Origin of the sequence: Blautia sp. MSJ-19, assembly GCF_018918125.1 — a bacterium.
GTDB lineage: Bacteria > Bacillota > Clostridia > Lachnospirales > Lachnospiraceae > Blautia_A.
In genome coordinates this window covers 1-57,671 of sequence record NZ_JAHLQA010000032.1, presented here as the reverse complement: position 1 = coordinate 57,671, position 57,671 = coordinate 1, and the positions used below count along the sequence as shown (strand labels likewise).

The window sequence follows — 57,671 nt, the reverse complement described above, 5'->3', positions numbered from 1 at the left end:
AGATGATCCTGTCCGGAGATGTGCGTGAAAATAAAACAAATATGACACCAAAAGAACAGATCCATCAGATCCTCAAGGCAGTCCGCAAGCTGAACATCCGCAAGGACGCAGCCTATGAGACACTGATGGAAAAGCTGGAAGAGATTGGTGTCAGCATGGTAGATTTTCGCCGCCTCAGCATAGAAGAAAGTGCATATCTGGAAGTGTTCTTTGACTCAGAGATCCTGTCTCTTCTTTCACCTACGATCGTGGGAAAACGCCAGCCGTTCCCATTTCTGAAAAACCGTGAGATCTATGCAGTCTGTGTGTTACAGACAAAGAGTGGAAAAGAAAAACTTGGCATCGTACCGTGCAGTAAGGAAGTTTTTCCTGAACTTGTAGAATTGCCGACAAAAAACCGCTTTATGCTTGCAGAAGAGCTGATCTTACATTTTCTTTCTAAAGTATTTTCCGGCTATAAGATTTTGTCAAAATCTCTGATGCGGATTACAAGAAACGCAGACATTGATGCTGATGCGCTTTATGATGAAGATCTTGATTACCGTGAATTTATGGTAGAACTGATCAAAAAAAGAAGAAAGCTGGCACCGCTCCGTCTGGAACTGTCCCGGGATATGGACGATACGATTGTAAAAACACTCTGCAATTATCTGGATCTTGACACCAGACAGGTATTTCGGAGCTTTGCACCGCTGGATCTTTCTTTTGTGTTCCAGTTACAGGACCGTCTGCGCACGAAACCGGAGTTGTTTTTTGAAAAAAGAATCCCGCAGCCATCACCGGAGTTTGATCTGGAGAAACCGATCCTTCCGCAGATCAAAGAAAAGGACAAACTGCTTTCCTATCCATTTGAAAGCATGAAACCATTCCTTCGCATGCTTCATGAGGCTGCAAACGACAAATCCGTCATTGCGATCAAGATGACTTTGTACCGTCTGGCACGTCAGAGCAAAGTCGTGGAGGCACTGATCGAAGCTGCCGAAAACGGCAAAGAAGTTTTTGTCATGATCGAGCTGAAAGCTCGCTTTGACGAGGAAAACAACATCGAATGGTCCAGAAGACTGGAAGAAGCCGGATGCCGCGTGGTTTACGGCCTGGACGGATACAAAGTGCATTCCAAACTGTGCCTGATCACACGAAAGACAGACGCCGGAGTAGAATATTATACACAGATCGGAACAGGAAACTATAACGAGAAGACCAGCCGGCTTTACACAGACCTTTCCTATATGACATCACGCGTGGAGATTGGTCTGGAGGCAGCTGATGTATTCCAGGCACTTGACAAGGGTGAGACCGTAAAAGAGACCAGACATCTCCTCGTAGCACCGAACTGCCTGCAGAATAAAGTACTCACAATGATTGAAGAAGAGATCCATCGTGCAAAAGCAGGGGAAGAGGCTTATATCGGACTGAAAATGAACTCTCTCACGGACAAAAAGATCATCGACAAACTGATCCGTGCATCGGAAGCCGGTGTGAAGATCGATATGGTGATCCGAGGCATCAACTGTCTGATCCCGCAGGTTCCGGGCAGAACCGACAACATCCGCGTGATCAGCATCGTAGGACGTTTTCTGGAACATTCCAGGATCTATATTTTCGGCTGCGGAGAGCGCAAGAAGATTTATATCGCATCCGCAGATTTTATGACAAGAAATACCGTCCGCCGTGTCGAAGTAGCCACTCCGATCTATGATCCAGAGATCGCACAGCGCCTGGAAGAGATGTTTATCACAATGCTGAGTGATAATCAGAAGGCACGCGAAGAGGATGGAGAAGGCATGTATCATCTTGTATACAGACAGGAAGATACCCCGCTGAATTCCCAGGAATTCTTTTACAAAACCGCCTATGATAACTGCAGGGAATAACCCATACCTTTTTATTATGATAAAAGGTTATAACAGCATTCTTTTTGACAATTAGTCAAATCCGTTCCTTTACGATACAATAAAGTCATCAAAGGGAAACAAAAAAACACTCTAAACAAAAAGTAAAGGAGCGAAAACTATATGGTAAAGTTATATGACGGCGGCGCATATCTGGTAAACGGCAAAGAGATCGTACCGGAAGCAGAGGCTGCAAAAGTAGAAGCATTAACAGGAAAGAAAGCTGAAAAATCCGAAGCAAGAAAAGGCACCATGGCTTACAACATCATGAAAGCCCACAACACTTCCGGAAACATGGAAAACCTCAAACTTAAATTTGACGCAATGGCTTCCCATGATATCACTTTCGTAGGGATCATCCAGACAGCAAAGGCATCCGGAATGGAAAAATTCCCGATTCCATACGTTCTGACAAACTGCCACAACTCACTCTGTGCAGTAGGCGGAACCATCAATGAAGATGACCACATGTTCGGACTTTCCGCAGCAAAGAAATACGGCGGGATCTATGTTCCACCACACATCGCAGTTATCCATCAGTACATGAGAGAGATGTTCGCAGGCTGCGGCAAGATGATCCTCGGATCTGATTCCCATACACGTTATGGTGCACTCGGTACCATGGCGATTGGCGAAGGCGGCGGCGAGCTTGTAAAACAGCTTCTCTGCGATACCTACGATGTTGCATGTCCGGAAGTCATCGCGATCTACCTTGACGGCAAACCGAATCCGTGGGTAGGACCGCAGGATATCGCACTTGCGATCATCGGAGCAGTCTTCAAAAACGGATATGTTAAGAACAAAGTTATGGAGTTCGTAGGACCTGGCGTTTCCTCCCTGAAAACAGACTTCCGTAACGGAATCGATGTTATGACAACAGAGACAACCTGTCTTTCTTCCATCTGGAGAACAGATGAAGACACCAAAGAGTTCCTGACCATCCACGGAAGAGGAGATGACTACAAAGAACTCAACCCGGCAGATGTTGCTTACTATGATGGCGTGGTCTATGTAGACTTAAGCACTGTAAAACCAATGATCGCCCTTCCGTTCCACCCAAGCAACACTTACGAGATCGACGAACTCAATGCAAACCTGAAAGACATCCTTCACAGCGTAGAAGAAGAGGCTGCACAGGTTGCTCAGGGTAAAGCACAGTTCCACCTTGTTGACAAGATCACAGACAAAGGCCTCCAGGTACAGCAGGCAGTCATCGCAGGATGCGCCGGCGGTAACTATACAAACGTTGTTGAGGCAGCACATGCACTCAAAGGCAAAAACACCGGAGACGGAGAATTCAGTCTTGCTGTTTATCCTTCTTCCCAGCCGGTATTTATCAACCTTACAAGACAGGGATACATTGCAGACCTTATGGAAGCCGGCGCAATCATCCGTACCGCATTCTGCGGACCGTGCTTCGGTGCAGGAGATACTCCTTGCAATGACGGCTTAAGTATCCGCCACACAACCAGAAACTTCCCGAACCGTGAAGGAAGCAAGCCAGGAAACGGACAGATGTCAGCCGTTGCACTTATGGATGCACGTTCCATCGCAGCAACAGCAGCAAACGGCGGTATCCTGACATCCGCAGAAACTCTTGACTGCTGGGGAGATGTACCGGAATACACCTTCGATGATACTGTATATAATAAGAGAGTTTACAACGGATTCCAGAAAGGTGATGAAAAGAAAGACCTTGTTTATGGACCGAACATCAAAGACTGGCCGGAGATGAGCCCGCTGACAGACAACATCCTTCTGAAAGTATGCTCCAGGATCCTTGACCCTGTAACAACCACAGATGAGCTGATCCCATCCGGAGAGACATCCTCCTTCCGTTCCAACCCGCTTGGACTGGCTGAGTTCACCCTGTCCAGACGTGATCCGGAATATGTAGGACGCTCCAAAGAAGTAGACAAACTCGAAAAAGCAAGAGTTGCAGGAGAAGATCTGTTCGCAGCAGAACCGGAACTGAAAGAAGTATTCGACAAGATCCATACCCTTAACGGACAGGAAACTGTTGACCCGGCTGCAAGTGAGATCGGAAGCATGATCTACGCAGTAAAACCAGGTGATGGTTCCGCCAGAGAGCAGGCTGCAAGCTGCCAGCGTGTGATCGGTGGTCTTGCCAACATCACAAAAGAGTACGCAACCAAACGTTATCGTTCCAATGTTATGAACTGGGGTATGATCCCGTTCCAGATGAAGGGCGAGCCGGACTTCCAGATCGGAGACTACATCTATGTACCGGGAATCCGAGAAGCTTTTGATGGCGATATGAAAGATATCAAAGCATACGTGATCGGTGACGAGATCAAAGAACTGTCGCTGTACGTTGCAGACATGACAGACGATGAGAAGAAGATCGTCAAAGCAGGATGCCTAATCAACTACAACAGAAGCCGCAAATAATTAATTACAAAAGTCATAATTACCTTTTTACCTACTCTGCACATAAATACAAGAAGCCATGGGGAAACCTGTGGCTTTTTGTCGTGTCTGGATTTTTTTCTTATACCAAAAAGTTATACGCGAATTCTTTTTATGAATTTTTCAAATGCTATCCCAGACGTTATCATAGAAGTAAGAAAATACAACAGAACTAAAAACTATGTGATAAGGAGTAAGGGATATGGCAAAGACACTGGAAGAGATCATAAAAGAATTAAGACAGTTCACAACCTCAGAACTGTGCGATGGAGTTGGAGCAGGAAAGTACCATACCATGGACTCTGCGATCCAGGAGAGAGTTACTTACAAGAAGATTGTAGGTCCGGCATACACTGTCAAGGCACCGATCGGCATCAGCGGACTGGTTCCGGATGGGATTCTGGAGATGAAAAAAGGTGACGTCATGGTCATCGCCGGAAAAGGCTACTGCAATGGTTCTTACTGGGGCGACCACAGAAGCATCTGTGCAGCAATGAAAGAGGCAGAAGGCGTGGTGATCGATGGCGCATTCCGTGATCTTCAGGGATGCCGTGAAGCAGGCTTTCCGATCTTCGCAAGAGCTGTCACACCGGGAAGTGCCGGTAAAGAACGTCTCGGCGAACTGAATGTTCCCGTTATCTGCGGCGGTGTGGAAGTATGTCCAGGAGACATTATCGTAGGCGACTGTAACGGCGTACTGGTACTCAAACCGGAAGAAGCAGAAGGCGTGATGGAACGTGCCCGCAAAAAGATCCAGGCAGAAGAGAGAACCATTCAGCGAATGAAAGAAACAGGAGAAATTTTACCGAGAGTGATCATGGAGGAGGGTGAACGAAAATGAGTCTGCATATCATCGATGAGGCAAACCGCTGCTTGAACTGTAAGAAACCAATGTGTCAGAAAGGCTGCCCGGTACATACACCGATCCCGCACATCATCCAGATGTTCAAAGAAAACAAAGTCATGGATGCGGGAAAAGAGCTTTTTGAGAACAATCCCATGTCCGTGATCTGTTCGATCGTCTGTAATCACGAACAGCAGTGTGCAGGAAACTGCGTACTGGGACGTAAGGGAAATCCGGTGCATTTTTCCAGCATAGAGACCTATATCTCGGACACCTATCTTGACCGCATGGAAATCCCGAAAGTGGAGAAAAAGGGGAAAAAAGTAGCAGTCATCGGCGCAGGCCCGGCAGGTCTGACTGCGGCGATCATCCTGGCAAAAGCAGGATACGATGTGACTATTTTTGAATGGAAAGATGACATCGGCGGCATCATGCGCTATGGCATCCCGGAATTTCGTCTTCCAAAGAGCATTCTGGACAGATACAGACAGAGACTTCTTGATATGGGCATCAAGATCCGCCCGAATACAACGATCGGTGCTGTCTTAAAGATTGACGATCTGTTCCGTGACGGATATGCAGGCATCTTTGTCGGAACCGGCGTATGGAAAGCAAGAAACTTAGGGATCCACGGAGAATGTCTCGGAAACGTTCAGTTTGGTATTGACTATCTGGCAAATCCATCTGGTTATGAGCTTGGTGAAAATGTTGCGATCATCGGTATGGGAAATGCAGCGATGGATGTGGCAAGAACAGCACTTCGAAACGGTGCACGCCATGTAACACTGTATGCAAGAGGAAGCAGGGCAGCAGCAAGCTCCCATGAGATCTCCTATGCAAAACTTGACGGAGCAGAATTTGTTTTTGGTAAAGAAATCCAGTATATCACAGAGAAGGGGCCTGTTTTCTGTACTTCCATTCTTGATGAGGACGGCAAAGTTATCGGCTATGAGAAAGAGGAGGAGCAGGTAGAGGCAGACTCCACGATCATCTCCATCAGCCAGGGACCGAGAAGAAAACTGATCCGTACCACAGTAGGTCTGGAAGGCTCTGAGCGAGGACTTCTGATCGTAGACGAGAATGGAATGACGACGAAACCGGGTGTTTTTGCAGCAGGTGATGTTACGACCGGTTCCAAAACAGTTGTTCATGCGGTTGAGGGCGCAAAGATCGCGGCACAGGGCATGATCCGCTACATGGAAGGACTGGATACACAGGAAGCATAAGGAAGATTTTTGGGCATAAGGAAAATTGCATTTCATACCATTCATTTTAGGAATATGAGCATTGACAGAAGCAATTTTATTTTTGGAAAATGACCACTTATAATAAAAGCATAAAGAACAAACCAAACGTTTTAGCCGAACGTGACCAGTAAAAAATGCGAGGAGGTTTTCCAAATGGGAAAGTCATTAACAAGAAAGATCATTGAATCTCATTATGTATCAGGAAGCATGGTTCCGGGGGAAGAAGTTTTTATCAAAGTCGATCAGACACTGACACACGACATCAACGCAGTTATGACTTATCTGGCTTTTGAAGCCATCGGCCTTGACAGGATCCGCACAGAGTGCAGTGTAAGTTACCTGGATCACAACCTTCTGTATGTAGACAACAAGACACCGGATGACCATATCTACTTACAGTCAGCAGCAAAGAAATTCGGCGTACATGTATCCAGACCTGGAAACGGTATCTGCCATACCGTACATGTAGCAAGATTCGGTGCACCGGGCAAGATCAGCATGGGCGGTGACAGCCATACACCACACGGCGGCTCTATTGGAATGCTGTGTATCGGTGTGGGAGGAATGGATGTGGCAACAGCCATGACAGGAGTTCCGATGAGACTTAAAATGCCGAGAGTCGTACAGGTTTATCTGACCGGAGAACTGAAACCGGGTGTCAACGCAAAAGAAGTCATCCTTGAGATGCTCCGCCGAGTTTCTATCAAGGGCGGTCTTGGAAATGTATACGAGTATGTAGGACCTGGAGCAGCAAAACTGGAAGTTCCGCAGAGAGCGACCATTACAAACATGGGTGCAGAGCTCGGCGCAACCACTTCTATTTTCCCTGCAGACGAGCAGGTACATAAATTCCTCAAAGCGCAGGGAAGAGAAGAAGCGTACACAGAACTCCTTCCAGATGAGGATGCAGAATACGATGAGCGCATCGAGATCAACTTAAGCGAACTGGAACCCCTGATCTCATGTCCGCATCAGCCGGATAACGTAATTCCGCTCAAAGATGTTGAGAGAAAACCGGTACAGCAGGTATTCATCGGAAGCTGTACAAATACAAGCTACGCAGATGTGGCAAAAGCAGCCCTCGTATTTAAGGGAAGACAGGTAAATGAAAACGTAAGCTGTACCTGCGGAATCGCATCCAGACAGACCTACAAAGAACTGCTCCGTGACGGATATATCGACATGCTGATCGATGCCGGAGTCAGGATCCTTGAGATCGCCTGCGGACCGTGCTGTGCGATCGGACAGACTCCTGCAACAGAAGGAATCGCCGTTCGTACTTCCAACCGTAATTTCAAAGGCCGTGCAGGAAACCCGACAGCCAAGATCTACCTGGTAAGCCCGGAGAGCGCAGCAGCAACCGCGATCAAAGGAACCTTCGCATCCGCAGAAGAGATCCTCGGAGAAGATGTAAAGAAACTCGCCGAGATCCACGAGCCGGAAGAATACATCGTCAATGATTCCATGATCATCAAACCGCTTCCGGAAGAAGAAGCAAAGAAAGTTGAGATCGTCAAAGGACCGAACATCAAATTCCTGCCGGTACCGGAAGAACCACAGCAGCATCTCTGTGTTCCGGTCAGCTTAAAAGGCGGAGACAACATTTCCACAGACGATATCACACCGGCAAGTGCAGAGTTCTCCAGCATGAGATCAAATATTCCGCTGATGTCCAAATACTGCTACCACCGTTACGCACCGGATTTCTCCGAGCGTGCAAGACAGATGAGCAAGAGCATCATCATCGGCGGTGAAAACTACGGACAGGGATCCTCAAGAGAACATGCAGCAATCAACCCGATGTTCCTCGGAGTCAAATGTGTGATTGCAAAGAGCATCGCCAGAATCCACAAAGGAAATCTGGTAAACCACGGCATCATCCCGATGCTGTTTGAAGACCCGGAAAGCTATGACAAGATCGATCAGGGAGATGAGCTGGAGATCAACAATCTTCTGGATCAGATCCCGACAAGAAAAGTAGAAGTATTCAATAAGACAAAAGGATTTTCCTTCTTTGTAAATCTGGATCTTTCTGATAACGAAGTAGAAGTTGTATTAAGCGGCGGACAGCTCCGTTTCCTCAAGAAACAGCTCGCTGCACAGGAAAAATAGAAAGGAGCCGACAATATGAAGGCAGAAGATATTAAAATCGCACAGGAGAAATTTGGAGAACTGTTAAAAGGAGAAGAACCTCGCATCGAGGCAATGAAAGAATCTTCCAGACCTACAGATTTCGCATCACTTGACAAGATCGTAGTAGGTGTTCTCCCGGGAGACGGTGTAGGACCGATCCTGATGAAACAGGGCCTCCGTGTACTGAATGAACTGGTAAAAGATGAGATCGAATCCGGAAAGATCGAAGTACGTGAGATCGAAGGACTTACCATCGAAAACCGTGTCGCAAAACTGGAAAGCCTTCCGGAAGAAGTCCTGACAGAAGTAAAGAAATGTAATGTCCTTTTAAAGGGACCGATGACAACCCCGAGAGCAGGAGACGGACTTCCGAACCTTGTCAGCGTAAACAGCCTTTTAAGAAGAAGACTGGACCTGTTTGCCGCTGTCCGTCCGATCAAGATCCCGGACAAAAACATCGACTGGACATTCTTCCGTGAGAACATCGAGGGAGAGTATATCTGGGGAAATAAAGGAATCCAGGTAGATGACGACATTGCAGTAGACTTCAAGGTACAGACAAAAGAAGGCAGCGAGCGTATTGCAAGAGCAGCTTTTGAGTTTGCACGCAAGAATGGCAAGAAGAATGTCACCATCGTCACAAAAGCAAACATCGTCAAACTGGTAGACGGAAACTTCATCAAAGCTGTCCGTAAAGTCGGAGAAGAGTATCCGGAGATCGAGATCCAGGAGCGTCTTGTAGATGCCATGTGTGCAAAAATGCTCGATCCGTCCTTTAACCAGGGCATTGAAGTTATCGTGCTTCCAAACCTTTATGGCGATATCGTAACAGACGTTGCAGCAGAACACGCCGGCGGACTTGGAACTGCATGCTCTTCCAACATCGGAAACCAGTACGCACTGTTCGAAGCGATCCACGGAACAGCACCGTATCTGATGTCCCATGGCAGAGGAGAGTATGCAAATCCGTGCAGCCTGATCCGTGCAGTCGGACAGATGCTGATCCACATCGGTTATGCAGACAGAAATGCGATCCTTGAGAAAGCACTTGAGATCTGCACCGTTACAGAAAAGAAACTTGTTGTCACAACTGAGACAAAAGATGCAAGCGCAGCAGAATTCACCGATTACCTGCTTGAAACCATCCGCGGTCTCAAATAATAAACAGAAACAAATTGATAAAAGCCTCCAACGAATAATCGAAAACATATATTCATTCATTTACCTCAAAAAGCGGGATATCTTTACGAGATATCCTGCCTTTTGTGTTGGAAAAAAGAGTTGAAAAAGAAGTGTAGACGTTGAAGAAAATTGCCGGATTGTGTTACAATGAGCATAAAGACAGTAACGAAAACCTGTACGTGATACAAAGAGGATTCGACAAAAATATACAATAGAAATATAAACAAAGGAGAGCATCGGCTATGAAAGATTCAGATTGGGAGATTCTTTATGAATTATACAAAAACCCGAATATGACAAAGGTGGCAAATCTTCTGTACATGACACAGCCTTCTCTTACCAAACGTCTGCAGCATATGGAGTCAGAGTTTCAGGTAACGATCGTGAACCGTACCCCAAAGGGACTGGAGTTTACAGAAGAAGGAGAATTCCTGGGCAAACAGGCGGGACAATATCTCGAATTCCTGAGTAAGACCAAAGAAAAACTCAAAGAATTCCAGGAAAATTCCGAAGGAGTGATCACCATCGGTTCCTCCTACACCTACAGCAAATATACGCTGACCGATCTGCTGGTGCAGTACAAGCAGAAACATCCGAACGTGGAATTCAATATCATCAATGAACAGAGCAACATTCTTTTCCGCAAGATGCTGGAGGATGCGATCGATGTGGGATTTATCCGGGGCGATTATGACGGCGCAGTCAACAAGACGCTGATCGGCAGAAACGAAGCCTATCTTGTCACGAAAGAGCCGGTTGATTTTGATATGCTGCCACAGATGCAGCGGATCGGCTACAAGACCAACGACCGTACAAAAGAACTTCTCGATAACTGGTGGCAGGGATGGTTTGGAAGCGAAGCACCGGGCAGTATGATCGTCGGCTACATTGATGTTTCCTGGCAGCTCATCCACAAGGGACTGGGCTACACGATCTGTTTCCTTCCGGATAATTTTGAGAATACGTATGACCTCTGCCTGACGCCACTCAAAAACAGGGACGGCAGCAGCGTGACCAGAAATACCTGGTTCATCTATTCCAAGAACAAACGGATCACCCGTGTTCTGGAGGATTTTATTGATTATATAGAAAAAGAAGTTGCTGTTAAAGGAAAATAAAATATGAAAGACATAGACTGGAAAATACTGACCGTATTATACGAAAAACGCAGTATGACCAAGGCGGCAGAGACACTTTATATGACGCAGTCTGCCCTGACCAAGCGGATCAAGGCGATGGAGACGGAGTGGAATATAGAGATCGTGAGGCGCACAAGCAAGGGCGTGGAGTTAACGGAGGACGGGCATTACCTTGTCAAAAAGGCAAGCATCATGCTGGATTTCCTTCAGGAGATCGAGGAACACTTTTCGGAAAAGAGAGCGAGCAGAGAGTACCTTCGCATCGGTGTCCCAAATTCTTTTGCGAGACTCCACATGCCGAAATTATTCAAAGAATACAAAGAAAAATACGACCGCCTGCAGATCACAACCGTACCAAACTCCAGTGACCTTCTGATCCAGCAGCTGGTGGACGGATCGCTGGATATCAGTATTATCTGCGGAGATTTTCCATACCTGGGAGAAAAAGCCTGTCTGTTTGAGGAGGCACTTTATATTGCTCTTCCGGTCGGAATGAAGCTGGATGATGTAAGCCAGCAGCCGCTCATCAAATCCTATCTGAACCCGATGGTGGCAAGCCTTGTCAATCAGTGGTGGAAGAATCATTTTGGAAGTCTGCCGCATGAGGCATACCGTGTACCGCATTCAGATATCGCAATCGAGATGGTAGAGAACGGGCTTGGGATCACCTTTCTTTTCGGAGATAAATGGCGGGTAAAAAGTGAACATGTGCAGTTGATCCCGTTGTATGACCAGAATGATCAGCCGATCACAAGAAGAGTCTGGATGATGTTCTCAGAGAAATGCTACAGGAGTCAGGATATCATGGACTTTATCTCTCTGGTAGAAGAATATTATCATGTAAATAAGATTGAGGACCGCAGAGAAACAGAATAACTTCACACAAACACAGATGCAGGAAATCCCCCGTATCTGTGTTTTTTACTATTTAAAATTCCATTTTGGAATGCCTTTATCAGTCAGTATGCGAATTTCCATTTGACATCCATGTTTCATATAATTTTTATAACAGATTGATAGGAAAAACGCATCTATCAAAAAAGGAGGAAAAACTTATGAAATACGCATACGTAGGATGTCGTACAACCAGAGAAAGAAATGCAAGAGGAAAAGGACTGAAGGTTTATGAGATCTCAGAAATGACCGGTGACTGGAAAGAGATCCAGTGTCTTGAGACAGAGCCAAACCCGTCCTACCAGACCATGGATCTGGAAGAAAAATATCTCTATTCCGTACACGGTGACATCACAAAAGTCAGCAGCTACCGCATCCTTGAAGATGGAAAACTGGAGCATATGAACACTATCGACATCGGAGGAAAGAATCCTGTATTTATCACTCCGGACAAGACAAACCAGTATATCGTCGTAGCAGCACTGCAGGGTGGAGCTGTTTATGTGATCAGAAGAAACAGCGACGGAACTCTTGGTGAGATCGTACATACCACACATCTCGAAGGCAAAAAAGAAGGCACGATTTCCTTCGCACATCAGTGTATCTGGGATCAGAAAAAAGAATTCCTGTTTGTCGTAACACAGGGAAGATTACAGGGATATGGACAGGTAAAAGTATTCCGCTTTGACCCGGAAAACGGAAACTTAACAGAGACAGACACCTATCGTTCCAGAGAATACGATGAGCCAAGACATGTGTCCATTCATCCGAACAACCGCTATGTATATCTCATCAACGAAAAAGGAAACAAGATGACCTATCTGCAGTTTGACGATGTGAACGGAAAACTGACTGCAATGCAGAATCTTCCGTCCCTTCCGGCAACTTACACAGGAGAAGGACAGGCGAGCGCATCTTTACTTGACAAAGAAGGAAAGATCCTGATCGGTTCCAACCGTATCCATGAGTCTATTGTAGTTTACCGCATTGACCAGAATACAGGCTACATGACAGAACTTGGCTATTATTCTTCTCTTGGCCTGACTCCGAGATTCATCACCTTTAACCCGGATTACAGCCGTTTCTACATGGCAAATGAGGACAGCGATACCATCGTAGAGATGAAGCTGGATTCTGAGACCGGACTGATGACATACACAGGCAGAATCATCCCGACCGAGAGCCCTGTCTGTATTACATTCCGATAGGAGGTGGCGCATATGAACCTTGGTTTAATCTCATTGATCCTTCTTCTTGCTGCCATCGTGATCGGATTTGCAAGAAACTGTAATGTTGGTATCATCTGCGTGGCATTTGCGATGATCCTCGGTGTTGTTTACGGACTTGATACAAAAGAGATCCTCAGCGGTTTCAGTTCTTCGCTGTTTATTCAGATGGTAGGTATCACCTATCTGTTTGCCGTGATCAGCGGAAACGGAACACTGGAACTTCTGGCCAAAAAGATGGTAGGCATCGTTGGCAAGAAGAAACATCTAATCCCGTTTGTCATGTATGTACTTGGCTTTGCTATCTGTGCGGTAGGCCCTGGCGCGATCCCGTCCCTGGCGATCGTTCCTGTTATTGCGATCCCGGTAGCGGTATCAGCAGGTGTCAATCCGATCATGACCGCAATCATCGGTGACCTTGGTGTTATGTCCGGCCGTATGAGCCCTCTGACCCCGGAGGCAGCCGTTGTAAGAGAACTGATGGAAGAGCAGGGACTGGAAGGAAATACGATCCCGATCATGATCGCAATGACGATCACGGCTCTGGTCGTTATGGGGCTTGTATATGTTTATTACAAAGGCTGGAAGATCGATGCAAATGCGGCAGGAACCGAAGAAAAACTTCCGAAATTCAACGGAAAACAGTGGCTTTCCATTCTTGGACTTGTTGCCCTGGCGGTCGGCGCACTGTTCTTCTCCTGGAATGTCGGCCTGACCGGATTTACGATTGGTTCCGTCCTTCTGGTCCTTGGATGCGGCGATGAGAAAAAAGCAATCGCAGCGATCCCGTGGAATGTTATCCTTATGGTACTTGGCGTAGGAATCCTGATGAACATTATTTCCCTTTCCGGTGGTATTGACATCATGGTATCTGCACTGGAAGCCATCATGGGCAAACGTACAGCCACTATGATCCTGGCGATCGCAGCCGGACTTATGTCCTTCTTCAGCTCCGGACTTGGCGTAGTATTCCCGACCCTGATCCCGACCGCAAGTGGACTTGCAGGCGGACTTGGCGTGAGCGCACTGGAACTGGTAGCTGTTATCGTCATCGGTGGAACAGTATCCGGCTTCACCCCGATCTCCACAACAGGAGCCCTTATCATGGCAGGTGTTTCCCAGCAGGAAAATGCAGAAGAACGCTTCCCGCAGAACAGGATGTTTGTGGAACTGTTCGCGGTATCCTTTATCGCGCTGGCGGTTCTGGCACTGTTCTCCTTTGTGGGAGTTTATGGACTTTTTATCTCATAATATAACAGAATAAGACCTTTTGTAAGAGGTACTGCATATGATCTGTGCAGTGCCTCTTTTTGTACCTTGAAAGGTGAAAAAAACGTAATTCCGAAAAGTTATATTTACATTCTTTTTGACAATTATACAAATGCCTCCGGATGATTTATGATAATTACAGAAAGAGAAATCAAGAAAAAAGTTCAACAGAGATTTCAACAGGAAGAGGAGGAAGAAAGCCGTGAAAATCACAAAGAATGCAGTTGCCGGAACTCTGGAATCCAGTGATGCAATGGTAACGGTAGAACCAAATGCAGAGGGTGCAGGAATTGAATTTAATCTGGACAGTGTAGTGATCAATCAGTTCGGAAACAGCATCCGCCGTACCGTTATGGACACTCTCAAACGTCTGGATGTGCAGGATGTCAAGATCAGCATCGTAGACAAAGGAGCGCTTGACTGTACACTCAAAGCAAGAGTAGAGGGAGCCCTGTTCCGCGGAGCAGAGCAGACAGAAAATCTTCCATGGGGAGGTGCGATTCGATGAGTAATCCAAACAAAAAAAGATTAAGAAGAACCATGATGTTTCTGAACTGTCAGAAACCGGGTCTGATCAAAGATCCATATATCTACAAACCGGACTCCATCATGCTGGATCTTGAGGATGCCGTTGCAGAGAAAGAAAAAGATGCTGCAAGATATTCCCTGTTTCATGCACTGAGAGAGATCGACTACCGTGGAGTAGAGCGTGTTGTCCGTATTAACGGACTGGATTCTCCATACTGGAGAGAAGATATCCGCTGTGCAGTAGCAGGAGGATGCGATTCCATCCGTATTCCAAAGACAGAAAGTGCACAGGATGTACATGTAGTAGAAGAAGCTGTCATCGCAGCCGAGAAAGAATTCGGAAGAGAAGAAGGAAGCGTCCTTATCATGGCAGCTCTGGAATCTGCCAGAGGTATCATGAAAGCCCTGGATATCTGTGAAGCATCTGACCGTCTTTTCGGTATCGCCCTTTCTGGCGGAGATTATACCAAAGACCTTCAGACACATATCACAGGAACCGGTATCGAGCTGATGGGTGCAAGACAGAACATGGTCATTGCAGCAAGAGCAGCAGGAGTACAGTGTTTTGACACCGTTTACACAGATCTGGATGATATGGACGGTTTCCGCAAAGATGTAGAAGCCATCCATCTGATGGGATTCGATGGAAAATCCATCATCAACCCGAGACAGATCGAGATCGTACATGATATTTATACTCCAAAGCAGAAAGACATCATCTTCGCAGAAAAAGTTGTCAAAGAGATCGATGACAAGAAAGCAAAAGGAATCGGTGTATTTACCGTAGACGGAAAGATGATCGATATCGCTTTCTATGACGGAGCAAAGAGAACTATCGAACTTGCAAAAGCATCTGGCGTGTATGAGGGGGATTTATAAAATGTTAAATAAAGTAGGCAGAGAAATCCCGGAAGAAATTCTGAAACAGACCGGCAAAGAAGTTTTTCAGGGAAACTATTACAAAGACAATACAGAATTCAAGAAACAGGGACCGATCACAAAGGTCGTTATGAACCATGATACCAGCAAAATGGTAAGCTCCATCCATGAAGCACTTGTAAAATGTGGCGCTCATGATGGTATGACACTCGGCTTCCATCATCATTTCCGTGACGGTGACCTCGTTGTAAACATGGTCATGCAGGAAGTACATAACATGGGAATCAAAGATGTTACGATCTGCGCAAGCTCCCTTGGAAAAGCACATGACGCTCTCGTTCCGATGATTGAGGACGGAACCATTACAAACATCCAGTCTTCCGGTGTACGTGGAAAGATCGGTGAGGCGATTTCCCAGGGTAAACTTAAAGGACTTGCGATCATGCGTTCCCACGGCGGACGTATCCGTGCGATTCAGACAGGTGAGACAGTGATTGATATTTCCTTCATCGGTGCTCCGACCTGTGATGATTACGGTAACTGCAAAGGTGTCGGCGGCAAGAGCGACTGTGGTGTGCTTTCCTACTCCTTCGTAGATGGAAACCATGCAAACAAAGTCGTTGCAGTGACAGACTGCCTTGTACCGTTCCCGAACTATCCGGCAGACATCAACATGACAAAAGTAGACTATGTCTGCGTTGTTGACCAGATCGGTGTTCCGGAAAAAATCGCTACCGGTGCAGCAAAACCGACCACAGATGTACGTAAGCTGATGATGGCTGATTACTGTACACAGGTTGTTGTAAACACACCATACTTCAAAGACGGATTTGCTTACCAGACAGGTGTCGGCGGAGCTTCTATCGCATCTGCAGCATCTCTTGGCAAGATCATGAAAGAACGCGGGATTAAGATGGGATTCGCAGTCGGCGGTATGTCCAAAGGAATGTGCGACCTTCTTGATGAGGGGCTTGTAGGAAAACTTCTGGATACTCAGGACTTTGATACTTCCGCAGTAGAATCCGTAAAACGCCCGAACCACCACAGGATCAGCGCAGGTGCTTACGCAAACCCGTTCAACAAAGGTGCGTTCGTAAACAAACTGGACTACGTCGTTCTTGCAGCTCTTGAAGTTGACGTAGACTTTAACTGTAACGTAGTGGTAGGTTCTGACGGTGTCATCACCGGTGCACAGGGCGGTCATCCGGATGCAGCGCAGGGTGCAAAATGTACCATCGTAATTTCTCCACTGGTACAGGGACGTATCCCGGCGATCTGCTCCAAAGTAACCACAGTCACCACACCAGGTGAATCCGTAGATATCGTTGTCACAGACTACGGTGTAGCAGTCAATCCGGCAAGACAGGATCTTCTGGATGCATTAAAAGAAGCGAAGTGCGTTCCTCTGCGCACGATCGAAGAACTTCGTGATATCGCATATTCTATCACAGGTGAGCCTGAACCGGTTCAGTTTGGTGACAGAGTCGTAGGTATCATCGAAGGCCGTGACGGTACAGTTATGGACGTTGTACGTCAGGTAAAACCGTTTACCTTCGCAGAGGACTGAGAAATACGATAAGCAATAAGATTAAAGGCAATAGCCATGCAACATAATTCTCCTTTCAAGCATATATGAATAAATGGAAAAAGCTCTCTGATAGCGTGATCAGAGGGCTTTTTGTTGTGAGGGAATCTGCTGTAAACGGGGTGAACAGTAGTGGCTTTCCTTTTAGGCATACGAACATAAATATTGGGAATTAGATTTAGGTACAAAGGTCTGCTATAGTGTAATTATAGAAGAAAACAAAGCATTAAACGAACAAAAATATAAAAATATCAGGGAGGAATTTGTTATGACACAGACAGTTAAAAGTTATGCAACCGCAAATATTTTTGGAGCTTATATCCTTAGAATGAGAGAAGTACCTGGAAGAAGAATTCTGGATGAACTCAAAGAGAAAAAAGCAGAGAGAGAACGTTTTGAAGCAGTTGATGATTATGTAGAACAGGCATAAAAGAAAAACGGCAGAGCATCCGCATATAGTACTTTGTCAGGACTGAAGATAAGGAGGCAGAGCAATGATGTACGCAGAACAAAAAAGCAGAATGATCACGGCAATAGAATTGGAGTGCTGTATTTACAGTGCACTTCTCGGAGAAGTGTACACCACACCAAAACCGGGATTAGTTGACTGCCATGACACAGGGGCTCATCAGGATATGGATGTGCACACATTTGAAAGAAGTGCAGAAGCGATCACTCCTTATATTTCGCGAATGTTTTACAGGGGATATCACTGGATCGGCAAAGAAGAGAGACTTTTTGAAGAAATCCGTAAGATCGGCATTCAGGCAGAACATGCCATGTATGACAGCACAGATGGAGTAAATACACACAAAGGGCTGATCTTTACGATGGGAATCCTTGCTGCCGCTGCAGGAAACTGTTATCAAAAAGAACATTGCTTTGAGGCAGGCAGAATTCTCAAAAAAGCTGCTTCAATGACGGCAGGACCTCTGGAAGAAGAATTTCAGCGTATGGGAGAGCACGAACCGATTACACATGGAGAAATTCTTTTTCGTGAATATGGCGAAAAAGGAATCCGGGGAGAAGCGCAGAAAGGTTTTCCGATCATTGGCAAAACAGCACTACCGGTGCTTCGCAGTACCCGGATGATGGGAATGGACACGAATCGTTCCAATATACAAGTGCTTCTGGCAATCATGTCGGAGTTAAATGATACCAATGTCTGGAGTCGGGGATCTTATCATGAAATGCAGTGGTTGAAGGAACAGGCGGCAGAAATCTGCCGGCAGGGCGGTGTATTTCTTGAGGCAGGAATCAGAAAGATTGAAGAGTTGAACGAACTCTGCATTCGCAAAAATCTAAGTCCGGGAGGAGCAGCAGATATCCTGGCAGCAAGCCTGTTTCTGTATTATCTGGAGAATCTGATGCAGGAGGAGTGAAGACAATATGAAAGCAGAAAAACAGAAGGTTCCTATATATTTTCCAAAAGTCGGACAGCGGATCATCCGTTCTGCCCTGGCAGTTGCCTGCTGTTTTTGTGTATATTATCTGAGAAATAAGCAGGGAATCCCATTTTATTCCGCACTTGCGGTGCTGCAGTGCATTCAGCCCTATCAGGACAGCATGGCTGAGACAGCAAGAAAACGAGTGACGGGAACATTTGTCGGAGCGTTCTGGGGACTGGTGATCATTCTGATCCAGCTTTATGCATTTGATGGAATGCTCAAGGGCAGTTTTGCAGGATATATGTTGATTTCGCTTTTTACGGGTGTGGTCATTTATTCGACACTTGTATTAAATTGCAGGAACGCAGCTTATTTTTCCTGCGTGGTGTTTTTGAGCATCACGGTTATGCATATGACAGATGCAGATCCGTTCCTGTTTGTATTTAACAGGGTGCTGGATACACTGATCGGTGTCGGAATTGCATTTATCGTAAATACGGCACATCTGCCGAGAAGCAGAAGGAACGATGTTCTGTTTGTCTCAGGCATTGATGACACGATCCTGAACCGGGAAGACAAAATGTCGGCATACAGCAAGGTAGAGCTGAACCGTCTGATCTCATCCGGGGCGAACTTCACCGTATCGACAAATCGAACACCGGCGACTGTCCGGGAATCTCTTCCGGGGATCAACCTGAAACTTCCGATCATCGCCATGGACGGAGCCGTGCTTTATGACCTGAATGAGAATTCCTATCTGATGAAATACCAGATGTCTGAGAATCAGGCAAAAATGATCAGCAGTTTTCTGGACAAGGAGGGAATCCGCTATTTTACAAACTGCGTGGTGGACGATCTTCTGGTCATTTATTATGACAGGATCGAGAGTGAAGTGCACCGGAAAGTTTACGACAGAAGACGCAAGTCACCCTACCGTAACTACGTGCAGAAAACACAGGCAGTCTGTGAAAATGTCGTTTACCTGTATCTGATCGAGCAGAGAGAAGTCACGCAGAAACTCTACGAAAAACTGATGCAGCAGCCGTGGATCACAGATTTCCGTGTGGCATACCATGATTCCGTGGTGCACCCGGGCTATGCAAATCTCAAGATCTACACAAAAGAAGCGACGAGAGAGCATATGCTGGAAAACCTCAAGGCGATCCTGAATATCGATAAGGTAGTTACATTTGGAAGTATCGAAGATAAATATGATGTCTATGTCAGAGATGCGGATAAAGATGTTATGGTAAAAACACTCAAAAGACTCTATGAGCCTGTTTGGTTCAGAGGAAAAGGAAATATGACTATGCACAGATAGTATTCCGCGAGGTGTTTTGCCATGAATATGGCAAAATCCCGAGACATACGGGGCAAAATGCTATCACCGAAGGTGAGTTGGAATGCATTTTGACCAAGTTACTGTGAGCGAAGTGAGCAGTAATGAAAAACTGACAGATGCCGCTCGTTTTTACGGGCGGTTTTTTTGCGTTGCATATCGAGGAGGCGCCAGTGGCGCGTCCGCTGATATTATCATTTTTTGGCATTTCATGTGAAATAAATCACAAGAGATGCATAAAACCTATGCAAAAATCCGCGTTTTACATATTAGACGATGCAGGAATCCTTTCTTATACTTGACTTATCAGGAAACGGCAGGCTGCCGGATAAGGGAGGTATTTTTATATGAGTAACGAAGAAGTTTACAGCTACAAAACACCATCGTCTCAGCTCGTACAGATTGCAGAAATTGCTTCCAGATACAAGGGGAGACCGGAGATGCTAATGAAAGTCGTCATCCAGACGCAGAAGATTGTCACAGCGTTTTCTGCATCTGTTGCAGCGGTCATCGCAAGGGAGATGGACATTCCGCAGACACAGGTTTACAGTTTCATCACTTTTTACGCAATGCTTTCTGTGAAGCCGAGAGGAAAATACATCATCCGCATGTGCAAAAGTGCACCATGCCACGTCAAAGGCGCAAAAGAGATCGTCCGGGCACTGGAAGACCTGCTTCACATCAAGATGGGGGAGACAACAGAGGACAAACGCTTTACCCTGGAGTACTGTCCATGTCTTGGAATCTGTGAGCAGTCACCGGCGATCATGATCAACGACAGAACCTATGTGAATCTCACACCGGAGAGTGTAAGAGAAGTAGTCAGATGCTATATCAGAGATGAGGTGGAATGATGGAAGAAAAAAGAGTTCTTTTGAGAAACAGAGGAAAGATCGATCCGGAAAATGCCAGAGAATATATCGCAGCAGGCGGCTATGAGGGCCTGAAACGAGCCCTTAACATGAATGGGGAAGAGATCATTAAGGAACTGGAACATGCAGGACTCCGTGGCCGGGGAGGAGCTGGTTTCCCGACTTACCGTAAACTGCAGTTTGCCTACGGCGCACCGGGAGATGTGAAATACATTGTCTGTAATGCAGATGAGGGAGAGCCTGGAACAAACAAGGACCGTATCCTTCTTTCTTCCGATCCCTGTTCCATCTTTGAGGGCATGGCGATCGCAGGAAAAGCAGTCAATGCACATGTAGGATTTATTTATCTGAGAGCAGAATATTCCTACCTGGTTCCGATCCTGGAGGCAGCATTAAAGACTTCCCGTGAGGCAAACATGCTGGGAGAAAACATCCAGGGCAGCGGCTTTGATTTTGACATCAAACTTCGTTCCGGCGCAGGTGCTTATGTCTGTGGTGAGGAGACAGCCCTGTTTGAATCCATCGAAGGAAAACGAGGCGAGCCGCGATTCCGTCCACCATTCCCTGGGATCAAAGGATTGTTCGGAAAGCCAACCGTGCTGAACAATGTAGAGACACTTGCAAACATCAGCGTGATCTTCCAGAACGGATGGGAATGGTTCCGCACACTGGGAACAGAAAACAGCCCGGGAACAAAATTATTTACCGTCTGTGGAAACGTAAAGCGAAGAGGTGTCTTTGAATTCCCGATGGGGATCAATCTCAAAGACCTGATTTACGAAGTCTGCGGCGGCATGGAAGAAGGACATGAACTTCTGGCAGTGCAGACAGGTGGTGCATCCGGAGCGATCATCAATGCTTCCCAGATCGATATGACACTGGACATCGATCAGGTTTCCAATTCCGGCGGAAGACTTGGATGTGGAACGATTCTTGTCATGGACGACCGCAACTGTATCATCGATATCGTAAGAAATAATCTTGATTTTTTCCGCGGCGAATCCTGCGGCAAATGTACACCGTGCAGAGAGGGAGGAACAAGATTGTACCAGCTGATCACAAAGATCTCTCAGGGAAAAGGAAGCGTGAAGGATATTGATACGATTCAGGATCTTGCAGAGACGATGCGTCTGACTGCACTCTGTGGTCTGGGCCATTCGACAGCAGTTCCGGTTCTGAGCAGCATCCAGAACTTTTATTCCTGTTACCTGAGACACATTGACAAAGACTACTGCCCGGTATGCAGTGAGGAAGGAGAATAAAGATGATCCATTTAACAATAGACGGGGAACCGATCGAAGTAAAAGAAGGAACCACGATCCTGGAAGCGGCAAAGCTTCTGAACGTACATATCCCGACTCTCTGCCATCATGAGGATCAGGCAGTCAAAGCTGTCTGCCGTATCTGTGTGGTAGAAGTTGAGGGACAGAGACTTCTTCCGGCAGCCTGCAGCACACCGGTCACAGAAGGAATGGTAGTAAAAACAGCCTCCCCGAAAGTTATCAAGGCAAGAAAAAACATCATGGAGCTGATTCTTGCAAGACATCCGCAGGACTGTCTGGTATGTTCCAAAAATGGAAGCTGTGAGCTTCAGAAAGTCGCAAAAGACCTGAATATGAACCGTCCGAACCGTTATGAGATGCAGGTACGTGACGCGAGATTTGATAATTCTTCACCGTCGATCGTACGTGACATGAGCAAATGTATCCTCTGTAACCGCTGCGTGGAGGCATGTTCCCAGAAACAGGGTGTCATGGTCATGGCAAAAGAAAACAGAGGTTTTGACACAGTAGTTGTTCCGCCATATGGAAAACTTCTGGCAGATACAAGCTGCGTCAACTGTGGTCAGTGTATCCAGGTATGTCCGGTCGGAGCACTGTCCGTTCACGATGATACAGAGCGCATCTATGAGCAGATCGATGCAGGCAAATATATGACAGTTCAGATCGCACCGTCTGTACGTATCACGCTGGCAGAATCTCTTGGCTACAAGCCGGGAACCGTAACAACCGGAAAGATCGTCCATGCGCTCAGAAAGATCGGTTTCCACAAAGTATTCGACTCTGATTTTACTGCGGATCTGACGATCATGGAGGAGGGAACGGAGTTCCTTCACAGAATGCAGAACCACGGAACTCTGCCGCTCATCACTTCCTGCTGTCCGGCATGGGTCAAATACTGCGAGACTTATGGTTATGACCAGCTTGATCATCTTTCCACAGCAAAATCCCCACAGCAGATGTTCGGAGCTGTCATCAAGACCTTTTTTGCAGAAAAAGAAAAGATTGATCCGAAAGACATCTGCAGCGTGTCTGTCATGCCATGTACCGCAAAGAAATTTGAATGCAGGAGAAAAGAATTCCATGACAGTGGATTCCAGGATGTAGATATCTCCATCACAGTGGTAGAGCTTGCCAAGATGATCCGTACCGCAGGAATCCATTTCGAGGATCTGGAGGATCAGGAATTTGATGCACCGTTCGGTCTTGGAAGCGGTGCAGGACAGATTTTCGGAAGCACCGGCGGCGTTATGGAGGCGGCACTGCGTACGGTATACGAAGTGCTCACAGGGGAGACTCTTGAGAAACTGGAATTCATGCAGGTACGTGGACTTGAAGGAATTCGTGAAGCTTCCCTTACGATCAAAGGTCAGGAGATCCGCGTTGCGATCGTCCACGGTCTCAAGAACGTGGAAGGCATCCTGGAACAGATCAAAGCCGGAACATCCCCGTATCATTTTATTGAGGTAATGGCGTGTGAGGGTGGCTGCATCGGAGGCGGCGGAAACGCACCGAAGACCATGGCAAAAGTAAGAGAACGCCAGAGAGCGATCTATGAGGAAGACCAGAAACTTCCGATCCGTAAGTCACATGAAAATATTTATGTACAGAAATTATATGAAGAATATCTGGGAGAGCCTTTAAGCGAAAAATCCCACAAATTACTTCATACCACCTATCACAGCAGAAGAGACCTGCTCAGATAAAAGAAATATACAGTCAGGAGGAGCATCATGAACGAGCGTCAGTTAAGATACTTTTGTACAATAGCCAGAGAAGAAAATATTCAGAAAGCAGCAGCCGTACTGCATAAAGATTCGTCTACACTGACGAGGACAGTCAAAAATATGGAGGAAGAGATTGATGCTCCTCTGTTTAAGCGGACAAGAGAGGGACTTGTACTGACCGCGGAGGGTGAGACAACGATCCGCTTTGCCAGGAAAGTCCTTGAAACGACAAAAGAGTGTCACAGTCTCCATTCCTGGACAGAGCAGGAGATCCGCTATCTCCTGGAAGTGAACGAACAGGGACGTATCTCGGCGGCGGCAGAAAAGCTGTTTGTGGCACAGCCGTCCTTAAGCCAGAAACTCTGGCAGATAGAGAAAGATCTGGGAAATCCGCTTTTTGAACGAAACCGGAGGGGTGTGCGAAGTACGGAATACGGAAAGCATATCATTGAAACACTGAAGCAGGTAGAGGAACTGTACCGTCAGTATAGAAAAGAACTGGAAGAATGCATGGAGATGAAAAAGGGGACCGTGACGGTCGGAATTCCGATGAATCTTGGAACATGCCTGCTTCCCGCAATCCTTCCTGCATTTGCCAGACAGTATCCAAAAGTGAAGGTCAACATCCGTGAAGGAAATTCTTCTGAACTGGAAAAACTTCTTCTGGAGAAAAAAGTAGATTTCTGTATTATGCATGAACATGATACTGGAGATATGGTGCAGCTCAAAAGCTTTTCGGAAGATCCTTTTTATCTGGTTATTCCGAGAATGATGAAAAATCGGCTTCCATTTAAGGAGGCACAGCAATTATCCGCAGAAAATCTGAAAAAGTTGCAGGATGTTCCATTTGTGATGGTGGCTAAAAGACAGAAACTTCGTCAGGTGACAGATCAGATTCTGGAAAATGCCGGAATCATCCCGGAGATCTGTTGCACGACCAGAAATATGGAAACGGCCAAACGCCTTGTTGCAGCAGGGATGGGTGTGACGATTTTGCCACAGTCTTATCTGACACTGTATTCCGGTACAGAAAATCTGGAATGGTTTCTTCTCGATAAAAGTCTGAATGCCTCATGGAAATTGGTTATGGCAAATTTGAAAGGAGAAAAGCTTTCTGGTTGTTCACGTAGATTTTATGATTTTGCAATGGAATCTTTCCAGAAATCTTTGATCTGAAAAAAATGAAAAAGACCAAAAATTGACATTAATAAAACTTTTATATAAAAAACTGCCATTATTACGGCAGTTTTTTGTACTTTATTTGACTTGTTGAGACAAAAAAGGGTGTGCTATAATAAGTGACGATTTGTTGTTCATAAAAATGATATGAACAATGACCAGATTTTAATTCGGGAGGCGAATAGTGTGAAGTATCTGAGACAGTTTGGAATCATCCTTGCTGTGACCTGTGCGGGAGAGATCATGAAATATTTTATCCCGCTTCCGATACCGGGTAGTATCTATGGACTGATTCTGATGTTTGTGCTTCTTCTTTTGGGAGTGATAAAAGTAGAGCATGTAAAAGAGACAGGAGAATTTCTGATTGAGATCATGCCGTTGATGTTTATTCCTGCAGGTGTTGGTCTGATCACATCCTGGAGCCAGTTACAATCTTTCCTTGTGCCGCTTCTTGTGATCACAGTTGTATCTACTTTTGTAGTTATGATCGTGACAGGAAAAGTGACAGATTTCTTAATTTCAAGAAAAGGAGAGAAAAAGTAATATGGATAATCTGATCTTAAGTTCGGCAACGATAGGAATTGTGATCAGTCTCCTTGCTTATGAGATTGGTCTTGCAGCACAGCGTAAATGGAAGTTGGCGTTGTTAAATCCTCTTCTGATCTCTATTGCGATCGTGATCGTATTTCTGGTAGTATTTCATGTTGACTATGAAAGTTACAATATGAGTGCAAAATACCTGAGCTATCTTCTGACGCCTGCGACGGTAAGCCTGGCGATTCCTTTGTATCTGCAGCTCGATCTGCTGAAAAAGAATATCGGAGCGATACTTGGGGGCGTTATCTCAGGGGTGATCGCAAGTCTTGGAACGGTACTTGCAATGTCTGTAATATTCGGTCTGAGCCACAAAGAATATGTGACTATGCTTCCGAAGTCTATTACGACAGCGATCGGTATGGGAGTATCTGAGGAACTTGGCGGCTATGTGACAATCTCTGTTGCAGTGATCATTATTACAGGTGTACTCGGAAACATGTCTGCGGAATTTATCTGTAAACTTTTCCGTATTAAAAGTCCGATCTCCAGAGGCCTCGCAATCGGTACAGCATCCCATGCGGTAGGCACAGCAAGAGCAATGGAGCTTGGAGAAGTAGAAGGAGCAATGAGCAGCCTTGCGATCGTAGTATGCGGTCTGTGCACCGTGATCGGAGCTTCGATCTTTTCTTATTTATGGTAAAATAAAAAAGTTGACGATTCATCCTGAAACCATGGATGGTCGTCAACTTTTTTCGTAAAAGAGTTATATTATCTCTCCTGCAACTGGCTGTCATACATTCGCTTAGACCCTATAGTTTTGCGCCACCGGATTTCCCCGGCTATGCCTTTTTTAAAATAAATATAGTCTTTTATTGCATAAACGATACTATTGTTACATTACAGATTCAAATTTCTGTGGTATTATTCAGCATGTACGGCATACTGTTCCTGATTATTGTTTAGTACTCCCATATTTTTGAGTAAAGAGATTGCATCTCCCATTCCAGCGACATAAGACATGTCTGCATATCTCTCGTTTCTTGATTCCAGGCATGCAATATAGTCATCAATTACTCTGCGCATTACATGCGGAATATTCAGACTGCTGTAGCGTTCTTCCAGATAATCCAGATCTCCGTTATCCTGCTGAATATACGTATCAGAATCAAATATCCTCTGTCTCCTTTCTTTCATCATTGTTTCGATGTAATTTGCAATTACGATTTCAGTTTTGTTTTCCAATATTCTACTCCTCCGTTTGTGCAATTAACTATAGGTTTCGCCATTATTCTATAATCACGGTCTGTTTTTCGTCAACATAATTCGTCTGACAATTTCATAGATTTTTCGACAAATAATAGAGGAGGATTAGTAGATTTTATGTGATTTTCACAGCATTTTCCGCACTTTTTGTATGTTTTGTTTTTTTATATAAACAGAATATTTTTCCTTGAGAAATTTCTTTACTTTTTTCATGTTTTCGAATAAAATTGTGGTTATATGTATATTAACAGATGTATAAATATGCATTTATATTCAGAAGGGAGAGGAACTTATGACAACATCACACATCTGCATCATGATAGCGATCATTGTTTATCTTGGTGCAATGCTCTATGTCGGATATCTCTGTTCCAAGAAAAATAATGACACCTCCGATTTTTATCTGGGTGGCAGAAAGCTTGGTCCATTGGTTACGGCAATGAGTGCAGAAGCTTCCGATATGAGCAGCTGGCTTTTAATGGGACTTCCGGGACTGGCGTATCTGTCCGGAATTGCGGATGCCGGATGGACAGCAATCGGCCTGGCAATCGGAACTTATCTTAACTGGAAGATCGTTGCAAAAAGAATCCGACTTTACACGCACATAGCAGGCAACTCGATTACATTACCTTCATTCTTCAGCAACCGTTTCAGAGATAATCGCCATATTTTGCAGTCCATTGGAGCTGTTTTTATTGTAATTTTCTTTATTCCGTATACAGCTTCCGGATTTGCTGCCTGTGGAAAACTGTTCTCCAGTCTTTTTGGAGTTAAGTATCTCACGGCTATGATTATCAGTGCATTGGTTATTGTAGCGTATACGACTCTTGGAGGATTCCTTGCAGCATCTACGACGGATTTTATCCAGAGTATCATTATGTCAATTGCACTGATTATTGTCTTTGGTTTTGGCGTCTCAGTAGCAGGAGGACCTTCGGCAGTCATCGACCATGCGAAGTCATTACCAGGCTATTTAACTATGATGACTACATATGATCCGGTGACAGGAACAGAGGCAGCATATCCGGTGATAAATATTGTTTCTATGCTTGCATGGGGACTTGGATATTTTGGAATGCCGCATATCCTTCTTCGTTTTATGGCAATCGAAGATGAAAAGAAACTTTCTTTATCCAGAAAAGTAGCCACAACATGGGTTGTGATTTCACTGGCAGTAGCAGTACTGATTGGTGTGATTGGTCTTGGGATGACAGAAGCGGGCAAACTGGAAATGCTTCAGGGATCCAATTCTGAAACCATTATTGTTAAGATTGCGGATCTTTTGAGTACATATGGTGTTCTTCCGGCATTGCTTGGCGGTACAATTCTGGCAGGTATTCTGGCATCAACAATGTCTACGGCGGATTCACAGCTGCTTGCAGCTTCTTCAGCAGTTTCTTCAGATCTTTTTGGAGCTGTTCTGAAGAAAAAAAGACAGGAAACCATGTTGACAGATCGTGTTACTTTGTTGCTGATTGCTGTCATTGCTGTTATCATTGCCCGCAATCCGGATAGCTCTGTATTTAATATTGTATCTTTTGCATGGGCAGGATTTGGAGCCGTATTTGGACCAGTTGTGTTATTTGCGTTGTTCTGGAAACGTACCAATTGGCAGGGAGCTCTCGCAGGAATGATTTCTGGTGGCGTTATGGTATTTGTGTGGAAATATCTTGTCCGTCCGAATGTGGCTTTTCTGGATTTCTATGAATTGCTTCCGGCATTTCTGATTTCCTGTGCTATGATTATTCTGGTAAGCCTTACAACCAAGGCACCGTCTAAAGAAATTACAGACGAATTCGAATTTGTTCAGAAGAAAATGGCAGAATAAGTACAGGCACTGAAACTGTATAAAAAGAAAAAGCTGACGGTCATCTATAATGTAGGTGACAGGTCGGCTTTTTCTTTTGTGTGGTAAAAATATGAAACCCTGATAATTTAAGAATAGGCTTCACACTCTTTATGTGGTTATTTATACGGTTTTTTTATAATATTATGGAAAAGAAAATGTATGCAATTTAATGAAACTGCCTATTAATATAGAAGGATAATGCAATTGGTAATATCCATTATATTGTATATATAAAAAGTGGATTGAAAAGGAAGTTATATCTGTCATTTATGAAAAAACATAATAGAATTAACAAGATTGTTTTTGAAAAACGAAATCCCAGAGTAGTCAAGAGTAATCAGAACATGCGTTCAAGCAAAGCCCTGAAACTCTTGATTTTACTGGATTTATAAGGTACTCATAAAATGGACCTGAGGGGAATCGAACCCCTGTCCGAAAGCCTATCCCTTGCGGTATCTCCCATCACAGTCGCTGATTTGACATTCCCTTGGCAGTACGCCCACCGACAGGCTTACTGCTTCAGTAGCTTCATGATACATCTACCGGGGCAAAGCTTACCCGGCAAGGTTTCTCACATAGTCGACACCAGATTCCTGATGTGTGAGTGCATTAGGGCTGATGAGCAGCACTTAGGCTGCTAACGCGTACTGTTCGTCTGCGTTTATATTTAGTTTCCCGGTTGGTACGCAGTCCAGGAGTCTGCGGATGGCTGCCTCAACTTCAAAGCCCCCGTCGAAACCAGTACAAGCCCTGATCAGGTACGGAAAAATTCCGATATTACTGGTGAACAGACGATGCTTTTGTTTTGACTGTCTCTTATTATATGAAAGATGGCACAGAATTGTCAAGGGAGGAAGCAAATTTTTTTTATTTGATTTTGACACTATTCCATAAAAATTGCAAAAAATCTTGACAGCAACAGTTAGAAGATGTAAACTCGTGATAGTCGAAACGAACTAAAGTTACCGTAAACGAAGCATCGACGGCTTCGAATAAACTGGACGGATCAGGAGGAACGTAAATGGAAGCATTGCAAGAGGAAATTTATGATCAGATATCAGATCCTGCTCAGGAATCCTTCCGTAATCAGCAGTATCAGAGGGGCAGTATGCAGCGAAGTGCTATCATGGACAGACTTCGCCGGGAGGGCTGTCGAATTACAAAACAAAGAAAAATCATATTGGATATTATTTTGCAGGAAGAATGTACCTGCTGTAAGGAAATTTATTTTCTTGCATCTAAGAAAGATCCGAATATAGGGATGGCGACTATTTACAGAATGATCAATCTTTTGGAAGAGATTGGTGCATTGAAAAGAAAAAGTGCGTATCGTCTCTGCGATGAGCCATCCCAGGTGCCTGTCTGCTGCGTTCAGCTGGATGATCAGACAAGTATCCGGCTGGACAATGAAAAATTATGCAAAGTCATTGAAAAAGGTATGGAATCCTGTGGATATCTTCAGTCGAGAAGAGTGCGCAGAGTATCGGTGGAAAGCGGCAACTAACCGTTTTCTGCCGAAAAAATATACAAAAATCAAGACTTTTAAAATGCGTAATTTTAGACAATAATGAGAAAATTTATCACTTGCGCAAGTTAGTCTGGACTTTTGCTCGGGAGATTTTATAATATGGGTAATGCCAAGGGAACAAGGCACTGAAAAAGATAAAAATAATATAATATACAGGAGGAACTTACCATGATCAAACTTGATAAGAAACACAGCGGAGTATTTGCAGCAGGAGTGTTATTCGGAACAGCAGGAATCAAACTTCTTTCCAGTAAAGATGCAAAGAAAGTTTATACAAACTGCACAGCAGCTGTTCTTCGCGCAAAAGATTGCGTAATGAAGACTGTATCTAAAGTTCAGGAAAATGCAGAAGACATCTACGCAGAAGCACAGCAGATCAACGAAGACCGTGCGGCAGCTGAAGAAGCATTTGAAGATACTGCTGAAGAAGAATCCTTTAAAGAGACAGAAGAGACTGCAGCAGAAGAGGAATAAGAATGAGGCACCTGCGGTGATAAGCTGCAGGTGTTTTTATCTTGACCACAAAAACTAAAGGTGATGACAATATGAGATTTAAAATAGAACATGAGATCAGAGGCAGAGTCAGACTTCATATCTGTCAGGAACGAATGACATGCAGACAGGCGGATCAGTTAGAATATTTTCTGACAAAGCTTGATGGCGTAACCTCTGCAAAAGTAGTAGAACGAAATCAGGATGCAGTTATCTGCTATTCTGGTGACAGAGAAGAAATATTGAAGGCAGTTCAGAGTTTTTCCTATGAGAAGGCAGAAGCGCCTGAGAGCTATCTGCAGAATTCCGGAAGAGAAATGAACGGTGAATACTGGGAGAAAATGGTAAATCACGTTGTGATCCATTATGGAAAGAAAATTTTTCTGCCACTTCCGATACGGACATTCCTGACAACCCTGAAATCTGTAAAATATATTTGGAAAGGCGTACGCAGCCTTGCAAAATGCAGAATTGAAGTTTCCGTTCTGGATGCAACAGCGATTGGAGTATCCGTTCTCAGAGGTGACTTCAGCACAGCATCTTCCGTTATGTTCCTTCTTGGATTCGGAGAAATCCTTGAAGACTGGACACATAAGAAATCCGTGGATGATCTTGCAAGAAGTATGTCTCTGAACGTAAGCAAGGTATGGCTGGTGTCAGAGGATTCCGAGGTACTGGTAAATGCAGATACGATCAAGCCTGGCGACAGAGTACGTATACATATGGGAACTGTGATTCCGTTTGATGGCATTGTTACAGAAGGTGAGGCTATGGTAAATGAAGCTTCCCTGACAGGCGAGTCTATGCCGGTTGCAAAACGTGAAGCAGGCTATGTGTATGCCGGAACCGTTATGGAAGAAGGCGAGCTTACGATTCGCGTAAAAGAAACTTCAGGATCTACCAAGTTTGAAAAAATCGTAACTATGATCGAAGAAACCGAAAAATTAAAATCGGCTGTAGAGAGTAAAGCAGAACATCTTGCGGACAGATTAGTTCCATATACACTGGCAGGAACAGCTCTTACTTATGCTCTTACCAGAAATATAACAAAAGCACTGTCCATTCTGATGGTTGACTTCTCCTGTGCCCTGAAACTTGCAATGCCGATTTCTGTGCTTGCTGCGATCCGTGAGGCAAATGCTCATCATATTACTGTGAAAGGCGGCAAATTCCTGGAAGCAGTAGCAGAGGCAGATACGATCGTATTTGACAAGACCGGCACACTGACCAAAGCACAGCCGACAGTAGTTGATGTCGTTTCTTTTAATGGCGAATCTAAAGAAGATCTTTTAAGACTGGCTGCCTGCATGGAAGAACACTTTCCTCATTCTATGGCGAAGGCAGTTATGGATGCTGCAAAAGAACGTGGACTGACACATGAAGAGATGCATTCTAAAGTAGAATATATCGTAGCACATGGTATTTCTACAACTGTGGATGGAAGAAAGGCGATCATCGGAAGCCATCATTTTGTATTTGAAGATGAAAAATGTATAATACCGGCAGGAAAAGAAGAACTTTTCATGAACCTGCCAGAAGAATATTCACATCTTTATCTGGGAATCGAAGGTGAGCTGGCAGCTGTGATCTGTATTGAAGATCCACTTCGTCCAGAGGCTCCGGAAGTGGTAAAAGCGCTTCGAAAAGCCGGATTTACCCAGATTGTTATGATGACTGGGGACAGTGATCGTACTGCAAAGGCAATTGCGGCGAGAGTTGGTGTAGATAAATACTATTCCGAAGTCCTTCCGGAAGACAAAGCCAAATTTGTGGAAGAAGCTAAAGCGCAGGGACGAAAAGTGCTGATGGTAGGTGATGGTATCAACGATTCGCCGGCACTTTCCGCAGCAGATGTAGGTATCGCGATCAGTGATGGTGCAGAGCTTGCGAGAGAAATCGCGGACATTACGATTGGCGCAGATGATCTGAGCGTAATGGTAACACTTAAAGAGATCAGCAATGGCCTGATGGAGAAAATCCATAAAAATTACAGAAGAATTGTTGGCATCAATGGAAGTCTGATCGCACTTGGCGTGACAGGGGTGATTCAGCCGACAATGTCTGCACTTCTGCACAATACGTCTACTCTGCTGATCGGTATGGATTCTATGAAATCAGTACTTTAGACGACAGCAAAAAATATAAAAAGTTAAATACAAAAAACTCTTGACAGGCGATAGGAAATATTGTACTATCATATCAGTTAGAAACAACTAACAGACAACTGGTTTACGGATATGGAGACATATCCGTAAATTTAAAACAATGGGTTAGACACAACTAATTGGCAAGGAGAACCGGGAATGTTAGAGGCTGAGATCATAGCACACTGTGCGCCTACGCTGGCAGGAATCAAAACTGCAAACATGTTTACTTACACACCTGAGAACAGGGAAGGACTTCGTAAGGAAGTCAGAGAAGAGAATGAGAAACTGAATAGCAAAGGCGTTTTTGTGGAAGTACTTAGAACAAGTAAGTACAAGGCTCTGGTCTATGTATATCGTAAGAAAAAACTGGAACAGGATCTGAGCTGTGAAGGTGCATGCAGGCTTCTGAAAAATTGTGGTTATGAGTGCCGGGAGACAGACTGTTGTATCAGACAACTTCAGGAGCGTTTTTTTGAAAATGACTGTTTTCCTCACGAGGTTGGATTATTCCTGGGGTATCCTCTCGATGATGTGACTGGCTTTATTGAACAGAAAGGCAAAAATTATAAGTGTTGCGGGATCTGGAAAGTGTATGGAGACGCACAGCAGACTCAGATACTTTTCCGGAAACTGAAGAAGTGTTCCGAAATCTACAGACGCCTGTTTGCAGATGGAAGATCAATTCTCCAGCTCACCGTTGCAGCATAAATAAGAAAGGACAAGGTAAGTAAGATGAGTAAAGTAGCAGTAGTTTATTGGAGTTCTACAGGAAACACAGAATCTATGGCAAATGCAGTAGCAGAAGGCGCAAAAGCAGCTGGCGCAGAAGTTACAACTTTTGAGACCGCTGATTTCTCAGCAGAAAAAGTAGATGAATTTGATGCAATCGCATTTGGCTGTCCGGCAATGGGTGATGAAGTTCTGGAAGAAGATGAATTTGAACCAATGTTCAGCTCCTGCGAAGGAAAACTTTCCGGTAAAAAGATTGGACTGTTCGGATCCTATGGATGGGGAGACGGAGAGTGGATGCATAACTGGGAAGATAAATGCAAAGAAGATGGAGCAGTGCTCGTTGCAGACGGTGTAATCTGCCAGGAAGAGCCAGATGATGATGCAGTAGAAAACTGCAAAGCACTTGGCAAAGCACTTGCATAATTTCATATTACAGATTTGGATCAGAACCGGGAGTCAGTTGCATGACTTCCGGTTTTTTGCAGTTCTGGAAAAATTTCTGCTGCCCGTTCACAAAACTTACATAAATCTCTGCTAAGATAAAAAACAGAAAGATAGAATCAATAAATGATTGATGGAGGAATGAAAAATGGAAGCCCCAAAGATACTTGTAGTAGATGATGAAAGCCGCATGCGTAAGCTGGTAAAAGATTTTCTTGAAAAGAAAAATTTCCATGTGCTGGAAGCCGGAGATGGAGAAGAAGCGATGGATATTTTTTATGAAGAAAAAGATATAGCACTGTTGATCCTGGATGTTATGATGCCGAAGATGGATGGATGGGAAGTCTGCCGAGAGATTCGCAAAAATTCCAAAGTTCCAATTATCATGCTGACAGCCAGAGGAGATGAGAGAGATGAACTGCTTGGATTTGATCTGGGTGTGGATGAATATATTTCCAAGCCGTTCAGTCCGAAGATCCTGGTAGCAAGAGTTGAGGCAATCCTTCGAAGAACCGGACAGGATGCCGGAAATGATGTGCTTTCTGCAGGCGGTATTGTAATTGATAAATCCGCGCATCAGGCAACAGTGGATGACAAACCAATGGAACTGAGTTTTAAAGAATTTGAACTGCTCACATATTTCCTTGAAAATCAGGGAATCGCACTTTCCAGAGAAAAGATTCTGAATTCTGTATGGAACTATGATTATTTTGGAGACGCGCGTACGATAGATACACATGTTAAAAAGCTGAGAAGCAAAATGGGAGACAAAGGAGAATATATCAAGACAGTCTGGGGAATGGGCTACAAATTTGAGGTAGATGAAGCATGAAATCGCGTCATAAAGCAACAGGAAAACAGAAAAAAAAGAAATTTCATCCGCTGAGACGACAGATTGAATTCTGGTTTATTGGATTGCTTCTGCTTTCCATGGTGATTACAACAGTGATCAATGGCCTGTTTCTGGAACATTACTATATCAGCAAAAAGACAGATGTACTTCAGGAAGCGGTCAGGAATCTGGAGGAATTGTATGTAGAAACCGATTCTGATGGAAACTGTAATGCAGAAGTTTCTGATGAAATGTTTAAAGACAGTTCTGAGAATAACCTGACATGGATTGTTATTACAGCAGATGGACAGACGGTCTGCTCTGTGGGAAGCAATGAGGATCTTCTGGAGGCAAGACTGGTGGGATATGCTTATGATCTGGATCAGAAAAAAGATGATCATACAAAGATTCTGCAGCAGAATGACAGTTATGTGATTCAGCAGGTTCGGGATCGTTTTGCGGGAATGGAATATGTGGAGAGCTGGGGTGAATTGGAAAATGGCTGTTATTTTCTGATTCGGACACCTTTGGAAAGTATCCGCGAGAGTGTATCCATATCGAATAAGTTCTATTTCTATGTGGGCATCATGATTATTCTGGTCAGTGGTCTGGTCATCTGGTTTGTTACGAAGCGAATCACTCGTCCTATCAGTGAACTGACTTTGCTTTCTACAAAAATGAGTGATCTGGATTTTGATGCAAAATATCAGAGTCATGCCGGAAATGAAATTGATGAACTGGGTGAGAACTTTAACCGTATGTCTGCACAGTTGGAAAAGACAATTTCTGAACTCAAATCGGCGAACAATGAATTGCAGAAGGATATTGAAAATAAAGAGCGTATTGATCAGATGCGGCAGGAATTTCTGAATAATGTTTCACATGAACTGAAAACTCCGATCGCACTGGTACAGGGATATGCAGAAGGCCTGAAGGAGAATATCTCCGATGATCCTGAGAGCCGGGAATTTTATTGTGATGTTATCATGGATGAAGCTGCAAAGATGAATAAACTTGTCCGTAATCTTCTGACTTTGAATCAACTGGAATCTGGCAGGGACGAGATGACCGTGGAGCGCTTTGATATTGTAAGTCTGATTCGTGGTGTTCTGCAGTCTATGGATATCATGATTCAGCAGAAAGAAGCAAAAGTCAGCTTTGAAGCAGAAGCACCGATCTATGTATGGGCGGATGAGTTTAAGATTGAAGAAGTCGTAACGAATTATACCAGCAATGCGCTGAATCATCTGGATGGAGACCGGGAAATCGAGATTCGTGTTCTTACAGAGAGTGATCATGTAAAAGTAACGGTATTCAATACCGGTACACCGATACCGGAAGCGGACATTCCGAATCTCTGGAATAAATTCTACAAAGTAGATAAGGCAAGAACCAGGGAATATGGTGGAAGTGGAATAGGTTTGTCCATCGTCAAGGCGATCATGGAGGGGCTTCACCAGCAGTATGGCGTGCAGAATTATGATAATGGTGTAGAATTCTGGTTTACATTAGACAGGAAGAATCAGTAAAACAGCACAAATCGGGACAGATGTAAAGAAATCGCTTTGCATCTGTCTTTTTTTGGGTTATACTGAACTAATGAGTAAAGAATCAATGAAGACAGGATGTGAGAGACAATGATAGGAATTATCGATTATGATGCAGGCAATATCCGCAGCGTAGAGAAAGCACTTGCATACCTCGGCGAGGAGACGATCGTTTCCAGAGATCCGGAGGTGCTTTTAAAAGCAGATAAGGTGATCCTTCCGGGTGTTGGAAGTTTTGGCCAGGCAATGGAAAATCTGAACAGATATCATCTGATTCCGGTAATTAAAGATATGGTAAAAAATAATACTCCATTCCTTGGAATCTGTCTGGGGCTGCAACTGCTTTTTGAGAGCAGCGAAGAAACTCCGGGTGTGGAGGGACTGGGAATCTTGAAAGGTAAAATTTTACGGATTCCGCCATCACCGGGACTGAAGATCCCACATATGGGCTGGAATTCCCTGCATCTGCAGAATAATGGAAGACTGTTTAAGGGTGTTCCGGAAGACACGTATGTATATTTTGTGCATTCCTATTATCTGCAGGCGGAAGAACCGGAGATTGTAAAAGCGGTGACCGATTACAGCACAACGATTCATGCTTCTGTAGAGAAAAATAATGTATTTGCATGTCAGTTCCATCCGGAGAAGAGCAGCAGATATGGGCTTAAGATTCTGGAGAACTTTGCAAAACTTGAAAAGGAGGGGAACTGATATGTTTACAAAGAGAATCATTCCCTGCCTGGATGTCAACAACGGACGCGTGGTAAAGGGCGTAAATTTTGTGGATCTCAAAGATGCAGGAGATCCGGTAGAAATTGCGAAGGCATATGATGCTGCCGGAGCAGATGAACTTGTTTTTCTGGATATTACAGCATCCTGCGAAGAACGTGACACAGTAGTTGATATGGTGCGTAAAGTTGCTGCCTGCGTGTTTATTCCGTTTACTGTAGGTGGCGGGATACGTACCGTTGATGATTTTAAGAAACTGCTTCGTGAAGGTGCAGACAAGATTTCGGTAAATTCCGCGGCAATCGACCGTCCGGAACTGATCCGCGAGGCCGCAGAGAAGTTTGGCAGTCAGTGCGTGGTGCTTGCAATTGATGCCAAGAGAAGACCGGATGGCGGTTGGAATATCTACAAGCATGGTGGCCGCCTGGACACCGGGCTGGATGCGATTGAATGGGCAAAGAAGGCGGAAGCACTGGGCGCAGGAGAAATCCTTCTCACCAGTATGGATTGTGATGGAACAAAAGCCGGATATGATATTGAACTGACCCGTGCGATTTCCGAAGCGGTCAGCATACCAGTCATTGCCTCCGGCGGTGCAGGCACACTGGAACATTTTTATGATGCACTTACAGAAGGGGGTGCAGATGCGGCACTTGCTGCATCTTTATTCCATTATAAAGAACTGGAGATCCGTGAGGTAAAAGATTATCTTGCAGGCAGGGGAATCTCCGTAAGAAGATAAGAGGTGAAAGGAACATGGCTCCTTTATCAGGGGAATGGCTGGAAGCACTGAAAGGTGAATTTCATCAGCCATATTATACAAAATTATACAAGACAGTAATGCAGGAATATCAGACACGCAAGATTTTTCCGCCGGCAGATGATATGTTTAATGCATTTCATTTTACACCATTGAGTCAGGTCAAGGTGGTGATTCTTGGACAGGATCCGTATCATAACGACGGACAGGCGCATGGCCTGTGTTTTTCTGTAAAAAAAGATGTGGAAATTCCACCGTCTCTGGTAAATATTTATCAGGAACTGCATGATGATCTGGGCTGTTATATTCCGGATAATGGTTATCTGGAAAAATGGGCAAGACAGGGAGTTCTGATGCTGAACACGGTTCTGACTGTGCGGGCCCATCAGGCGAATTCACATAGAGGCATTGGATGGGAACAGTTTACTGATGCGGCAATCCGCATTCTGAACGAGCAGGACCGTCCAATCGTATTTCTTCTCTGGGGTCGTCCGGCACAGATGAAGAAGTCTATGTTAAATAATCCAAAGCATCTGATCTTGGAAGCACCGCATCCAAGTCCACTTTCTGCATACAGAGGATTTTTTGGATGCAGGCATTTCAGTAAGACAAATGAATTTCTGATTCAGAATGGTCTGGAGCCGATTGACTGGCAGATCGAAAATAAAGAACAGCAGGAAATTAAGGAGTGAACATGAACCAGAAGAATAACCTAGTAAAAAATGCATCCTTTTTGATGATTGCGGCGATGATCTCCAAGGTCATTGGTCTTCTTTATAAGAGCCCGCTTTCTTCAATTGTAGGCAATATGGGAATGGGATATATCAGTCTTGCCCAGAATGCCTATATGATTCTTCTGATGATTGCATCCTTCAGCATTCCGCAGGCAGTTTCCAAACTGATCTCAGAACGAATAGCTTTAAAAGATTACAAAAACGCCCAGAAAATTTTTCATGGATCTCTGATCTATGCGGCAATTGTGGGAGGAATCGTGGCGCTCGTGTGTCTGTTCGGCGCAAGATTTATCATTCCGAGCAACCAGCCGAACGCAGTGCTGGCACTCCAGATCCTTTCTCCGACAATTTTTCTCTCCGGAATCCTGGGCGTATACCGAGGATATTTCCAGGCATATCGAAATATGATGCCAACTTCGATTTCGCAGATTCTGGAACAGATCTTTAATGCTGCCGTCAGTTTGATAGCAGCATGGATGTTTATCAATTATTTTGCAGACGGCAGTGACGGCAGTGTTGCAAAATGGGGAGCTGCCGGTTCTACTGTGGGTACAACAGCAGGTGTTGTTACAGCATTGTTGTTTATGCTTCTGGTATATGGTGTTAACCGCAGGGCAATACGCAGAAGAGTAGACAGAGATTATATGCATGAGGAAGAATCTTATGGAGAGATTCTGAAACTGATCATACTGATTGTTTCGCCGATCATACTGAGCTCTTTTATTTATAATATTAATGGATATTTGAATGGAGTTCTGTATTCTGAGATCATGGGAAAACATGGTGTAAATGCAGATACGATCAGTATGTTGTATGCAGAGTATGCAACCTATTTTATGAGCATCATCAATATTCCGCTGACACTTTCCAGTGCAGCACCGACTTCTATGATTCCGGAAGTTTCTGCACTTTATGCGACAGGGGATATTGACGAGACGAGAAGAAGAGTGGATCAGACGGTACAGCTTTCCATGTTTATTTCCATTCCATGTGCAGTCGGACTTGCCGTACTGGCACAGCCAATCGTATCCTTGCTTTTTGGAGGAACAAATGGCGTAGCTGGCAAACTTCTGATGCTGGGCTCTTTTACCATTCTTCTGAATGGAATGTCCAATATTTCCAATGGCGTTCTTCAGGGAATCGGCAAACCAAAGATTCCGATGATCACGGCAGCTGTTGCACTGGTTGTTGATGTGGTAGTGGTAGTTGCACTTCTGATGTTTACGGATCTTGGAATCTATGCACTGTTGGTTGCCATGATCGTATATGCGATCGTTGTATGTGTTATGAATGATTTCTTTATGAAAAAATATCTGGATTATAAGAATCCATGGAAGGCTACTTATGTAAGTCCGCTCATTGCATCTGCAGTGATGGGAATTGTGGCAGCAGGAGTTTATTATGGACTTCATGCATTGCTTCCATCCAATATCATCTGCCTTGGAGTATCCATCATTCTGGCAGCGGCAGCTTATTTTCTGGTTTATATTCTGGTTGATAAGACTGCATCTGAGAGACTTTCCAGAATGCCGGGCGGAGCTTATCTTGTGAGGATCGCACAGAAAATACGAAAATAAAAAATATCAGAAATATGGGGATATCAGTTGTTTTTTCAACGGATATCCCTTTTATTTCCAAAAGAAGATAAAAATTTGATACCCAAAACAGTTTGTGGCAGTAGTTATGTAACAAATTGTGAAAGTTGGTCATTGTCATTTGTAAAACTTTGTCGTATAATGTTACGGAATTCGATTTTTGAGAAATACTTTTTAATAAGAAAGAACACGTTACATTCATATCTGTATATATACAGTTTTGACGAGGAGGTCGATTTATTGAATACATATACATTGGGAATTGATATTGGCTCAACAACCGTTAAAATCGCGATTCTTGATGAAAATGAAAAGCTTCTGTTTGCAGATTACGAACGTCATTTTGCAAACATTCAGGAGACACTGGCTGATCTTTTGGAAAAAGCACAGGGGCAGCTTGGAGAAATGAAACTGAGCCCGGTCATTACCGGTTCCGGTGGTCTGACTCTGGCAAATCATCTGGAGATTCCGTTTGTGCAGGAAGTTATTGCAGTGTCCACATCTCTTCAGAAAATGGCACCACAGACAGATGTCGCCATTGAGCTTGGCGGAGAAGATGCCAAGATCATTTATTTTGAAGGGGGCAATATTGAACAGCGAATGAATGGTATCTGTGCCGGTGGTACAGGTTCTTTTATCGATCAGATGGCGTCCCTTCTTCAGACAGATGCTCCTGGTTTGAACGAGTATGCCAAGAATTATAAGGCTCTTTATCCAATCGCTGCCCGTTGTGGCGTATTTGCAAAAACAGATATTCAGCCACTGATCAACGAGGGGGCAACGAAGGAAGATCTGTCGGCATCTATTTTTCAGGCGGTTGTAAACCAGACGATTTCCGGTCTTGCCTGCGGTAAACCGATTCGCGGACATGTGGCATTCCTGGGTGGTCCACTGCATTTCCTTTCTGAATTAAAGAAAGCGTTTATCCGCACTCTGAAACTGGATGATGAGCATACGATCGTTCCGGAGAATTCTCATCTGTTTGCGGCAATCGGTTCCGCGTTGAATGCAAAAGAAGATGTTTCTGTTTCTCTGACAGAACTTAAAGATAGACTTCGTCATTCCATTAAAATGGATTTTGAAGTAGAGCGAATGGAACCACTGTTTGCAACAGAAGAAGATTATGAAGAATTTAATAAGCGTCAGTCTTCTTACAAAGTTGCGACAGGAGACCTGGCTTCTTACAAAGGAAATTGTTATCTTGGCATTGATGCCGGTTCCACTACAACCAAGACGGCACTGGTAGGAGAAGATGGAAGCCTTCTGTATTCTTTTTACAGTAATAACAACGGAAGCCCGCTCAAAACGGCAATTCGTTCTATTCAGGAGATTTATTCAAAACTTCCGAAGGATGCAAAGATTGCCTATGCATGTTCTACCGGTTATGGTGAAGCACTGATCAAAGCAGCACTTCTTCTGGATGAGGGAGAAGTTGAGACTGTTTCCCATTACTATGCGGCAGCGTTCTTTGATCCGGAAGTTGACTGTATCCTGGACATTGGTGGCCAGGATATGAAATGTATTAAGATCAAGAATCAGACGGTAGACAGTGTACAGCTGAATGAGGCATGCTCTTCCGGTTGTGGTTCTTTTATTGAGACGTTTGCGAAATCTCTGAATTACAGTGTACAGGATTTTGCAAAAGCGGCTCTTTATGCGAAACATCCGATCGACCTTGGAACCCGTTGTACCGTATTTATGAATTCCAAGGTAAAACAGGCGCAGAAAGAAGGAGCAGAGGTATCTGATATCTCCGCAGGTCTTGCATATTCCGTTATCAAGAATGCTCTTTATAAAGTTATCAAAGTTTCTGATGCAACAGAGCTTGGTAAACACATTGTAGTACAGGGTGGTACGTTCTATAATGATGCGGTTCTTCGAAGCTTCGAGCGTATTGCCAACTGTGAAGCGATCCGTCCGGATATTGCCGGTATCATGGGAGCATTCGGTGCGGCTCTGATCGCACGTGAACGCTATGAAGATGGCAAAGAGACAACCATGCTTTCTATTGACAAGATCAATGAACTGAAATATACAACTTCTATGGCAAACTGCCGTGGATGTACCAATAACTGTCGTCTGACCATCAACAAATTTACAGGAGGCCGCCAGTTTGTCAGCGGAAACCGTTGTGAACGTGGAATTGGTAAAGAAAAGAACAAAGATCATGTTCCGAATCTTTATGAATATAAATACAAGAGACTGTTCTCTTACGAACCGTTAAGCCCGGATCAGGCAACAAGGGGACAGGTCGGTATCCCGCGTGTCCTGAACATGTTTGAAAATTATCCATTCTGGTATACGTTCTTTACAAAACTGAAATACGAGGTCGTACTTTCACCGACTTCCACCAGAAAGATATATGAGCTTGGTATTGAATCCATTCCGAGTGAATCTGAGTGTTATCCGGCGAAGCTTGCACATGGCCATGTGAGTTGGCTGATCAAGAAGGGCGTGAAATTTATTTTCTATCCCTGCATTCCATATGAACGTAACGAGTTCCCGGATGCAGTCAACCATTATAACTGCCCGATCGTTACTTCTTATGCAGAGAACATCAAGAATAATGTGGATGAGCTGAAAGATCCGAGCATTAAATTTATGAATCCGTTTATGGCCTTTACGACGGAAGCAATCCTGACAGATCGTCTGGTTGAGGTGTTTAAAGATCTTCCGGCAGAGGAAGTCAAAGCCGCTGCACATGCTGCTTGGGAAGAACTGGCTCAGGCACGTAAAGATGTACAGAAAAAAGGAGAGGAGACTCTTCAGTACCTTAAGGATACCGGACGAAGAGGTATTGTTCTGGCAGGTCGTCCGTACCATATTGACCCTGAGATTCATCATGGTATCCCGGACCTGATCAACAGCTACGGCATTGCTGTATTTACAGAGGATTCTATTTCTCATCTTGCAGAAGTAGAACGCCCGATCCGTGTCAATGACCAGTGGATGTATCACTCCCGTCTGTATGCAGCGGCAAACTTTGTTAAGAAACAGGATAATCTGGATCTGATCCAGTTGAACTCCTTTGGATGTGGTCTGGATGCCGTTACAACGGATGAGGTTTATGAGATCCTGGATGGCAGCGGCAAGATTTATACCTGTCTGAAGATTGATGAGGTAAACAACCTTGGCGCGGCACGTATCCGTGTACGTTCTCTGCTGGCAGCGCTCCGGGCAAAAGATGCGCAGCATAAAGAACGTGAGATCAAACCGTCTTCTATTGAGAAGGTTGTATTTACAAAGCAGATGCGTAAGGATTATACGATCCTCTGCCCGCAGATGTCACCGTTCCACTTCGGAATCCTGCAGGCTGCATTTAATACCTGCGGATATCATCTGGAAGTGCTTCCGAATGATAACAAACATGCAGTTGATGTGGGACTGAAATATGTAAACAATGATGCATGCTATCCGTCATTGATGGTTGTCGGACAGGTTATGGATGCCCTTCTTTCGGGTAAATATGATCTGAATAAAACGGCTGTCATCATGTCTCAGACAGGTGGTGGCTGCCGTGCATCCAACTATATCGCATTTATCCGCCGTGCCCTTAAGAAGGCAGGCATGGAGCAGGTTCCGGTCATTTCCATTAACTTAAGCGGTTTGGAAAGCAATCCGGGATTCAAGCTGACACTTCCGTTGATCAAACGTATCTGCTATGGTGCAGTGTTTGGCGATATCCTGATGAAATGTGTATATCGTATGCGACCATATGAACTGGAGCCGGGAATCGTCAACCGTAAACATAAGATCTGGGAGCAGAGAGTCATCACCTTCCTGGAAGGCAGCAGCGTCAGTCATGGACAGTTTAAGAAAATGTGCCGCGAAATGGTGCATGAATTTGATCTTATTCCGATCAGCGATGAAAAGAAACCACGTGTTGGTATCGTTGGAGAGATCCTTGTTAAGTTCCTTCCGGCAGCCAATAATCATCTGGCAGAACTTCTGGAAGCGGAAGGAGCCGAAGCAGTCTGCCCGGATCTGATCGACTTTATCAATTACTGTTTCTATAATCAGAACTTTAAGTGTGAGTTCCTTGGATTCAAGAAAAATAAAGCGACAATTGCAAACTGGGGAATCAAAGCTATTGAATGGCTGCGTGGAACTGCAAATGAAGCACTTGCACAGAGTCGTCATTTTACACCATCTGCCAATATTGCAGATCTGGCCAAAATGGCAGAGCCGATTGTATCTCCTGGAAACCAGACCGGTGAGGGCTGGTTCCTGACTGGTGAGATGATGGAACTGATCCATGGAGGTGTGCCAAATATCGTTTGCATTCAGCCGTTTGCATGCCTGCCGAACCATATTGTAGGTAAAGGTGTCATTAAAGCAATACGAAGAGAACATCCGGAAGCAAATATCGTAGCAATCGACTATGACCCAGGTGCCAGTGAAGTTAATCAGCTGAATCGTATTAAATTGATGCTTTCTACAGCACAAAAAAACTTAAATAAAAAATAATTTTTTTTAAATTCCCGAGGGGGAAAATGCTCGTAGTCTGCGAAGGCCGCGTTTCCCCCTCGGACTCCCCCTTTTTGGCCACGCGGTCGAGGTGTGGGGAAGGGCACTTAAAATCCGTGATTCTGTGTTGATTATCAAAATGCTGCTGTGTGAGCGAAGCGAGTTCAGCATTTTGATGATTGATTTTAACAGGATTGCGGATTTTTTAGTGCTTTCGAATCTTTGAAATGAGCCAGATACAGTTTTTATATGAAACAGGCACGTAGACATCATTTTTTTACCTTTTACTATTTTTTAATTATTATTCCGGATTTTATTCCTTAAACATTTTTCTTTACCATTTTATTGTGTTCTGCTATACTTAGCAAAGAGTGTGAAAATGAAAATCCATACAGAAAGAGGAACAAACATGGCAAAATATACATTAATGAAAACGGAGGGGCGTGCGAAGCGTGCGCAGTTTGAGACTGTGCATGGTACGATCCAGACTCCGGTATTCATGAACGTAGGAACGATCGGTGCCATCAAAGGTGCGGTTTCTACGCAGGATCTTTATGAGATCGGAACACAGGTGGAGCTTTCCAATACGTATCATCTGCATGTACGCCCGGGTGACAAGATCGTGAAGCAGCTTGGAGGACTTCATAAGTTTATGAACTGGGAGCGTCCGATTCTGACAGATTCCGGCGGATTCCAGGTGTTTTCTCTTGCGAAACTCCGCAAGATCAAAGAAGAAGGCGTACATTTCCAGTCACATATTGACGGACATAAGATCTTTATGGGACCGGAGGAGAGTATGCAGATCCAGTCCAATCTGGGATCTACGATCGCCATGGCATTTGATGAATGCCCGAGCAGTGTGGCAGACAGAGACTATGTACAGAAATCTGTAGAGCGTACCACACGCTGGCTGGCAAGATGCAAGGCAGAGATGGCACGCCTCAACAGCCTGCCGGATACCATCAATAAAGAACAGCTTCTGTTCGGCATCAACCAGGGAGCTGTTTACGAAGATATCCGTATCGAACATGCAAAAGAGATCGCCAAGATGGATCTTGACGGCTATGCAGTCGGCGGACTGGCAGTTGGTGAGACACATGAAGAAATGTACCGTATCCTTGATGAAGTCGTACCGTATCTTCCGCAGGACAAACCGACATACCTCATGGGAGTTGGAACACCGGCGAATATCCTGGAGGGCGTAGAGCGAGGAATCGATTTCTTTGATTGCGTATATCCGAGCCGTAATGGTCGTCATGGCCACGTGTATACCAATCACGGTAAGATGAATATGTTTAATGCAAAATATGAACTCGATACCCGCCCGATCGAAGAAGGATGCGGCTGTCCGGCATGCCGCCATTACAGCAGAGCTTACATCCGTCACCTTCTCAAAGCAAAAGAAATGCTTGGAATGCGTCTCTGTGTTCTGCATAATCTGTATTTCTACAACCATATGATGGAAGAGATCCGCGATGCCCTCGACGAAGGCAGGTTTTCCGAATACAAAAAAATGCGTCTTGAGGGATTTGCAGCCGGAGAGCAGAAATAAGTTTTCTGGCAGTAAAATCATGTAGAAGCAGTATATTATGGACACAAATCCCACAAAATGCCGAAAAATACTTGAAGTAGCAGGCTTTTTTGTGTATGATAGTATGTAGTGTTCCTGAAGAACAGGAATGTAAGTAGAAACAGGAGGAATCGTAAATGAGCAGCACAGCAAGCAGTACCGCAAGCATGGGTATGATGATTTTATGGATGGTTGTTATCTTTGGAGTTATGTATTTCCTGATGATCCGTCCACAGAAGAAAGAGCAGAAGAGACTTCAGGCAATGCTCAACAGCATGGAAGTCGGTGACAGCATTGTTACCACAGGCGGTTTCTATGGAGTGATCATCGACATGACAGAAGAAGATGTAATCGTAGAATTCGGCAATAACAAGAACTGCCGTATCCCAATGAGAAAACAGGCTATTGCAGAGGTGGAGAAGGCAGAACAGGCATCCGCATAACTGCAAATAAGAAAGTAAGTGCTGCGTCAGATGCGGCACTTCTTTTTTTATAAAAATCGTTTACATTTGCAACACGTTCTAACTTTTACGTAGTAAAGGGTTGAAAAGTGCAAAAAAGTGCGTTATTATAATAACAATATCCATAAGGAAAGGACTCTGCTTAAGTTTCGTGTGATTGCAGAGAGAGGAAATGAAGAGATGGAATACAAGATCGCATTGATTCCGGGAGATGGAATCGGACCGGAAATCGTCAGTGAAGCAAAAAAGGTTCTCGACAAAGTATGTGAGAAATATCATCATACTTTTACATATTCAGAAGTACTTCTCGGGGGAGCATCCATTGATGTTCACGGGGTACCGCTTACAGATGAGGCAATTGCCACGGCAAAAGCCTCTGATGCAGTTCTGATGGGCTCTATCGGCGGTGATGCAAAGACATCCCCATGGTACAAACTGGAGCCGTCCAAACGTCCGGAAGCAGGACTTCTTGCTATCCGTAAGGCACTGAACCTTTTTGCGAATCTTCGTCCGGCATACCTTTACAAAGAACTCGAAGAAGCCTGCCCGATCAAGAAAGAAGTGATCGGAGACAACGGATTTGACATGATCATCGTCCGTGAGCTGACCGGTGGTCTTTACTTCGGCGAAAGAAAGACCATTGAAGAAGACGGTGTAAAGAAAGCAATCGATACACTTTCTTATAACGAAAATGAGATCCGCCGTATCGCGATCAAAGCATTTGACATCGCAATGAAGAGAAGAAAGAAAGTCACAAGTGTAGACAAGGCAAACGTTCTGGATTCTTCCAGACTCTGGAGAAAAGTCGTAGAAGAAGTTGCAAAGGATTACCCGGAAGTAACTCTGGAGCATATGCTGGTTGATAACTGTGCAATGCAGCTTGTACATGATCCGGCACAGTTCGACGTTATCCTGACAGAGAACATGTTCGGCGATATTTTATCTGATGAGGCAAGTATGGTGACAGGTTCCATCGGAATGCTTTCTTCTGCAAGCCTCAATGAGACCAAATTTGGTCTGTATGAGCCAAGCCACGGATCCGCACCGGATATCGCAGGACAGAATAAAGCAAACCCGATCGCAACGATCCTTTCCGCAGCAATGATGCTCCGCTACTCACTCAACCTTGACGAAGAGGCAGACGCAGTAGAGGCAGCTGTACAGAAAGTTCTGACAGACGGATACCGCACAGGCGACATCATGTCCGACGGATGCAAAGCTGTCGGAACAAAAGAAATGGGAGATCTGATCGCAGCAGCGGTATGACGATACCAGGATTGTGGGAGTGCTATGCACGGAACAATCCGTAAGTATCGGATAGATTGTATAAAGAGGAGATAATAAAATGAGAAGTGATTCAGTAAAAACAGGCTCACAGCAGGCACCTCATCGTTCCCTGTTTAATGCCCTTGGATTAACAAAAGAAGAAATGGAACGTCCATTAGTCGGAATCGTAAGTTCCTATAATGAGATCGTACCTGGACATATGAACCTTGACAAGATCGTTGCAGCCGTAAAACAGGGTGTTGCAATGGCCGGTGGTACACCGATCGTATTTCCGGCGATTGCTGTCTGTGACGGTATCGCAATGGGACACATCGGAATGAAATACTCTCTGGTAACAAGAGATCTGATTGCAGACTCTACAGAGGCAATGGCAATGGCTCATCAGTTTGATGCACTTGTTATGGTTCCGAACTGTGACAAAAACGTACCTGGACTTCTGATGGCAGCAGCCAGAATCAACGTTCCGACTGTATTCGTAAGCGGTGGTCCGATGATGGCAGGTCATATCCACGGACACAAGACAAGCCTTTCCAGTATGTTTGAAGCTGTTGGATCTTATGCAGCAGGCAAGATCACAGAAGACGAACTGACAGAATTCGAGAACAAAACATGTCCTACATGTGGATCCTGTTCCGGTATGTACACTGCAAACTCCATGAACTGTCTGACTGAGGTTCTTGGTATGGGACTTCGTGGAAACGGAACCATTCCGGCAGTATATTCCGAACGTATCCGTCTTGCAAAACATGCAGGTATGCAGGTTATGGAAATGTACCGCAGAAACATCCGTCCGAGAGACATCATGACAAAAGAAGCAATCCTGAACGCCCTGACTGTAGATATGGCACTTGGATGCTCTACCAACAGTATGCTCCATCTTCCGGCGATCGCTCATGAAGTCGGAATGGACTTTGATATCAGCTTTGCAAACGAGATCAGTGAAAAGACTCCGAACCTCTGCCACCTTGCACCGGCAGGCCCGACCTACATGGAAGACCTCAACGAGGCAGGCGGTGTTTACGCAGTCATGAACGAGCTGAACAAAAAAGGACTTCTCCATACAGAATGCATGACAGTAACAGGCAAAACAGTAGGCGAAAACATCAAAGACTGTGTAAACCTCAATCCTGAAGTTATCCGCCCGATCGACAATCCATACAGCCAGACCGGTGGACTTGCAGTCCTCAAAGGAAATATCGCTCCTGACGGCGGTGTTGTAAAACGTTCCGCAGTTGTAGAAGAGATGATGGTACACGAAGGACCGGCAAGAGTCTTTGACTGCGAAGAAGATGCGATCGCAGCGATCAAAGGCGGCAAGATCGTAGCTGGAGACGTTGTAGTTATCCGTTATGAAGGACCAAAAGGCGGCCCTGGAATGAGAGAGATGCTGAACCCGACATCTGCGATCGCAGGTATGGGACTTGGATCTTCCGTAGCACTTATCACAGACGGACGTTTCAGCGGTGCATCCCGTGGAGCTTCCATCGGACATGTTTCACCGGAAGCAGCCGTAGGCGGACCGATCGCCCTGATTGAAGAAGGCGATATCATCAGCATCAATATTCCGGAACTCAAACTGGAAGTCAAAGTATCTGATGAAGAGATGGCAGCAAGAAAAGCAAAATGGCAGCCACGTGAACCAAGAGTCACAACCGGATATCTTGCAAGATATGCTGCAATGGTTACCTCAGGCAACAGAGGAGCGATCCTTGAAGTGCCGAAAGCAAAATAATTGAAATCATTTTATATACACAGGAGGAAACGCAATGCAGCTTACAGGTGCAGAGATCATCATTGAGTGCCTTAAGGAACAGAAAGTAGATACTGTTTTCGGTTATCCGGGAGGCGCGATCCTTAATGTCTATGATGCTCTCTATAAACACAGTGATGAGATCCACCACGTTCTGACTTCTCATGAACAGGGTGCATCTCATGCAGCAGACGGTTATGCCCGTGCTACAGGCAAAGTCGGAGTGTGCCTGGCAACCTCCGGACCTGGAGCTACAAACCTGGTTACCGGTATCGCGACCGCATACATGGATTCCATTCCGGTCGTAGCGATCACCGCTAACGTAGGCAAACCGCTTCTCGGAAGAGATTCTTTCCAGGAAGTTGATATTGCCGGTATTGTAATGCCGGTCACAAAACACAGTTTTATCGTAAAAGACATCTCCATGCTGGCAGACACACTCCGTAAGGCATTTTATATTGCCAAGAGTGGACGTCCGGGACCAGTACTGGTGGATGTGACAAAAGATGTAACAGCAGCAACTTATGAATATTCTCTGCGCCGTCCGGCCACGATCAACCGTGAGACCGAGACAATTCGTAAAGAGGATCTTGAAGTTGCAGCACAGATGATCGAAGAAGCAAAGAAACCATATATTTTTGTCGGTGGCGGTTCCGTTATTTCCGGCGCCTCAAAAGAAATCAGTGAACTGGCTCACAAGATTCAGGCACCGGTTTGCGACAGTCTTATGGGTAAAGGTGCTTTTTCCGGGGAAGATCCTCTGTATACCGGCATGCTCGGTATGCATGGAACCAAGACTTCCGACCTTGGTGTGACACAGTGCGACCTTCTGATCGTTCTGGGCGCACGTTTCAGTGACCGTGTCACAGGAAATGCCAGGACCTTTGCAAAACAGGCAAAGATCCTGCAGATCGATGTCGATGCGGCAGAAATTAACAAGAATGTTGTGGTAGATGCATCTGTGATCGGAGATGTAAGAGAAGTTCTCCGCAGACTTCTGGAAATGATTCCGGAAGAACAGCATCCGGAGTGGATCGAGCATATTCAGGAGATGAAAGCAAAATATCCTCTGAGTTATGATCATTCCCAGCTCACAGGACCATACATTATAGAGAAACTCTATGAAATCACAGGTGGAGATGCAATTATCTCAACAGATGTCGGTCAGCACCAGATGTGGGCCGCACAGTACTTCAAGTACAAAGAACCTCGTACCTTCCTGACTTCCGGTGGTCTCGGAACGATGGGATACGGACTTGGAGCTGCGATCGGTGCCAAGATGGGAAGACCGGACAAAACAGTTGTCAACATCGCTGGAGACGGCTGTTTCCGAATGAACATGAATGAGATCGCGACAGCAGTACGCTGCCATAAACAGCTTTTACAGATTGTCATGAACAATCATGTACTGGGTATGGTACGTCAGTGGCAGACCTTATTCTATGAACACAGATATTCACACACCGTCCTTGACGATGCCGTGGATTTTGTGAAAATATCTGAGGGCATGGGAGCGAAAGCAATCCGTGTTACGAAGATGGAAGAAGTAGAGCCGGCGATCCGCGAGGCTCTCGCAACAGACGGACCTGTAGTACTGGACTGCTGGATCGATCAGGATCTCAGCGTGTTCCCGATGGTACCGGCAGGCGCAAGTCTGAATGAAGTTTTTGACGAGGAGGATATGAAGAACAATGAGCAGAGTGTATAATTTTTCTGCAGGACCGGCCGTACTGCCGGAACCTGTGCTGAAAGAAGTAGCAGAAGAGATGATGGATTATCAGGGAAGCGGCATGTCCGTAATGGAAATGAGCCACAGAAGTCCTGAATTCCAGAAGATCATCGACGATGCAGAGCAGGATCTGAGAGATCTGATGAACATCCCGGATAATTACAAGGTATTATTCCTTCAGGGTGGTGCTTCTCAGCAGTTTGCCATGATTCCGATGAACCTGATGAAAAACGGAGTTGCTGACTATATCGTTACCGGTCAGTGGGCAAAAAAAGCATATCAGGAAGCACAGAAATACGGAAAGGTAAACAAGATCGCCTCTTCCGAAGACAAAACCTTCTCTTATATCCCGGACTGCAGCGATCTTCCGATCAGCCCGGATGCAGATTATGTATACATTTGTGAAAATAATACAATTTACGGAACAAAATTCAAAACTCTTCCGAATACAAAGGGCAAAACTCTGGTAGCAGACGTTTCTTCCTGCTTCTTATCTGAGCCTGTAGATGTAACCAAATACGGTATCATTTACGGTGGTGTCCAGAAAAACATCGGACCAGCAGGTATGGTAATCGCAATCATCCGTGAAGACCTTATCACAGAGGATGTTCTTCCGGGAACACCAACCATGCTTACATATAAGACACATGCAGATGCAGGTTCCCTGTACAACACACCGAATGCTTACTGCATCTACGTATGCGGCAAGGTCTTCAAATGGCTCAAAGCTATGGGCGGACTGGAAGAAATGCAGAAGAGAAACATCGAAAAAGCCAAGATCCTCTATGATTTCCTGGATCAGAGCAAACTCTTCAAAGGCACAGTAGAGTCGGCTTCCCGTTCTCTGATGAACGTTCCTTTCGTTACAGGTGACAAAGAGATGGATGCCAAATTCGTTAAAGAAGCAAAGGCAGCAGGTCTTGTAAACCTCAAAGGACACAGAACTGTAGGCGGTATGCGTGCTAGTATCTACAATGCAATGCCAAAAGAAGGCGTAGAAGCCCTCGTTGCATTCATGAAAAAATTCGAGGAGGAAAATGCATAATGTTCCAGTATAAATGCCTCAATCCAATCTCCCAGACAGGTCTCGGCCTGTTTGGAGAGGAATACAAACAGACAGAAGAATTAAACGATGCCGATGCCATCCTGGTAAGAAGTGCCAAGATGCATGACATGGAGCTTCCGGAAAATGTCAAAGTCATCGCCCGTGCAGGTGCAGGTGTCAACAACATCCCGGTTGATGCATGCGCAGAAAAAGGTATCGTAGTATTCAACACACCAGGTGCAAACGCAAATGGTGTTAAGGAGCTTGTTCTTGCAGGAATGCTCCTTGCTTCCCGTGATATCGTTGGTGGTATTGAGTGGGTAGCACACGAAGAAGACAAAGAACACATCGACAAACTGGCTGAGAAACAGAAAAAACAGTTTGCAGGATGTGAGATCAGCGGTAAGAAACTTGGTATCATCGGTCTTGGTGCGATCGGAGCTATGGTTGCAAACTCTGCAACACATCTTGGAATGGAAGTTTACGGATATGACCCGTTCATCTCCATCGATGCAGCATGGAACCTCTCCAGAACCATCAAACACAGCAAATCTCTGGATGAGATCTACAGCCAGTGTGATTACATCACCATCCATGTACCGCTTACAGACAACACTCGCAAGATGATCGACAAAGAAGCTTTCACAAAGATGAAAGACGGTGTCGTTCTTCTGAACTTCGCAAGAGACCTTCTCGTTGATGAGGATGCCCTTGTAGAAGCTCTTGACAGCGGTAAGGTTAAGAAATACGTAACAGACTTTGCAAATGCAACCGTAGCAGGCAGACCGGGAATCCTTGTAACACCACATCTTGGTGCATCCACAGAGGAATCCGAAGAAAACTGTGCAGTTATGGCAGTCAAAGAAGTCAGAGATTTCCTCGAAAACGGAAACATCAAAAACTCTGTAAACTTCCCGAACTGTGACATGGGAACCTGCGTGGCAGTAGGACGTATCACCATTGCCCACAAGAACATTCCGAACATGATCAGCCAGTTCACCAAGATCCTTGGTAGTGAGGGACTGAACATCGCGGATATGACTAACAAGAGCCGTGGCGGATATGCGTATACCATCATCGACCTGGAAAGCGCAGCATCCAAAGAAGCTCTGGATGAGCTGAGAGCAATCGAAGGCGTATCCAAAGTACGTGTGATCAAATAAACCAATCAAAACCAATGGGGATGGAAAATGGCATTTTTTCTCTCCCCGTGGCTTTTTTGCATTTGACCAATCAAAAAACCCGGAAAATTCTTTAACAGAATTGCCCGGGTTTTTGTGTACATAAATGGTATTAAATTATTTACGACTTGCAATAAATTCTTCTACTTCTTCACGTGTCGGCATAACTCTCAGGGCACCTTTACGTGTGGTGATGAGGGATGCAGCGGCGTTTGCAAAGGTGAGAAGTTCTTTGAGGTTTTCTTCTGTAAGGTTCTCAAGACCGTGGTCAAGAACGTAGTTCAGAGTACTTGCACAGAAGGTGTCCCCGGCGCCGGTCGTTTCGATGGTATTTTCCTGAAGGAACGGAGCAACTTCTACACGCATGTCTTTGTAATAAGCACGGCTTCCGTCTTTTCCCATAGTAACCAGAATCAGCGGAATATGATATTTTTCCTGGATCATAGCAGCACCCTTGTCGTAATCAGTGGTTCCGCACATAAATTCTACTTCATTGTCTGAAATTTTCAGAACATCACATTTGGACATACCATATTCGATTTCAACTTTGGCATCGTCCAGAGATTTCCAGAGAGGCGGACGCAGGTTCGGATCAAAGGTAATGATACATCCGGCTTCTTTGGCAAGATCAATTGCATGACGGGTTGCTTCACGTACACCTTCATGGGTAGAAGAAAGTGTTCCGAAATGGAAGATACGGGAAGACTCGATCAGGTCCTTCTGAACTTCTTCCTTGGTGAGCATCATATCTGCACCTGGATCACGATAGAAGGAGAAATCACGGTCTCCATCCGGATAAGTATGTACAAAAGCAAGAGTTGTATGGCAGTTTTCGTCCATGATCAGGTTTCTGGTATCAATGCCAACTTCTTCAACGGCTGCTTTTAACTGATTTCCGAACATGTCTTTTCCGACTTTGCCGATGAAAGCAGTTTTTTTACCAAGTCTTTCCAACATGGCAAGTACATTACATGGAGCACCGCCCGGGTTTGCCTCCATCAGCGGGTTGCCCTGAGAACTGGAACCGTTTTCAGTAAAGTCAATAAGAAGCTCTCCGAGGGCCGTTACGTCAAACTGTCTTTTTTCCATAATATAAAAACCTCCTTAAAAGTTCCTGTAGTGATTCCTTTTTTGGAAAGAAAGATACTAACATCAATTTATCGTAGAGAGACGTTTTTGTCAAACTAAATTCGTTATATTCTTTATTTTTATTATAAAAAATGATAAACTAAAGCAAAGAGATACAATTTCAGCAATTTCAGATAGAGTATTTCAGAATGGAGGCGCAAATAATGGAAAGCAAAGTATATAAATATATGGACTGGCCGGAGATTGAAGCCGTCGTTTACGGAGAAGAGGCTGCACCACGTGATCTGATGGCACCACGTCTTACTGCAGACGGTGTTCTGATTCAGGGATTTTTTCCGGATGCAGAGAAGGCAGAGGTTCTGATAGATAAAAAAGTGTATGAAATGGAAAAACAGGATGATGCAGGATATTTTGCGGCAATGATTCCGGGCAGAAGGATTCCGGCTTATCAGTATCGCATCACCAGAGGAGAAGAAACAAGAACATTTGCAGACCCATATGCATTTCCTGTGCAGATCACAGAGGCAGAAGAAAAAGCTTTCTGTGCCGGTGTGTATTATCATGCATATGAAAAACTGGGGGCACATCCAATGGAAATCGGTGGTGTTGCAGGAACCAGTTTTGCTGTATGGGCACCGAATGCACTCCGTGTCAGCGTAGTTGGAGATTTTAATGGCTGGGATGGAAGATGTCATATGATGCACCGCATGCCAATGTCAGGTATTTTTGAATTGTTCATTCCAGGCGTAGGTGCAGGAGAAATCTATAAATACGAGATGAAGCTGAAAGGCGGTGCGATACAACTGAAATCTGATCCATATGCAGCCTGTACAGAGCTTCCACCTGCGTCTGCATCTGTTGTAACAGATCTTCGTTCTTATGTATGGGAAGACGAAAAATGGATGAAAGAGCGTGAAAGATTCCGTGACCGCAATCAGCCGGTTTCTATTTACGAGACAAGTCTTTCCAGATGGAAAAATGCAGAAGAACTTGTCTCTTATGTGAAGGAATTGAAATACACACATGTAGAATTACACCCGGTCATGGAATATCTGGATGAGGAAGCAGGGGAATACAGCACGTTTGCATATTATGCTCCGGACAGAAGATTTGGCACACCGGAAGATTTTCAGAGGCTGGTGAATGCACTTCATAAAGAAAACATAGGTGTGGTTCTTGACTGGACTCCGTCTCATTTCCCGAGACAGGAGGGTGGGCTGGAATTATTTGATGGAACACCGTTGTATGAAAATCCGGATCCGTCTATGGCAATCCATCCGATGTGGGGAACGTTGCTGTTCAATTATGAAAGCCCGATGGTCAGAGATTTCCTTCTGGCAAATGCTTTCTACTGGCTGGAGTTCTATCATGCAGACGGACTTCGTATGGATGATGTGGATTCTATGTTGTACCTGGATTTCGGAAGAGAATATGGTCAGTGGCGGCCGAATATTTATGGAACGAATGAAAACCTTGCAGCAGTGGAATTCCTGAAGCATTTGAACTCGATTCTGGATAAGAAACTTCCGGGAACGATGACGATCGCACAGGAAGATGGCCTGTGGTCCGAACTGACCGGCAGTGTTGAAGATGATGATATTGGATTTTCTTACAAGTGGAATAACAACTGGGCGGGAGATTTCCTGAATTATCTTTCCAAAGACCCGATTGAACGGCAGTATGTGCATGATCAGCTGACACTGTCTATGCTGTATACGTACTGTGAACACTTTGTGCTTCCACTTGGCAGCAGACAGACTGGGGATCAGGAAAGCTTTATGGAAAAACTTCCGGGGGATGAGTCTCAGAAACTGAGTCAGATCCGTGCGGCATATTCTTATATGATGCTGCATCCAGGATGCAAGATGATGGCGCCGGATAAGGAAATTTCCGGAGAAATGAAGAAATTTATCCGTGACCTGAATGAATTATATATCTCTCAGCCGGCGATGTCAGTTCTTGATAATGACTATGAAGGATTTGAGTGGATACAGCTTATGAAATATGAAGAAAATGTTCTGACATTCCTTCGAAAGACAGAGAATCCGGAAGAAACGCTGCTTGCTGTATGCAACTTTGCGGCTGTTCCATATGAGAGCTACCAGATGGGTGTTCCGTTTTATGGAAAGTATAAGGAAATCTTTAACAGTGACCAGAAAGAGTATGGTGGCAAGGGTACGGTTAATCCGAGAGCAAAGACCTGCAAACAGGCAGAGTGTGATGAGAGAGAGTATTCTGTGACATTCCGGATTCCGGCACTTGGTGTAGCTATCTTTTCCTGCACACCGGGCAAGAAACCGGAGAAACTTGCAGTAGCAGCCAAAAAACCAGAGACGGCAAAGAAAACCACCCGCCGTGCAACGCCAAAGAAAGAAAATGCCAAGAAAGTAGCTGCAAAAAAAGTGGCTGTAAAGAAAACTGCTTCAAAAGTAAAAAAAATATCTTGATTTTTTTGAAAAATCAGGTATAATAAGATTTGTGTCTTGAGCACAGGCTGAAATAGCTCAGTTGGTAGAGCACTTCACTCGTAATGAAGGGGTCGTGGGTTCGAGTCCCATTTTCAGCTTAAAGCTTCGTGATAAGTTCACGGAGCTTTTTGCTTTACAAAAATTTCTTTGCGATTTCTATTTCATATAAAATGAGAAAGGTACAACGGTTTTAGATAAAACTGTGCTTTTCGATGTCCTATTTTACTAATTCGAGGTCAAGTCCTTTTTTGTGTGTAAATTCCCTTTAGGTATAAAAAGTATTACGCCGCAAGCATTTTTTGTTGTTCAATAGCAATCAAGCGTAACTGCTTTTTACAATGCGATAGTGCTGTTTTATCTTTTTTACTTATATTGAGTTTTTGTTCTAGTGAATACCGCTCATGC

The 57,671-nt window shown here is 44.7% G+C and carries 45 protein-coding genes, 1 tRNA gene, 1 other RNA gene and 1 riboswitch (1 of these 48 running past the window's edge); of the genes, 44 read left to right on the top strand and 3 right to left on the bottom strand.

Annotation, left to right across the window (positions count from 1 at the left end; genetic code table 11):
• From ppk1 to KQI91_RS10725, 22 genes are all read left to right on the top strand, one after another.
• On the top strand, positions 1-1,874 hold the 3' portion of the coding sequence (gene ppk1, locus KQI91_RS10830) for a polyphosphate kinase 1 (protein WP_216392793.1). The gene continues 175 nt to the left of window position 1, outside the view; only the last 1,874 of its 2,049 coding nucleotides appear in the window; its start codon lies beyond the left edge, outside the window; the stop codon is at positions 1,872-1,874.
• 141 nt (positions 1,875-2,015) lie between these two features.
• The gene (locus tag KQI91_RS10825; RefSeq protein ID WP_216392792.1) at positions 2,016-4,304 is read left to right on the top strand and encodes a hydratase; all 2,289 of its coding nucleotides are present in this window, start codon (positions 2,016-2,018) and stop codon (positions 4,302-4,304) included.
• A 220-nt stretch (positions 4,305-4,524) separates the two neighbouring features.
• Positions 4,525-5,163 carry an RraA family protein gene (locus KQI91_RS10820; RefSeq protein WP_216392791.1) on the top strand — a complete coding sequence of 213 codons (639 nt, stop codon included), beginning with the start codon at positions 4,525-4,527 and terminating at the stop codon, positions 5,161-5,163.
• Positions 5,160-6,392: an NAD(P)-dependent oxidoreductase gene (locus KQI91_RS10815; protein WP_216392790.1), complete on the top strand. Its 1,233-nt coding sequence runs from the start codon at positions 5,160-5,162 to the stop codon at positions 6,390-6,392. The genes KQI91_RS10820 and KQI91_RS10815 overlap by 4 nt, the downstream gene beginning before the upstream one ends.
• A gap of 174 nt (positions 6,393-6,566) precedes the next feature.
• Positions 6,567-8,525, top strand: coding sequence for an aconitate hydratase (locus KQI91_RS10810; protein ID WP_216392789.1), 1,959 nt, complete (start codon positions 6,567-6,569; stop codon positions 8,523-8,525).
• A 15-nt stretch (positions 8,526-8,540) separates the two neighbouring features.
• Positions 8,541-9,707 carry an isocitrate/isopropylmalate family dehydrogenase gene (locus KQI91_RS10805; protein WP_216392788.1) on the top strand — a complete coding sequence of 389 codons (1,167 nt, stop codon included), beginning with the start codon at positions 8,541-8,543 and terminating at the stop codon, positions 9,705-9,707.
• Positions 9,708-9,970: 263 nt separating this feature from the next.
• Positions 9,971-10,846 carry a LysR family transcriptional regulator gene (locus KQI91_RS10800; protein ID WP_216392787.1) on the top strand — a complete coding sequence of 292 codons (876 nt, stop codon included), beginning with the start codon at positions 9,971-9,973 and terminating at the stop codon, positions 10,844-10,846.
• A 3-nt stretch (positions 10,847-10,849) separates the two neighbouring features.
• Positions 10,850-11,743, top strand: a complete 894-nt coding sequence (locus tag KQI91_RS10795; RefSeq protein ID WP_216392786.1) for a LysR family transcriptional regulator — start codon at positions 10,850-10,852, stop codon at positions 11,741-11,743.
• Positions 11,744-11,922: 179 nt separating this feature from the next.
• Positions 11,923-12,969, top strand: coding sequence for a lactonase family protein (locus KQI91_RS10790; RefSeq protein WP_216392785.1), 1,047 nt, complete (start codon positions 11,923-11,925; stop codon positions 12,967-12,969).
• A 12-nt stretch (positions 12,970-12,981) separates the two neighbouring features.
• Complete coding sequence (locus tag KQI91_RS10785; protein WP_216392784.1) at positions 12,982-14,238, top strand: SLC13 family permease; 1,257 nt, start codon at positions 12,982-12,984, stop codon at positions 14,236-14,238.
• A gap of 220 nt (positions 14,239-14,458) precedes the next feature.
• Positions 14,459-14,764, top strand: coding sequence for a citrate lyase acyl carrier protein (citD, locus tag KQI91_RS10780; protein ID WP_216392783.1), 306 nt, complete (start codon positions 14,459-14,461; stop codon positions 14,762-14,764).
• Positions 14,761-15,663 (top strand): aldolase/citrate lyase family protein, encoded by a 903-nt coding sequence (locus tag KQI91_RS10775; protein ID WP_216392782.1) that lies wholly within the window; start codon positions 14,761-14,763, stop codon positions 15,661-15,663. The genes citD and KQI91_RS10775 overlap by 4 nt, the downstream gene beginning before the upstream one ends.
• A gap of 1 nt (position 15,664) precedes the next feature.
• On the top strand, positions 15,665-17,230 hold the full coding sequence (gene citF, locus KQI91_RS10770; RefSeq protein WP_216392781.1) for a citrate lyase subunit alpha: 1,566 nt from the start codon (positions 15,665-15,667) through the stop codon (positions 17,228-17,230).
• Positions 17,231-17,516: 286 nt separating this feature from the next.
• Positions 17,517-17,678 carry a hypothetical protein gene (locus tag KQI91_RS10765; protein ID WP_216392780.1) on the top strand — a complete coding sequence of 54 codons (162 nt, stop codon included), beginning with the start codon at positions 17,517-17,519 and terminating at the stop codon, positions 17,676-17,678.
• 64 nt (positions 17,679-17,742) lie between these two features.
• The gene (gene citG / locus KQI91_RS10760; RefSeq protein ID WP_216392779.1) at positions 17,743-18,630 is read left to right on the top strand and encodes a triphosphoribosyl-dephospho-CoA synthase CitG; all 888 of its coding nucleotides are present in this window, start codon (positions 17,743-17,745) and stop codon (positions 18,628-18,630) included.
• Between the two features lie 7 nt (positions 18,631-18,637).
• Positions 18,638-19,957 carry an HAD hydrolase family protein gene (locus KQI91_RS10755; RefSeq protein ID WP_216392778.1) on the top strand — a complete coding sequence of 440 codons (1,320 nt, stop codon included), beginning with the start codon at positions 18,638-18,640 and terminating at the stop codon, positions 19,955-19,957.
• Between the two features lie 365 nt (positions 19,958-20,322).
• Positions 20,323-20,829: an NADH-quinone oxidoreductase subunit NuoE family protein gene (locus KQI91_RS10750; RefSeq protein WP_216392777.1), complete on the top strand. Its 507-nt coding sequence runs from the start codon at positions 20,323-20,325 to the stop codon at positions 20,827-20,829.
• Positions 20,826-22,109, top strand: coding sequence for an NADH-quinone oxidoreductase subunit NuoF (gene nuoF / locus KQI91_RS10745; RefSeq protein WP_216392776.1), 1,284 nt, complete (start codon positions 20,826-20,828; stop codon positions 22,107-22,109). Before KQI91_RS10750 ends, nuoF begins: the two co-directional genes overlap by 4 nt.
• A gap of 2 nt (positions 22,110-22,111) precedes the next feature.
• On the top strand, positions 22,112-23,833 hold the full coding sequence (locus tag KQI91_RS10740; RefSeq protein WP_216392775.1) for an NADH-dependent [FeFe] hydrogenase, group A6: 1,722 nt from the start codon (positions 22,112-22,114) through the stop codon (positions 23,831-23,833).
• Positions 23,834-23,860: 27 nt separating this feature from the next.
• Entirely contained in the window at positions 23,861-25,030 is a 1,170-nt protein-coding gene (locus tag KQI91_RS10735) for a LysR family transcriptional regulator (protein WP_216392774.1), read from the top strand.
• 189 nt (positions 25,031-25,219) lie between these two features.
• Complete coding sequence (locus KQI91_RS10730; protein WP_216392773.1) at positions 25,220-25,576, top strand: CidA/LrgA family protein; 357 nt, start codon at positions 25,220-25,222, stop codon at positions 25,574-25,576.
• 1 nt (position 25,577) lies between these two features.
• Positions 25,578-26,270: an LrgB family protein gene (locus tag KQI91_RS10725; protein WP_216392772.1), complete on the top strand. Its 693-nt coding sequence runs from the start codon at positions 25,578-25,580 to the stop codon at positions 26,268-26,270.
• Between the two features lie 75 nt (positions 26,271-26,345).
• Positions 26,346-26,426, bottom strand: a riboswitch (cyclic di-GMP riboswitch).
• Positions 26,427-26,491: 65 nt separating this feature from the next.
• On the opposite strand, the gene KQI91_RS10720 is transcribed toward KQI91_RS10725, so the two are convergent.
• Positions 26,492-26,812 carry a hypothetical protein gene (locus KQI91_RS10720; protein ID WP_216392771.1) on the bottom strand — a complete coding sequence of 107 codons (321 nt, stop codon included), beginning with the start codon at positions 26,810-26,812 and terminating at the stop codon, positions 26,492-26,494.
• 313 nt (positions 26,813-27,125) lie between these two features.
• Here KQI91_RS10720 and putP point away from each other — a divergent pair, with 313 nt between their 5' ends.
• Positions 27,126-28,661 (top strand): sodium/proline symporter PutP, encoded by a 1,536-nt coding sequence (gene putP, locus KQI91_RS10715; RefSeq protein WP_216392770.1) that lies wholly within the window; start codon positions 27,126-27,128, stop codon positions 28,659-28,661.
• A 423-nt stretch (positions 28,662-29,084) separates the two neighbouring features.
• Here the strand turns inward: putP and ssrA are convergent.
• Positions 29,085-29,433, bottom strand: a transfer-messenger RNA (tmRNA) gene (gene ssrA / locus KQI91_RS10710).
• Positions 29,434-29,703: 270 nt separating this feature from the next.
• On the opposite strand from ssrA, the gene KQI91_RS10705 reads away from it, so the two are divergent.
• The 19 genes from KQI91_RS10705 (at position 29,704) to KQI91_RS10615 (ending at position 53,691) form a co-directional block, all read left to right on the top strand.
• Positions 29,704-30,186 carry a transcriptional repressor gene (locus tag KQI91_RS10705; RefSeq protein ID WP_216392769.1) on the top strand — a complete coding sequence of 161 codons (483 nt, stop codon included), beginning with the start codon at positions 29,704-29,706 and terminating at the stop codon, positions 30,184-30,186.
• A gap of 192 nt (positions 30,187-30,378) precedes the next feature.
• Positions 30,379-30,684 (top strand): DUF6110 family protein, encoded by a 306-nt coding sequence (locus KQI91_RS10700; RefSeq protein ID WP_216392768.1) that lies wholly within the window; start codon positions 30,379-30,381, stop codon positions 30,682-30,684.
• A gap of 71 nt (positions 30,685-30,755) precedes the next feature.
• A complete protein-coding gene (locus tag KQI91_RS10695; protein ID WP_216392767.1) occupies positions 30,756-32,828 on the top strand; it encodes a heavy metal translocating P-type ATPase in 2,073 nt (690 codons plus the stop codon).
• Between the two features lie 177 nt (positions 32,829-33,005).
• A complete protein-coding gene (locus KQI91_RS10690) occupies positions 33,006-33,557 on the top strand; it encodes a DUF3793 family protein (protein WP_216392766.1) in 552 nt (183 codons plus the stop codon).
• 24 nt (positions 33,558-33,581) lie between these two features.
• Positions 33,582-34,004 carry a flavodoxin gene (locus tag KQI91_RS10685; RefSeq protein ID WP_216392765.1) on the top strand — a complete coding sequence of 141 codons (423 nt, stop codon included), beginning with the start codon at positions 33,582-33,584 and terminating at the stop codon, positions 34,002-34,004.
• Between the two features lie 166 nt (positions 34,005-34,170).
• Positions 34,171-34,854 carry a response regulator transcription factor gene (locus KQI91_RS10680; protein ID WP_216392764.1) on the top strand — a complete coding sequence of 228 codons (684 nt, stop codon included), beginning with the start codon at positions 34,171-34,173 and terminating at the stop codon, positions 34,852-34,854.
• Positions 34,851-36,383 (top strand): sensor histidine kinase, encoded by a 1,533-nt coding sequence (locus KQI91_RS10675; protein ID WP_216392763.1) that lies wholly within the window; start codon positions 34,851-34,853, stop codon positions 36,381-36,383. The genes KQI91_RS10680 and KQI91_RS10675 overlap by 4 nt, the downstream gene beginning before the upstream one ends.
• A gap of 108 nt (positions 36,384-36,491) precedes the next feature.
• Positions 36,492-37,112 (top strand): imidazole glycerol phosphate synthase subunit HisH, encoded by a 621-nt coding sequence (hisH, locus tag KQI91_RS10670; RefSeq protein WP_216392762.1) that lies wholly within the window; start codon positions 36,492-36,494, stop codon positions 37,110-37,112.
• 1 nt (position 37,113) lies between these two features.
• A complete protein-coding gene (hisF, locus tag KQI91_RS10665) occupies positions 37,114-37,872 on the top strand; it encodes an imidazole glycerol phosphate synthase subunit HisF (protein ID WP_216392761.1) in 759 nt (252 codons plus the stop codon).
• A 14-nt stretch (positions 37,873-37,886) separates the two neighbouring features.
• The gene (ung, locus tag KQI91_RS10660) at positions 37,887-38,582 is read left to right on the top strand and encodes a uracil-DNA glycosylase (protein WP_216392760.1); all 696 of its coding nucleotides are present in this window, start codon (positions 37,887-37,889) and stop codon (positions 38,580-38,582) included.
• Positions 38,583-38,584: 2 nt separating this feature from the next.
• Complete coding sequence (locus tag KQI91_RS10655) at positions 38,585-40,201, top strand: putative polysaccharide biosynthesis protein (RefSeq protein ID WP_216392759.1); 1,617 nt, start codon at positions 38,585-38,587, stop codon at positions 40,199-40,201.
• A gap of 258 nt (positions 40,202-40,459) precedes the next feature.
• Entirely contained in the window at positions 40,460-44,686 is a 4,227-nt protein-coding gene (locus KQI91_RS10650) for a 2-hydroxyacyl-CoA dehydratase (RefSeq protein ID WP_216392758.1), read from the top strand.
• A 409-nt stretch (positions 44,687-45,095) separates the two neighbouring features.
• Complete coding sequence (tgt, locus tag KQI91_RS10645; RefSeq protein ID WP_216392757.1) at positions 45,096-46,238, top strand: tRNA guanosine(34) transglycosylase Tgt; 1,143 nt, start codon at positions 45,096-45,098, stop codon at positions 46,236-46,238.
• Between the two features lie 155 nt (positions 46,239-46,393).
• A complete protein-coding gene (gene yajC, locus KQI91_RS10640) occupies positions 46,394-46,699 on the top strand; it encodes a preprotein translocase subunit YajC (protein ID WP_330654546.1) in 306 nt (101 codons plus the stop codon).
• A 198-nt stretch (positions 46,700-46,897) separates the two neighbouring features.
• Positions 46,898-47,983 (top strand): 3-isopropylmalate dehydrogenase, encoded by a 1,086-nt coding sequence (gene leuB / locus KQI91_RS10635; RefSeq protein ID WP_216392756.1) that lies wholly within the window; start codon positions 46,898-46,900, stop codon positions 47,981-47,983.
• 79 nt (positions 47,984-48,062) lie between these two features.
• Positions 48,063-49,736, top strand: a complete 1,674-nt coding sequence (ilvD, locus tag KQI91_RS10630) for a dihydroxy-acid dehydratase (protein ID WP_216392755.1) — start codon at positions 48,063-48,065, stop codon at positions 49,734-49,736.
• Positions 49,737-49,770: 34 nt separating this feature from the next.
• A complete protein-coding gene (ilvB, locus tag KQI91_RS10625) occupies positions 49,771-51,462 on the top strand; it encodes a biosynthetic-type acetolactate synthase large subunit (protein ID WP_216392754.1) in 1,692 nt (563 codons plus the stop codon).
• Positions 51,446-52,528 carry a 3-phosphoserine/phosphohydroxythreonine transaminase gene (serC, locus tag KQI91_RS10620; RefSeq protein ID WP_216392753.1) on the top strand — a complete coding sequence of 361 codons (1,083 nt, stop codon included), beginning with the start codon at positions 51,446-51,448 and terminating at the stop codon, positions 52,526-52,528. Before ilvB ends, serC begins: the two co-directional genes overlap by 17 nt.
• Positions 52,528-53,691 carry a phosphoglycerate dehydrogenase gene (locus KQI91_RS10615; protein ID WP_216392752.1) on the top strand — a complete coding sequence of 388 codons (1,164 nt, stop codon included), beginning with the start codon at positions 52,528-52,530 and terminating at the stop codon, positions 53,689-53,691. Before serC ends, KQI91_RS10615 begins: the two co-directional genes overlap by 1 nt.
• 135 nt (positions 53,692-53,826) lie before the next feature.
• On the opposite strand, the gene KQI91_RS10610 is transcribed toward KQI91_RS10615, so the two are convergent.
• Positions 53,827-54,798, bottom strand: coding sequence for a carbohydrate kinase family protein (locus KQI91_RS10610; RefSeq protein WP_216392751.1), 972 nt, complete (start codon positions 54,796-54,798; stop codon positions 53,827-53,829).
• Positions 54,799-55,001: 203 nt separating this feature from the next.
• On the opposite strand from KQI91_RS10610, the gene glgB reads away from it, so the two are divergent.
• Complete coding sequence (glgB, locus tag KQI91_RS10605) at positions 55,002-57,245, top strand: 1,4-alpha-glucan branching enzyme (RefSeq protein ID WP_216392750.1); 2,244 nt, start codon at positions 55,002-55,004, stop codon at positions 57,243-57,245.
• Positions 57,246-57,291: 46 nt separating this feature from the next.
• Positions 57,292-57,364, top strand: a tRNA-Thr gene (locus KQI91_RS10600).
• The last annotated feature ends 307 nt before the right edge of the window (positions 57,365-57,671 follow it).

Excerpts from the sequence above, each read along its gene's own strand:
- KQI91_RS10825 (WP_216392792.1), top strand. The coding sequence starts at position 2,016 with ATGGTAAAGTTATATGACGGCGGCGCATATCTGGTAAACGGCAAAGAG.
- KQI91_RS10820 (WP_216392791.1), top strand. The coding sequence starts at position 4,525 with ATGGCAAAGACACTGGAAGAGATCATAAAAGAATTAAGACAGTTCACA.
- KQI91_RS10815 (WP_216392790.1), top strand. The coding sequence starts at position 5,160 with ATGAGTCTGCATATCATCGATGAGGCAAACCGCTGCTTGAACTGTAAG.
- KQI91_RS10810 (WP_216392789.1), top strand. The coding sequence starts at position 6,567 with ATGGGAAAGTCATTAACAAGAAAGATCATTGAATCTCATTATGTATCA.
- KQI91_RS10805 (WP_216392788.1), top strand. The coding sequence starts at position 8,541 with ATGAAGGCAGAAGATATTAAAATCGCACAGGAGAAATTTGGAGAACTG.
- KQI91_RS10800 (WP_216392787.1), top strand. The coding sequence starts at position 9,971 with ATGAAAGATTCAGATTGGGAGATTCTTTATGAATTATACAAAAACCCG.
- KQI91_RS10795 (WP_216392786.1), top strand. The coding sequence starts at position 10,850 with ATGAAAGACATAGACTGGAAAATACTGACCGTATTATACGAAAAACGC.
- KQI91_RS10790 (WP_216392785.1), top strand. The coding sequence starts at position 11,923 with ATGAAATACGCATACGTAGGATGTCGTACAACCAGAGAAAGAAATGCA.
- KQI91_RS10785 (WP_216392784.1), top strand. The coding sequence starts at position 12,982 with ATGAACCTTGGTTTAATCTCATTGATCCTTCTTCTTGCTGCCATCGTG.
- KQI91_RS10775 (WP_216392782.1), top strand. The coding sequence starts at position 14,761 with ATGAGTAATCCAAACAAAAAAAGATTAAGAAGAACCATGATGTTTCTG.
- citF (WP_216392781.1), top strand. The coding sequence starts at position 15,665 with ATGTTAAATAAAGTAGGCAGAGAAATCCCGGAAGAAATTCTGAAACAG.
- KQI91_RS10765 (WP_216392780.1), top strand. The coding sequence starts at position 17,517 with ATGACACAGACAGTTAAAAGTTATGCAACCGCAAATATTTTTGGAGCT.
- citG (WP_216392779.1), top strand. The coding sequence starts at position 17,743 with ATGATGTACGCAGAACAAAAAAGCAGAATGATCACGGCAATAGAATTG.
- KQI91_RS10755 (WP_216392778.1), top strand. The coding sequence starts at position 18,638 with ATGAAAGCAGAAAAACAGAAGGTTCCTATATATTTTCCAAAAGTCGGA.
- KQI91_RS10750 (WP_216392777.1), top strand. The coding sequence starts at position 20,323 with ATGAGTAACGAAGAAGTTTACAGCTACAAAACACCATCGTCTCAGCTC.
- nuoF (WP_216392776.1), top strand. The coding sequence starts at position 20,826 with ATGATGGAAGAAAAAAGAGTTCTTTTGAGAAACAGAGGAAAGATCGAT.
- KQI91_RS10740 (WP_216392775.1), top strand. The coding sequence starts at position 22,112 with ATGATCCATTTAACAATAGACGGGGAACCGATCGAAGTAAAAGAAGGA.
- KQI91_RS10735 (WP_216392774.1), top strand. The coding sequence starts at position 23,861 with ATGAACGAGCGTCAGTTAAGATACTTTTGTACAATAGCCAGAGAAGAA.
- KQI91_RS10725 (WP_216392772.1), top strand. The coding sequence starts at position 25,578 with ATGGATAATCTGATCTTAAGTTCGGCAACGATAGGAATTGTGATCAGT.
- putP (WP_216392770.1), top strand. The coding sequence starts at position 27,126 with ATGACAACATCACACATCTGCATCATGATAGCGATCATTGTTTATCTT.
- KQI91_RS10705 (WP_216392769.1), top strand. The coding sequence starts at position 29,704 with ATGGAAGCATTGCAAGAGGAAATTTATGATCAGATATCAGATCCTGCT.
- KQI91_RS10700 (WP_216392768.1), top strand. The coding sequence starts at position 30,379 with ATGATCAAACTTGATAAGAAACACAGCGGAGTATTTGCAGCAGGAGTG.
- KQI91_RS10695 (WP_216392767.1), top strand. The coding sequence starts at position 30,756 with ATGAGATTTAAAATAGAACATGAGATCAGAGGCAGAGTCAGACTTCAT.
- KQI91_RS10690 (WP_216392766.1), top strand. The coding sequence starts at position 33,006 with ATGTTAGAGGCTGAGATCATAGCACACTGTGCGCCTACGCTGGCAGGA.
- KQI91_RS10685 (WP_216392765.1), top strand. The coding sequence starts at position 33,582 with ATGAGTAAAGTAGCAGTAGTTTATTGGAGTTCTACAGGAAACACAGAA.
- KQI91_RS10680 (WP_216392764.1), top strand. The coding sequence starts at position 34,171 with ATGGAAGCCCCAAAGATACTTGTAGTAGATGATGAAAGCCGCATGCGT.
- KQI91_RS10675 (WP_216392763.1), top strand. The coding sequence starts at position 34,851 with ATGAAATCGCGTCATAAAGCAACAGGAAAACAGAAAAAAAAGAAATTT.
- hisH (WP_216392762.1), top strand. The coding sequence starts at position 36,492 with ATGATAGGAATTATCGATTATGATGCAGGCAATATCCGCAGCGTAGAG.
- hisF (WP_216392761.1), top strand. The coding sequence starts at position 37,114 with ATGTTTACAAAGAGAATCATTCCCTGCCTGGATGTCAACAACGGACGC.
- ung (WP_216392760.1), top strand. The coding sequence starts at position 37,887 with ATGGCTCCTTTATCAGGGGAATGGCTGGAAGCACTGAAAGGTGAATTT.
- KQI91_RS10655 (WP_216392759.1), top strand. The coding sequence starts at position 38,585 with ATGAACCAGAAGAATAACCTAGTAAAAAATGCATCCTTTTTGATGATT.
- tgt (WP_216392757.1), top strand. The coding sequence starts at position 45,096 with ATGGCAAAATATACATTAATGAAAACGGAGGGGCGTGCGAAGCGTGCG.
- yajC (WP_330654546.1), top strand. The coding sequence starts at position 46,394 with ATGAGCAGCACAGCAAGCAGTACCGCAAGCATGGGTATGATGATTTTA.
- leuB (WP_216392756.1), top strand. The coding sequence starts at position 46,898 with ATGGAATACAAGATCGCATTGATTCCGGGAGATGGAATCGGACCGGAA.
- ilvD (WP_216392755.1), top strand. The coding sequence starts at position 48,063 with ATGAGAAGTGATTCAGTAAAAACAGGCTCACAGCAGGCACCTCATCGT.
- ilvB (WP_216392754.1), top strand. The coding sequence starts at position 49,771 with ATGCAGCTTACAGGTGCAGAGATCATCATTGAGTGCCTTAAGGAACAG.
- serC (WP_216392753.1), top strand. The coding sequence starts at position 51,446 with ATGAGCAGAGTGTATAATTTTTCTGCAGGACCGGCCGTACTGCCGGAA.
- KQI91_RS10615 (WP_216392752.1), top strand. The coding sequence starts at position 52,528 with ATGTTCCAGTATAAATGCCTCAATCCAATCTCCCAGACAGGTCTCGGC.
- KQI91_RS10610 (WP_216392751.1), bottom strand. The coding sequence starts at position 54,798 with ATGGAAAAAAGACAGTTTGACGTAACGGCCCTCGGAGAGCTTCTTATT.
- glgB (WP_216392750.1), top strand. The coding sequence starts at position 55,002 with ATGGAAAGCAAAGTATATAAATATATGGACTGGCCGGAGATTGAAGCC.